The organism is Mesorhizobium sp. M0909 (assembly GCF_040319515.1).
Lineage (GTDB): Bacteria > Pseudomonadota > Alphaproteobacteria > Rhizobiales > Rhizobiaceae > Mesorhizobium.
Map to the genome: position 1 here is coordinate 1 of NZ_JAMYOA010000001.1, position 55763 is coordinate 55763.

Here is a 55763-nt window from a genome sequence, read left to right on the forward strand (position 1 = left end):
AAGCCCCGCCCCGCCCCGACGTACCGGCCCCACCCCATGTTCACCCCGCACTACATTTTTACTAATCACCGGGCCGCGCCCGCCCCCCCAAAACCCCCCCACCGCGGGGCGGGCGGGTACCCCGGCCCCCACCTTTTTATCGGAGCAATGGATTGCCAAAAGCCGATTTGGACTTGGGTCCGCTACTCCTGGAATGACCGGAGACAATCATGTCGCGCATCGGAATCCACTCATTCGTCTGGTCGGCGAGCTCGGCGCAGAGCGACCTCGAGCGGACGCTGGCCAACACCAGGGAGGCCGGCTTCGACCTGATCGAATTCTCTTATCTCGACCCCGCCAATGTCGACATCGACGGCCTGGCCAAGCGGATCGGCGATCTCGGCCTCGGCGTCGCGATCAGCATCGGACTGCCGGCCGACGGCGATATTTCGAGCACCGACAAAACGATTGCCGCGCGCGGAGTCGAAATCCTGAGACGTACGATCGCGCTGACCCGCGATCTTGGCGGCCAGAAGGTTGCCGGCATCCTCAGCACCAGCCATGGATTGCAGAGCGAGGCGCCGACGCGCGACCACTGGAACCGCAGCGCCGGCACGCTTGCCGAGGTGGCCGAGACAGCAAGATCAGCAGGCGTCAGCCTCAACCTCGAGATCGTCAACCGCTTCGAAAGCAACCTGCTCAACACCGCCGCGCAAGGCATGGCCTTCATCGCGGACAGCGGCTCCGACAACATCTTCCTGCATCTCGACAGCTTCCATATGAACATCGAGGAGGCCGATGTCGGCTTGGCCATTCGCAACGCCGCAAGGAAGATCGGCTATGTCCATATCGGTGAGAGCCATCGCGGCTTCCTCGGCACCGGCAATATCGATTTTACCGCGATATTCGACGCGCTGACCGCCATCGGCTACAGCGACGATCTCAGCTTCGAATCCTTCTCGTCGGAAATCGTCGATGAGAACCTGTCGCGGAAAACCGCCATCTGGCGCAATCTGTGGACCGACAATATGGAGCTGGCCAAACATGCGCGCCGCTTCATTGCGCTCGGACTGGAGACGGCGCGGCGCAAGGCCGAGCTTGTTTCCGCAACGCACCGGCCTTGAGAACTCGCAGTCCGAAATCGATCTGGTTAGACCAGAGGCGCTGTATTAGCCGGCAAAACGCGGCCCAAGTTCCTCGATGCGGCGGATCATCGCCTGGAAATCCTCCGAGATGCGCCGGTGCAGGTGAACCGCCAGCTCCGGGTATTCCTCGAGGATGCGGCGGAACATCTTGCGGCTGAGCCGCAGTACTTCCGAATCGATTTCGGCAGAGGCGCTGGTCAGCCGGTTGGTATCGGCGATCAGCGCCAGTTCGCTGAGCATGGTGCCGGGGCCGGCGGTGCCGATCGGGATGCGCTCGCCGTCGTGCTCGCGGTAGAGGACGATGCGGCCGCTGATCACGATATAGGCGCAATCAGCCTCGTCGTCCTCGCGGTAAAGCTTGTGGTCGGCTTGCAACCTGGTGGTTTCGGCGCCGAAGGCGAGCAGACGCAGTTGTTCCTGCGTAAAGCCCTCGAAGAGCCTCACGGTGGACAGGATGCGGATGTCGTCATCCAGCGCCATCTAGCTATGTCCCCGAACCGTCAGTCCGACTCCTCCCCTACGAGGCCGATCCACAACCACCTCCAGCCTCAGGACCGTACCCGAAAAGCGCCCCGCCCGGATCGCTTATTTGAATAATGAAATGTTTAAGGAACCAGCTTGTAGCCGCCGCTTTCTGTCACGAGAATTTCCGCGTTGGAAGGATCGCGCTCGATCTTCTGGCGCAGCCGGTAGACATGCGTTTCCAGGGTGTGAGTGGTGACGCCGGAATTGTAGCCCCAGACTTCCTCCAGCAGCACGTCGCGGGTCACCACCTTCTGGTCGGCGCGGTAGAGATATTTGATGATCGAGGCTTCCTTTTCGGTCAGCCGCACCTTGGCGCCGCGCGGGTCGATCAGAAGCTTCTGGCTGGGCTTGAACGTGTAGGGGCCGACCGAGAAAGTGGCGTCCTCGCTCTGCTCGTGCTGGCGCAGCTGGGCGCGGATGCGGGCCAGCAGCACGGCAAAGCGGAACGGCTTCGTCACATAGTCGTTGGCGCCGGCCTCGAGGCCAAGGATGGTGTCGGAATCGGTATCGTGGCCGGTCAGCATGATGATCGGCGCCTTGTAGCCGCCCTTGCGCAATATCTTTACCGCCTCGCGGCCATCCATGTCGGGCAGGCCGACATCCATGATGAGCAGGTCGATGAGCCCGCCGCGCGCGGTGGAGACGCCTTTGGCGGCGGTCGCTTCCTGCAGGACATCGAATTCCTCATAAAGCGACAATTGCTCGACAAGGGTGCCGCGCAGGTCGTCATCGTCGTCGACGATCAGAATGGTGCGTGAAGTCATGGATCAATCCGTTGTTTTGAAAAGAGATTTCAGTTGACCGCAGCCTGTTTATGCGGAAGCTGACCGGCACAACAGCCGTTCACAGTGATTTGTTCCGTGGCACGATCATACAAGAAAAAACACGATCGCAATGCAGTCGGCGCAATTTTGCCGAAAGGGCTCGCCGTGCTCACCGTGCGCGCGCGCCCAGGCCATGCCAGCCAAGGCTTTCTGCAGGCCGGCAAACTGGTGTTTCCATGTGCGCTGGGGCATGGCGGCATCTCGGCGGCCAAGCGCGAGGGCGACGGCGCCACGCCGCTTGCCTCGATGCGGATATTGTCGGGATATTTTCGCGGCGACCGTTTTGCCGGCGGCCGCCGGACGCGGCTCGCGATGACGCCGATTGGCCGCGACCTCGGCTGGTGCGAAGTGCCTGGGGACCGCAACTACAACCGCCCGGTCAAAATCCCCTATGGCGCCAGCCATGAGCGGATGCTGCGCACCGACGATCTCTATGACGCCTGCCTGGTGCTGGACTGGAACATTGTGCCGCGCCGGCGCGGGCGCGGCAGCGCCATCTTCTTCCACCTGGCGCGCCCCGGCTTTACGCCGACGCAAGGCTGCGTCGCGGTAACGGCTCGCACCATGGCGCGGCTGCTGCCGCTGCTGTCGGAACGGACGGTGATAAGGGTGGTAAGGTAGGGGAGAATAGTGAGCGAATTGGTCGGGAAGGATATTCGCGGACCCGCCGCTTAGCTTCACTACTCACTACACCGTCCTAGCGCTTCCTCGGCAGCTGCCAACCCGTGTCGAGAAGGCCGAGCCGGCCGAGTTCGCGGTCCATGGCGCGTGCGATGTCCTTGCGTTCGCCGCCGATGTCGCGCAGCTGGCGATCGGAGAGATCCTCGACATTCTCGTAGGGAAGATTGACCGCGATTTTTGCGTAGCGAAACCAGTCAAGCATGGCGCGTAGCCAGGTCGCGCGGAGGATTACAGAGCGCAAGGCGATGTCAGACATGGTGCAATCCGCTTCTCCGGACATCAAATCCGGTTTGATGTTTCTTCGATGACCAGATCATGACCGATTGAAATCAAAACGGGAAACGAGTAGTTTTTTCTGCATCTTCAAGTTTTGTTTGAGAATTGGAATGCTCGGCCGAACTCTCCTCGTCTGGCACTGATGGCGCGCCTGCTGCCTGGAACCCGTGCGCTGCGGACGCTGGAGGCAGCGGCCCGGCATCTCAATTTCACCCGCGCCGCCGACGAGCTCGGCCTGACGCCGGCAGCGGTCAGCCATCAGATCAAGGAAATCGAGGATCAGCTCGGCATCGTGCTGTTCACACGCACCAGCCGCACGATCCGGCTGACCGAGGCGGGTGCGGTGCTGTTCGAAGCTTCGACCGATGCGCTCGACCTGCTTGGCCGGGCCGTCTCACGGGCGCAGAAGACGGCACGCGGATCGACGCTGCTGAAGGTCACCCTCGATGCGCAATTCGCGACGAAGTGGCTGATGCGGCGCGTCGACGATTTTCGCAAGCAGCATCCGGCGATCGAGCTGCGTTTCGACATCAGCTACGAGGTGCGCGACTTCGATCGCGACGACGTCGATCTCGGCATCCGTTTCGGCACCGGCAAATATCCGGGGCTTCGCTCGCACCGGCTGTTCGAAAACGTTATCATTCCGGTCTGCAGCCCGGCCCTGTTGCTGGCCGGGCCGCCCCTCAAGGAGCCGCGCGACCTGTTTCATCATACGCTGGCGCATATCGAGTGGTCGCGCCAGGGCGTCACCTGGCCGAACTGGAGCATGTGGATGGCGGCGGCGGGCGTCGACGATTTCGACGACAGCCGGACCATCGTGTTCGGCAATTCGACCGATGCCGTCCAGGCCGCGCTCGACGGCAATGCGGTTGCGCTCGCCGATTTCGCCATGGTGGCAAACGACCTTTCGGAAGGCCGGCTGATCCGGCCGTTCGAACTCGGCATCAAGGTCGCGCCCGAATTCGCCTATTTCCTGGTCTATCCCGAAACTGCGGCGAATGATCCGCGCATCGTCGCCTTTCGCGATTGGCTCCTCGAGGAAGTCGCCAAGACGCCGACCTGACGGTCAGCCGGTCGCCGCCGCGCCGAACCAGCCGATCACCGCGCCGATGAGAAGCAGCACGCCGAGCCAGTGACCAACATCGATGAGCGTCAGATCCCAGCCGAAACCTTCGTAGCGATGGTTGACCGAAAGCGTCGTGGCGACGAACCCCAGCCAGAGAACGAAGCCGAAGATCACCCCGGCAAGCAGGCTCGGTTCGCCGCCGGTCACAGCGCCGATGATCAGCGACATGACCAGCGCCATCACGATCTCCGCGACGAAGGAGACGACGAAGGGCAGCATCGATTTGCTCATCGTCGCCGGATCAAGCTTGGCGGCCTTCAGCCACGGCTTGCTCAAACCCATGTACCAGGCGGCGCCGAACAACCACGCCACGACGGCGGCGACGATTACCGCCAGCCAATTGATTGCTGAAAAATCCATGGTTCCCTCCGGTCGGTTGCGCGATGGAACGCCTGTTCGGCGATGCCGTCAAGCAAGACGCCAGACGGTGGTGCGCTTGACCTCGGCGTCTTCCAGCGCGCGGGTCACCGCCACTTCGTAGACGGCAAGCGGCTCCAGCCCGGTTTTCGGCAGATAGGAGCGGCCGGGATCGCCGACGAGAATGTCGGCGCCGCGCGCCCTCAGCCGGGCGAACCACGGCATCAGCCCGTCGGCAAAGGACTTGTCGTAGAAGACATCGCCGGCCAGCACGACGTCCCACTCGGCATCGCTGCCGATGGGATCGCCGGCGAGGAATTCTATCTCGGTCCCATTGGCCTCGGCATTGAGGCGGATCGCGGTCGCGCAGAACGGGTCGATATCGGCGGCGATCACCTCGGCAGCGCCGGCCTTCACTGCTGCAATAGCGACAAGGCCGGAGCCTGAGGCGAAGTCGAGCACGCGCCTGCCGCGCACCGCCGCCGGATTGTCGAGGATGTAGCGGGCAAGGCCTTGGCCGCCGGCCCAGGCGAAAGCCCAGAAGGGTGGCGGCAGGCCGATTTCGGTCAGCTCGTCCTCGGTCCGCTGCCATAATTCATGTGCCTCGTCGGCCAGGTGCAGGCGGACCTCCGGCACATGCGGCGGCGCCATCAGCGCCGTGTTGTCGAGGATGAATTTCCTGGCGCTGTCCGGCGTCAGCGCCGTCATGGCGCCGGCGTCAGGCCGCCCATGCGGCAAACCTCTTGCCATTCGGCCGGCGTCACCGGCTGCACGGACAGCCGCCCGAGCCGCACCAGCGCCATGTCGGCCAGCTTTGGATTGGCCTTGGCCTGCTCCAGCGTCACCGGCTTCGGCATGTCCTTGAAGGCGCGGATATCGACGCACTCCCAGCGGGGGTCGTCGGTGGTGCTGTCCTGATGGGCCAGAGCGCAGACTTCGGCGATGCCGACGATGTCGAGCCCGTCATTGGAATGGTAGAAGAAGCCGAGATCGCCGATCTGCATCGCCTTCATGTTGTTGCGCGCCGCATAATTGCGCACGCCGTCCCATTGCGTGCCGGCCTTGCCCTTGGCCTTGAGGTCCTCGAAGGAGAAGACCGAAGGTTCGGATTTGAACAGCCAGTAGTTCATTGTGTTGCTCCTCCTCAGGTGCCGCCGCGATCAGATATCCGCCGGCTTGTTGAAGCTCCAGTTCCACTGCCGGATTTCGACGCTTTCGAACAGCCCTGCCTTGGTATAGGGATCGGCCGCCGACAGGGCTTTTGCCGCAGCCAGATCTGGCGCCTCGACGACGGCGAGAGTGCCGTTCGGCTTGCCGTCGGCGTCGAGGAACGGGCCGGCGAAGGCCAATTTCTTGTCGCCGTTTAGCCCTTCCAGGAAGGCAAGGTGCTTGGGCCGCGTATCGAGCCGCACCTGCAGGCTTCCTGGCTTGTCCTTGCAAATCAGCGCAAACAGCATCTTTTCCATCTCCGCAATCATTGGGAATTACATGTCGGTTTCGGTCTTGAGCGGCCGTGTCATCAATGCCGATACAGCCTGGTCTATGGTTATGGTGCCGTCCAGTATGGCGGCGACGGCGGCGATGATCGGCGCGTCGATCCGGCGCTCGCCGGCGATGCGGGCGGCGATTGCCGCCGTCGGCACGCCTTCCGCCAAAGGCAAGCCGGCAAGCGGCTTGCCTTGCCCCAGCGCCAGCCCATAAGCGAAATTGCGCGACTGCGCGGACGAGCAGGTAAGCAGCAGGTCGCCGAGGCCGGAAAGTCCCATCAGCGTCTCGGCCTTGGCGCCAAAGGCGGCGCCGATGCGGCGCAATTCGACGAAACCGCGCGTCACCATCGCCGCCTGGGCGCTGGCACCGAGCCCGGCGCCGGTGACGGCACCCGCGGCAATGGCAAAGACGTTCTTCAGCGCGCCGCCGATCTCGACGCCGATCAGGTCGTCGCTCGAATAACAGCGCAGGTTTTCCGCCGAAAAGCGGGCGGCGAGGTCGGTGGCCAGAGCCTCGTCGCGGGCGGCGACCACGACGGCAGTTGGCAGGCCCCTGGCGACGTCGGTGGCAAAGCTTGGGCCCGACAAAGCGGCGACCGGATTTGCCGGCAGGATACCCTCGGCAATGGACGACAGCAGCGCGCCGGTGTCGCGCTCGATGCCCTTGGCGCAGAGGACCAGCGGGACGCCTTTCGGCATATGGCTGGACGCGGCCGTCAGCATAACCCGTAACGACTGTGCCGGCGCCACCGCCAGAACGCAGTCGACGCCGTCGAGCGCGGCCACGATGTCGCTCGTCGCCACGATGCCGGCCTGGAGCGCGATGCCCGGCAGATAGCGCGGATTTTCGCCACGCTCGATCGCCGCGACGGTCTCCGGGTCGCGCGCATAGAGGCGGACGAAATGACCGGCGCGCAGCATGGCCAGCGCCAGCGCCGTGCCCCAGGCGCCGCCGCCGAGCACGGCGACGCGCCAACCGCTTGGCGCCTTGTGCTCGCTGGCGGTCATGCCTTGGCCCCACGCCGGCCCGAGCCGACCATCGGAGCGGAGATGCTGTCCAGCGGCCACCGCGAGCGCGGCACGAAATCGGCGGCGTTTTCGCCTGATATCCCGGCGCGCAGGCGCTCGATGCCGGCCCAGGCGATCATCGCCGCATTATCGGTGCAGAGGTTAAGCGGCGGCGCGACGAAGCTGAACCCGGCCTGCTTGCACAGGCCCTGCAATGTCGCCTTGATCGTCCGATTGGCGGCGACGCCGCCGGCAACAACCAGCGCAGGCTCGGCCTTGTCCGGGAATTGCTGACGGAACCTGATCAGCGCCCGCGCAACACGGTCGCCCAGCGCATCCGCGACCGCCGCCTGGAAGGAGGCGCAGATATCGGCGACGTCCTGGTCGCTCAGCGGGGCAATCGCCGTTGCCGCCTGGCGTACCGCGGTCTTGAGACCGGAGAAGGAAAAATCTGGCTGTGCCGAGCCCTTCATCGGGCGCGGAAACGCAAAACGCGCCGCATCGCCATTTGCCGCCGCCTTCTCGACATTCGGTCCGCCCGGATAGGGCAGGCCGAGCATCTTGGCCGTCTTGTCGAAGGCCTCGCCAAGCGCGTCATCGATGGTCGTCGCCCAGCGCTGGTAGTCGCCGACGCCGCGCACGGCGACGATCTGGGTATGGCCGCCGGAGACCAGCAGCAAGAGGTAGGGAAAGTCGAGCGCATCGGTCAATCTGGCCGTCAGCGCGTGGCCTTCGAGATGGTTGATGGCGATCAGCGGTTTTTTGGCTGCCGCGGCGATTGCTTTTGCCGTCATCAGGCCGACGATCAGCCCGCCAACAAGACCGGGACCGGCGGTGGCGGCAATCGCATCGATGTCGGCGAGGTCGACGCCGGAATCGGCCAGCGCTGCCTCGATGATGCCGTCGAGCGCCTCGACATGGGCGCGCGCGGCAATCTCCGGCACGACGCCGCCGAAGGCAGCATGCTCCTCGATCTGGCTGAGCACGATGTTCGACAGGATTTGCGGCGTGCTGCGACCGTCCAGCGCCACCACGCTGGCGGCGGTCTCGTCGCAACTCGTCTCGATGCCCAGAACGCGGATCAATTCGTCGCTGTCCTCGATGATTGTGCAATCGGCCTTTCCCCGATAGGAGAAAACCCGGAAAACTGCCTCGATCTGCCGGGGGTTATCACGGACGGCGCGTCATGCAAACAACCTTGAAAATCGGAACACGCGGCAGCCCGCTGGCACTGGCGCAGGCGCATGAAACGCAGGCGCGGCTGATGGCCGCGCACGGCATGCCGGTCGAGGCGTTCGAGGTGGTCGTCATCTCGACCAGCGGTGACCGCATCCAGGACCGGCCGCTGTCGGAAGCCGGCGGCAAGGGCCTGTTCACCAAGGAGATCGAGGAGGCGCTGCTGGCGCGCCGCATCGACATCGCCGTGCATTCGTCGAAGGACATGCCGACGCTGTTGCCCGAGGGGCTGGAACTGTCTGCCTACCTGCCGCGCGAGGACGCGCGCGACGCCTTCATCGGCAAGGCGGCGCGAACGATTGCCGGCCTGCCGCAAGGCGCCAAGGTCGGTTCGTCGTCGCTGCGGCGCCAGGCGCTGATCCGGCGGATGCGGCCGGACGTCGAAGTGGTGATGTTTCGCGGCAATGTGCAGACGCGGCTGCGCAAGCTCGACGACGGCATCGCCGACGGCACCATCCTCGCCTATGCCGGGCTGAAGCGGCTCGGGCTCGAGGACGTCGTCACCGACCTGATGCCGCTCGAGGTCTTTCCGCCGGCGCCGGGGCAAGGCGCGATCTGCATCGAAAGCCGCATCGGCGACCGCGACGTGGAACAGATGCTGGCAGCGATCCACGACCGGCCGACCGGTGAGGCGCTGGCCTGCGAGCGCGCCTTCCTGGCGGCGCTCGACGGCTCCTGCCGCACACCGATCGCCGGCCATGCGACGATATCGGGCGGAACGGTTTCCTTTGCCGGGCTGATCATCTCGCCCGATGGCACGCAGTCGCATGAGGTCAGGCTGGAAGGGCCGGCGCAACAGGCTGCCGGCATCGGCGCGGAAGCCGCCGCGATCGTTCGCGCCAAGGCCGGCGAAACATTCTTCGACGGCTGGACCTGACATGCTCCGCGTCCTGGTGACGAGGCCCGAACCGGGCGCCTCGCGCACGGCGCGCCGGCTCGCGGATGCCGGCTTTCAGCCGATCCTGCTGCCGCTGACCGAAACGGCGGCGCTGCCGGTCGAAGCAGGCGCGCTGGCTGACGCCGCCGCGGCGGTCGCGGTCACCAGCGCCAATGCGGTTCGCCATGCGCCGAAAGAGGTCATTACCGCGCTCGCGCGCTTGCCGTGCCAGGCTGTCGGCAAGAAGACGGCGGAAGCCGCCCGCAGGGCCGGGTTTCTGTCTGTCGGCGAAGGCCCGGGCAATGCCAAGGCGCTGGCCGATGCGCTCGCTGGCGGTTACGCTGGGCAGACCATCGTCTATCTCTGCGGGCGGGTGCGCTTTCCGGACTTCGAGGAGCGGCTGTTTGCGTCGGGCGTTCATGTCCGCGCCGTCGAGACCTACGACACTTTTGCGCTGGATTATTCCGACGAGGCCGTTCTTGCGCGCCTGTCCGCCCGGCCGGTCGAGGCGGTGCTGCTCTATTCGGCCAAGGCGGCCACGGCGATGCAGGCCCTGGCTAGCCGGCCGGCGCTGCGTGGCCTTTTTCAGGACACGCGCTTTTTCGCTTTGTCGGGGCGCATTGCCGGGGCCTTGGGCGATGTCGCCGGGATCCGGATTGCGCCTGAGCCCAGCGAGGATGCCTTGCTGGGGCTTTTGCAGGCGTCGCGCTGACCGGCATCCGCCTGTTCCGGACGTTGGCATACCTCCTGCTGGCATCCTCACTATTCCGCAGCTTCGCGGGCAGCACCAAGCTGAGGCGATTGCGCTCGGGCACATTTTGTTCTTGCTTTGTGCCGGCAGCTATGCTAGAAAATCACTTAGGTGCTGATTCGCGCCAACGACCCGCCGTCGAGGCGGGTTTTTCGTTTCTGGTCCCGCATGCCGTGTCCCAAAATCGCTGCGGCGTTTTGCCAAAACTGAATTCCAAAGCCGTGGCGTCATCACGCCGCCCCTTTTCACCGCTTGGTGATGTGCTAGACCCTTCAAACCATCCGAAGCGAATTTTGCGGAGCCCGAGCATGGTCAAGACGCCGAAGATGCGGCATTCCAAGAGCCGCCGTGAGCCGGTGACCATCGAGCTCGAGCCCGGCGCCGTCTCGCGAGTCGCCGCCGAACAGGAAGCCGGCAAACAGCAGCCAGACAATGCAGAGTCAGCGGGGGCGCAAACCGACGAGGCGAAAGCCGAGGAAGCGGCGAACGCCTCGCAGCCCGAGCCGCCTGAAGAGCCGGTGCATGCCGACCAGACCGATCTCGAGCCATGGGAACATGCCGACGCAGCCGCGCCGGCCGGCACGCAAGAGCCGGCGGATGCCGGCGCCGATCCTACCCGGGAAACGGAAACCTCTTATCCCGCCGGTTCGGATGCGCCGGCCGGGCGCTCCACGGCTTCCGACTACAGTTTCGAAGATGCATCCAGCCCAACCGGGGCCAACGAACCGGGGATCCCAGGCTCCGGCGAGAAGACAGCTGAGACGAGGGACGACCATATGGCAGCGCAGCCGAAGCGAAGCGGCATCAGCGGCATCGCCGCCGGCATTGTCGGCGGCGTCATCGCGCTCGCCGCAGCCGGCGGGCTGCAATTTGCCGGCCTGCTCGGTGCGCCGGGGTCGGGCGGCGTGTCGCTCGACGCGGTCAATGGCGAGATCGTTTCGCTGAAACGCGAGGTCGCGGACCTCAGACAGGCCGACGCCAATAATGACGCCTCGGCCAAGGTGGACGGGCTGTCGTCGGCGTTGGACCAGGTCAGGGCGGACGTCGCAGCGTTGAAGTCGACGGTCGAACAAGGCGGCGCCGGCGACAATGCCGGGCTGGCGGCACTTGGCGACAAGGTCCGGCAGATCGAGCAGGCGGTCGCGGCCCTCGGCAAGGCCGGCGGCACGGCGCCGGTCGATCTCGGCCCGCTCAACGAAAGGCTGGCCGCGCTCGACGCCTTGGTGAAGTCAGCCGGCGAAACGGCAAAGGCGCAGGAAGGCCGGCTTGCGGCCCTGGAACAGTCGGTTTCCCAGCTCTCGGGCAAGGTCGATGCACAGGCTTCGCAGCCGAAGATCGCGCTGGCCATTGCCGCCTCGGCGCTCAAGGCAGCGCTCGACCGAGGTGCGCCGTTCGCAGCCGAACTCGAAACCTTTGCCGCGATCTCACCGGATGCGCCCGAGATCGCGACGCTGCGCGCCTATGCCGAAAAGGGGGTGCCGACGCGGGCCGAGATTGCCGCCGAAGCGGACGCCGCCGCCAACGCCATGGTCGCTGCCGCGACGCCTGTCGACCAGAATGCCGGCATCCTGCAAAAGCTGCTGTCGAGCGCCGAATCGCTGGTCAAGGTCAGGCCGATCGGCGCCGTCGAAGGCACCGGCGTCCCGGAAACCGTTGCCCGCATGGAGGTCGCGGTCAATCAGGGCGACTACGCCAAGGCGCTCAGTGAATACGAAGCCCTGCCCGAGGCGGCCAAGGCCGCCGGCGCCGACTTTGCCGGGAAACTGAAAGCGCGGATGGAGGTCGAGACACAGATCGATTCGCTCATCGCCGGCGCGATGAAGGCGTGAGGAACCCAATGATCCGCATCCTCGCCTTCCTTGCCGTCGTCTTTGCGCTCGGGCTCGGCTTCGCCTGGCTGGCCGACCGGCCGGGTGAAATGCTCGTCACCTTCAACGGCTATCAATACCAGGTCAGCCTGATGGTCGCGGCGGTGGCGGTCGTGGCCGTGGTTGCCGCGGTGATGATCGTCTGGTGGCTGGTCAAGGCGCTGTGGAACAGTCCCTATACGATCTCGCGCTATTTCCGCGTGCGTCGCCGCGACCGCGGCTATCAGGCGCTGTCGACCGGGATGATCGCCGCCGGCGCCGGTGACGGCGCGCTCGCCCGCAAGAAGACCAAGGAAGCGGCAAAGCTGATCCGCTCCGACCAGGAGCCGCTGATCCAGCTGCTCGACGCGCAGGCCTCGCTCCTTGAAGGCGACCATGAAGGCGCCCGTGAAAAATTCGAGACCATGCTCGACGATCCCGAAATGCGGCTGCTCGGCCTGCGCGGGCTTTATCTCGAGGCCGAGCGGCTCGGCGACCGCAACGCAGCCCGCCACTATGCCGGCCGGGCCGCGGCGGTCGCGCCGCAACTGGCCTGGGCGGCCGAATCGACGCTGGAAGACCTGACCGGGCGTGGCGACTGGGATGGCGCGCTGAAACTGGTCGATGACCAGAAGTCGACCCGGCAGATCGAGCGCGATGCGGCCAACCGGCGTCGCGCCGTGCTGCTGACTGCCAAGGCGCAGGCGCTGATCGACAGCGATGCCAATGCTGCAAGGGCGGCGGCGCTCGAAGCCAACCGGCTGCGGCCGGATTTCGCACCGGCGGCGGTCGTCGCGGCGAAATTGCTGTTTCGGCAGAACGACGTGCGCAAAGGCTCGAAAATCCTCGAGGCGGCGTGGAAGGCCGAGCCGCACCCGGAGATCGCGGAGCTCTATGTCCATGCCAGGCCGGGCGATGCCGTGCTCGACCGGCTGAACCGGGCAAAGAAGCTGCAGGAGCTGAAGAAGAATCATGCCGAGTCCTCGCTGGCCGTGGCGCGCGCCGCGCTCGATGCGCAGGATTTTGCAACCGCCCGCCGCGAGGCGGAAGCCGCCATCCGCATGGATCGCCGCGAAGGCGCCTATCTGCTGCTGGCCGACATCGAGGAGGCCGAGAGCGGTGACCAGGGCAAGGTGCGGCAGTTGCTGTCGAAAGCGGTGAGAGCGCCGCGCGACCCGGCCTGGGTCGCCGACGGCGTCGTCTCCGAACGCTGGGCTCCGGTATCGCCGATCACCGGCAGGCTCGACGCCTTCGAATGGCGGGCGCCGATGGAGCGGCTCGGCCAGTTGATCGACAGCCATGAAGAGACTCCGGAAGGACCGATGCCGGCCATCGCGGCTCCAGCCAAACCGGTACAGGAAACAGCCGAGGCGATCGAGCACACAGCCGTTGCTGCCGAGACACCGGGCACAGCGACCGAAGTGAGGACCGAAAACCGTGCCGCCGAGGATCATGTTACACCAATCACCGCGGCGGCGTTTGCCCAAGTGCCGGAAGATGCCGAGGCCGTCGAGCCGGCGCAGGAGCTGACGCGGCTGCCCGACGATCCCGGCGTCGATCCCGACGACGCGGCGGACAAATCGACGCGCCGGTTTCGTTTGTTCTGATAAGGGTCGAGTGGACCCGGACTTATTGGGAATGATTTAATGTTCGAACGCGTTTTGTCGTTTCTAAGGGATCTGCCGTCCGGTGGTGGCGCCACCCCCAGCGCCGACGATCCGCGCGTTGCCGCGTCCGCCCTGCTTTTCCACGTGATGAACGCCGACGGGGTGCGCCAGGATACCGAATGGGAGCGGTTCAAGAAGGTGCTGGCGGAAAGCTACTCGATCAGCGGCGACGAACTCGACGCGTTGGCGGCTGCCGGCGAGCGGGCCGACAACGAGGCGATCGACCTCTACGCCTTCACCAGCGTGCTCAAGCGCCATCTCGACGCCGAGGCGCGAAAGGCCTTCATCGGCCTGATGTGGGAGATCGTCTATGCCGATGGCGAGCTGCACGAACTCGAGGACAATACCGTCTGGCGGGTCGCCGAGCTGATCGGCGTCGAACGTCGCGACCGTGTCGAGGCGCGCCTCAAGGCGGCCGCCGCGGCTCCTGGTGCTGCCGGAACGTCAAGCGACGAATAGACAGGGTCCAGCCTTCCAATGCCGCCCAAGCCAAGTCCGAGACCAAAGATCCTGATCGTGCTGCATCAGGAGCATTCGAGCCCCGGACGGGTCGGCCATATACTTATCGAGGAAGGCTTCGACCTCGACATCCGCCGACCGCCGCTCGGCGAGGCCTTGCCGCAGACGCTGGATGGCCATGCCGGCGCCGTGGTGTTTGGCGGCCCGATGAGCGCCAATGACGGCGACGAGTTCGTCCGCCGCGAGACCGACTGGCTTAAAATTCCGCTCAACGAGAACCGGCCGCTGCTTGGCATCTGCCTCGGCGCGCAAATGCTGGTCAAGCATCTTGGCGGCAGGGTCGAGGGCCACGGCGAGGGCCTCGTCGAAATCGGCTGGTATCCGCTTAAGGCGACCGAAGCGGGCAGCAGGCTGATGCATTGGCCGGAGATGGTCTATCAATTCCATCGCGAGGGCTTTTCGCTGCCGAAGGACGCGACGCTTTTGGCGACGGCCGAAACCTATCCCAACCAGGCCTTCCGCTATGGCGACAATGCCTGGGGCATCCAGTTCCATGGCGAATTGACCCGGGCAATGATGCAGCGCTGGGTGGTGCGCGGCGCGCACCGCTTCGAATTGCCCGGCGCGCAGCCCGGCCGCGACCATCTCGGCGGCCGGCTGATCTGGGACATGCACCTCAAGCGCTGGCTCGGCGAGTTCCTGCCGATGATTTTCGGCAAGCCGGCGCTGCGGTAATCAGTTTCGCCCCCTGAGATGACGCACCTTGCGCAACTGCGGGAACAGCACCGCCCATAGGCCGGCAACAGCGATCGCCCCGACACCGCCGACCACCACGGCCGGAACCGTGCCGATCAGCGCGGCCATGGTGCCGGCGCGGAATTCGCCGAGCTCATTCGAGGCGCCGACAAACACCTGGTTGACGGCGTTGACGCGGCCGCGAACGTCGTCCGGCGTCCACAGCTGGATCAGCGTCTCGCGGATATAGACGCTGAACATGTCGGTGGCGCCGAGCAAGGCGAGAGCAGCGATCGACAGCCAGGTGATGGTCGAGAGGCCGAACAGGACGGTGAACGCGCCGAACAGCGCAACGAAGCCAAGCATGACAAGGCCGGCATGGTTGCGGATCGGGTGTCCGGCCAGCCAGATGGCGACGCAGATGGCACCGACGCCGGGCGCCGAGCGCAACAGGCCGAGCCCCCACGGGCCGAGTTCAAGGATATCGCGCGCGTAGACCGGCAGCAGCGCCGAGGCGCCGGACAGGAGCACCGCGAACAGGTCGAGCGATATCGCACCGAGCACGATCTTTTCGCTCCAGATGTAGCCGAAGCCGGCGAACAGGGTCTGTACCGTCGGCCTGTCGGTCCGGCTGCGCTGGGCAGGCTTCGGGATGGTGAAGATCAGCACGGCGGCAATGAGCATCAGCACGGCCGCTGTGGTGTAGGCAGCTTCGGCCGAAAGCCCGTAGAGCAGGCCGCCGGCGACCGGCCCGACGATGGTTGCCGTCTGCCAGGCGGACGAGTTCCAGGCGATGGCGTTGGCGAAATCCTCAGGCGGCACCAGATTGGCGAACAGCGATGACGAGGCCGGCCCGAAGAAGGCGCGCGCAATGCCGAACATGGCGAGCACGATGAAGACCGGCATCGGCCCGGAGAGGCCGCGCAGCGTCAGCAGCAGGAGGGCCAAGGCGCAGCCCGCCTCGACCAGCACCGCCAGCGCCATGATCAGCCGGCGCCCGAAACGGTCGGCAACGTCGCCGGTGACCAGCACCAGCAGCAGCGAAGGCAGGAACTGGACGATGCCGACAAGGCCGAGGTCGAACGGGTCGCGGGTCAGATCGTAGATCTGCCAGCCGACGGCCACCGACACGATCTGGGTGGAGAATGTCGAGAGGAAGCGCGCCGCCCAATAGCTCAGGAACGGCCGGTGGCGAAAGGCGGCATAGCGCTGGTCGGATGGTACTTTGGATTCTGTGGTCATGGAATAAGGCCCCGTGGCGGCGATATCGGCCGGCGGGGCACTTCCACGATGGGCGCTGATCCGACCAAGAGAGCCTTTAGCGCAGTTCGGCCGGAGGCGCGCGCAAAAATCCGGCCTGGATCAAGGAATTTCGGGCTACCATGCTAATTGCATATGGCAAACGCGCTCGGCGGAGGTGGAGAGGTTATTTGGCGCACAGGTCGAGTTCCTTCGCGCCCCCCTCTGTCCTGCCGGACATCTCCCCCTCAAGGGGGGAGATTGGACGTCCCGACGGCTTTCGCCAATCTCCAGCGTCAAAGGCGATTCGTGCGTTTAAAGAGACGACTGGCGAGGTAGCCAATCTCCCCACTAGAGGGGAGATGTCCGGCAGGACAGAGGGGGGCGCTGTCCCTCTGGTACCAAAAAATTCCGCACCTTCGCCACGCGGAGAAAGTCGCAGCATGGATACCAAGGTTTCCACGAAATCGCTTCGCTCGGGATAACGAAGCGCGCTCCCACGCCTGCCCACGTGGTATCGCTGAAGGATCAAACCTGCTCTCGCCTTGGTATCAAACCGTCGCCTTGGCCTTCCTGCCCCTGCTCTTGACAGGCGCGGGCGGGGCGGCTTTGCGGCCGAGGCCGATCGCCTTGGCCAGCTGCGAACGCGAGGCCGCGTAGTTGGGAGCGACCATCGGGTAGTCCGACGGCAGGCCCCATTTGGCGCGGTAGGCGTCTGGCGTCAGCCCGAAATGAACGCCGATATGGCGCTTCAAGGATTTGAACTTCTTGCCGTCCTCGAGACAGATGATGTAGTCCGGCGTCACCGATTTCTTGGGATTGACGGCAGGCGTCAGCGGCGCGGCGACCGGCACTGCCGGTTGCCCCAGCCCACCTATGGAAGCGCTGACGCTGGCGATGAGATCGCCGAGGCCGGAAGCCGGCAAGCGGTTCTTCTCGACATATGCGGAGACGATATGGGCGGTCAGCTCGAGCAGGTCGATGTCTTTGCGAGCGTTGTTGTTGTCGTCGGTCAATCTATCTCTCCGTCCGTGGGGGTCGCAGAAATTCCTAGTCGGCAAATCTGCGCAATGCAATGACGCCGCACCACGTCACACATTATTTTGAATAATAATACTAACGGCAGCGCGGGATTAACAACCCTGAGCCGGTGCTCGATAATATCAGACAATCAGCAATATCAGATAATCAGGGATTTGTCGCGCCACAGTCGAAATCCGCCTTCGAAGGCGCGTGTGTTGTCGCCGCGTCTGCAATCGGCGGGCAAGTCGGTGAGTTCATCGACATTGCCGCCGCCGATGACCACGTAATCCGGCTGCATGGCGGTGCGAAGCCGGTCGACGACGTCGAAGACGTATTTGCGCCATTTCTTCTTGCCGCGCTTTTGCAGCCCGCGTTCGCCGACATAGTCTTCGAAACTGCCGCGCTTCTTGTAGGGAAGATGGGCAAGCTCCATCGGCTGGGCGACGTTGTCGACGATCATCGCGGCCCCCAAGCCGGTGCCGAGGCCAAGGAACAGCATGCGGCCGCCTTCATAACTGCCGACGGCCTGCATCAGCGCATCGTTGACGACCTTCACCGGCTTGCCGAACTCAGCGGCGAAATCGCAGCCGACCCAGCCCTTGCCGAGATTGGCCGGTTCGGTCAAAGGCCGGTTGTGGTGCACGGGACCCGGATAGCCCATCGAGACGACATCGTAGTGCAGCCCTTCGGCGAGCGTCTTCACCGCAGCGACCATCTGCTGCGGCGTCAGCTCCGGTCCGGAAGCGGTCTTGCGCTCCTCTGCGCCGGCGCTGGTGCGGATCTTGACGTGCGAGCCGCCGATGTCGATCGCAAGCACGATCTGTTCAGCGTCGGGTGCCGGTCGCTTCACCGCTTTGGCCATCGCTTTCGCCTCCCACAAATCATTTCGCTGGATTGATCCAGCCGTTCGGCGGCCCGAATCCAGCCATGGCTTCGGCCGGCCCCCAGGTCTTTGGCGCGTAGACAGGCGGCGGCGTGGTGTCGCCGAGCACCGGGCCGACGATGCGCCAGGCGAGCTCGCTGGCGTCCTGGCGGGTGAACAGCTGGCCGTTGCCGTTCATGGCGTCGCCGATCAACCGCTCGTAAGGCGGCATGTCGCCCTTCGAATCGTCGAGCGCGGTGAGCTCGACCTGCTCACCGACCATGTCGTCGCCGGGTGCCTTGCGCCGGGCTCCGATCGAGATCGCCACTTGCGGATCGATGCGGAAGCGCACGTGATTGCATTCGCCGGGTTTGATCGGATCGAAGACGTCGAGCGGCGGCCGCTTCAGCCGCACGATGACCTCGGTGGCGTGCACCGGCAGGGATTTGCCGGCGCGGATGAAGAACGGCACATCCTGCCAGCGCCAGGTATCGACGAAAAAGCGCACCGCCGCGAAGGTCTCGACCGGCGAGTTCGGCGCGACGCCCGGCTCGTTGAGATAGCCGTCGAACTGGCCGCGCACGACATCGTCCCTGGTCAGCGTCCGGATCGCCCGCAGCACCTGGACCTTCTCGTCGATGAGATCGTCGGCCGAACGGCCGACCGGCGGCTCCATGGCGAGCAGCAAGAGGATATTGAGCAGATGGTTTTCGATGACGTCGCGGATGCAGCCGACCTCGTCGTAGAAGCGGCCGCGCCCCTCGACACCGAAATCCTCGGCCATGGTGATCTGCACGCTCTCGACGTAATTGCGGTTCCAGATCGGCTCGAGGAAGGAATTGGCGAAGCGGAAATAGAGCAGGTTCTGGATCGCCTCCTTGCCGAGATAATGGTCGATGCGGAAGATCGACTTCTCGTCGAAGACCAGATGCAGCACCCGGTTCAGCCAGCGCGCCGATTGCAGATCGTGGCCGAACGGCTTTTCCACCATCAGGCGCGCGCCCTGGGCGGCGCCCGACTGCTCCAGCCCCTGGACGACGACCTCGAACATGGCTGGCGGCACCGCCAGATAGTGCAGCGGCCGCTCAGCGCTGCCCAGCGCGGTCTTCAGCTTCTCGAAGGTCGCACTCGCCCGATAGTCGCCGCTGACATAGCGAAGCAGCGAGGCAAGCCTGGCGAAGATCTTCTCGTCGATGCTGCCGATGGCATTGACGATACCGTCGCGGGCGCGCGCTTGCAGCTTGGCGAGGTCCCAGGGATCGAAGGCGACGCCGATCACCGGCTCGTTCAGCGTTCCCTTGGCCACCATGGCGTAGAGGGCGGGAAAGATCTTCTTGTGGGCGAGATCGCCGGTGGCGCCGAAAAGCACCAGCGTGTCGGACCGTTCCTGGCTCATGGGCGTGCCTCCCTGTCGCCCGTCACGAGCCGGCCTTCGGTTTTTCGACATGACCGCCAAAGGCATAACGCATGGCGGACAGAAGCTTGTCGGCAAATTCGGACTCGCCTTGCGAGGAGAACCTGTCGAACAGCGCCGACGACAGCACCGGCGCCGGTACGCCGGTGTCGATCGCCGCCTTCAGCGTCCAGCGGCCTTCGCCGGAATCCGATACCCGTCCGCCGAACTGCGTCAGCGCCGAATCGGCCTTCAACACGCCTGCCGTCAGGTCGAGCAGCCACGAGCCGATGACGCTGCCATGCCGCCACACCTCGGCCACTTCGGCGATGTCGATGTCGAACTGGTAATATTGCGGGTTTTCCAGCGGGCTGGTTTCCGCGTCGGCGGTGCGCTGCCGTTTGCCGGCATTCGCCGACTTCAGGATGTTCATGCCCTCGGCATAGGCGGCCATGACACCATATTCGATGCCGTTATGGACCATCTTGACGAAATGGCCGGCGCCGCTCGGCCCGCAATGCAGATAGCCGAAGGGAGCGGTTCCGGCGTCCTTGCCAGGGGCGGGCGAAGCGGCGTCGGCGCCGGGCGCCAGCGTGGCGAAGATCGGATCGAGATGCTGGACCGCGCTGTCAGGGCCGCCGATCATCAGGCAGTAGCCGCGCTCGAGGCCCCAGACGCCGCCGCTGGTGCCGACATCGACATAGCTCAAGCCTTTCAAGGCCAGGCGCGCGGCGTGGTCGACGGCCTCATGATAATAGGAGTTGCCGCCGTCGATGATGATGTCGCCGGGCTCCATCAGGGCGGCCACCTGGTCGACGATCCGGCCGGTGATCGCCGCCGGCAGCATCAGCCAGGCGCTGCGCGGCTTCGTCAGCTTGCCGACGAAGTCCTCCATCGAGGCGGCTCCGACCGCGCCGGCGGTCACAAGCGCCGCGACGCTCGCCGGGTTGATGTCGTAGACGACGCATTCGTGGCCATCGCGCAGCAGGCGCCGAACCATGTTGGCGCCCATCCTGCCCAGTCCCATCATTCCTATCTGCATGGTCTCGTCCTGCCTTACTTGAGGGATCGATGATCTAGTGGCTGTGACGCATCGTCGATACCAACGGAAAAGTCGACATTCTCCCAACGGCTGGCATCGGACCAGAAGAATGTGAAGACAATGCTATTGCCCGGAGCGGCGTCGGCAACCGGCAACTCCGCGAGATGGATGCCGAAAAGGTTCGCGGCGGTCCCGGTGTCATGGACGGTAGCCCAATTGTCGCTGCTCCAATGAACCACCGCCCGGGCCAGAACTTCGATGCGCAGCGCCTTGCCTGCCGGGATGGTACGGATCTTGTGGTTGAAGCGCCATGCCCTGAGGCGCGACACCGTTCTACCCTCGATATAGCGCTTGACGCCTTGTGGCGGCATGTCGAACACGGCGCCGTCGCGGAGCGAACGCAGCAGCTTGATGTGCTCGGAATGCGCCCAAACCAGCGGCTTGGCGCTGCCGGAGGGGCCGCCATGCCGCAATTCGCGCTCCGGCATGTCTGGACCATCCCAGACCTGCTCCGGCAGCAGGCCGCCCGGCCCGGCGGAGCCCTCAAACGTCGCGAGCAGGCTTGCCGCTTTGTCCTTGCGTCCCGCCGCCAGTTCGTAATGCGGCGCGCTCGCCGACCAGCAGCGGCCAGGGCCGGCCCTGGCCGGTTCCATCGAAGGGCGCGCCGTCCGCATGCTCACCGTAGCCGTCGCCGTTGTAGCGGTACCAGAGCGGCCCCTGCGGCAGCTCGCAACGCAATTGCGCGTCGATCACCTTGACCGTGTCGAGGATGCGCGGATCGTCGGCCGCCCTGAGGCCGAAACGGACCAGCGCCAGCGCGTCGGGGCTGACGATCGCCTTGGCCGGCCGGTCCGTATCGGCCGGCGCGCGGTTCTTGATCGGGACGTAGCCGTCTTTCGGCGATGCCGCGCCGGCGGTGTCGGGCGGCGCAATGCGGACATAGTAGCCCTCGACGCCGGCTTCATCGCCCGAGGAGCTACCGGCGACGTAGGTCCAGCGCTCGATCTGATCGTTCCAGACATCGGCGGTTTCGCGCAGATAGTTTGCCGGCTCTGTTTTGCCGGCGGCATCGAACATGTCCGCAGCCGCAAGCAATGCGGCGATCTCGACGGCAAGCGTGAACGGGCTGTAGCCGGCGTCCTCTTCCCAGCGGTCTTCGCCGGTGACGGGGCCGTTGCGCACGACGTAGGAGGCCGCGCGCTCGATCATCGGCATGAAGGAGGAGAGTACCGCAGGCGGCAAATGCCTGGCGCGGCGCAGCGCGTCGGCGAGCAGCAGCGGGAAGGCGCATTCGTCCATCTGGATGCCCGGCCAATAGGCCGAACCGTTGAGCCAGGCGTTCTGCGGCCAATGCCCGTCCGGCTGCTGGATCGAGCGCAGATAGCCAAGGATGCGCAAGGCTTCCGCCGGGTCGCCGGCGGCGAGGAAACCGCCGGCGGTTTCGACCAGATCGCGCGGCCAGACCAGGTGATAGCCGCCCAGATCGTCGTCGCCCTTGTTGAAGCCCCACGGGATCGACAGGCTGGCGACGGCTGCTCCGGTCGACGAGCGGTGTGCCGCCAGCACCGCAGTGCTGATGCGGTAGGGATTGAGGCCGAACGCCGCTTGCCGGTCCAGCGGCAGCAAACCGGCCTGCCATTGGCGCCATTTTTGACCATAGGATCTGACCGCGGGCTCAAAACCTTGCCTCAGGCTGGCAAAAGCGGTTTCCGCCGCCTGTTGCGGTGTCGTGCCGAAGCCGAGCGCCAGCAATATTTTTGGATTCGCGGCCGAAAAGCCGATCTCGCCGGTCAGCGCGACATTGCCATCCTCGGCCCTGCGGCAGGCCGGATCGAGCCGGCCGCCTTGACGAAGCTGCTGCCAGCCGTCGGAGGCGCCGACATAGCCGGCCGAGCACGCCTTCCACGGCAGCGACGAGGCGAGCGCCAGGCAGACGCCGCGTCCCGATGCAAACAGGACAGGCTGTCCTTCATGGCCGTCGATCCAGGCGGTGTTGCCCATGCCGGCGTTGACGAGGTGCGGCGCCAGCAGCGCGTAGACGCGGTAGTCGGCGGCCGCGCCTTTGAGCCGCGTGAAAATGATCTCTTGCAGCACGACGGGACGTTCCGGATCCGTAATGATCCGCTTTTGGATCCGATAGCTTCCATCGGCCGCGGTGTTGACCAGCCAATAGGCAGGCACCCCGTCCTCGAGCGGTTCGATGCTGTGCTCGGCGTCTCGCTTTTCTTCCGAGAAATAGCCGTCGGGTCCGGTGACGATCAGCCCCAGATCGCGGGTGCAGGCGCTGTCGAGGCGGGGATAGTAGATCTCGTTGAGAATGCCGTGACTGATGGTGAACCAGATCGGGCAGGCCGGCGAGAGCGCAGTGCCGACGCCGCTCTTGGCGCTCGAGGTCCAGCGCGCCGGAATGCCGGGTGCACCCGGGGCAAGGTTCGCTGCCATTCAAATCTCCAGTGCCATCCCTAGACCAGGAGCCGAACCGTTTTCAATGATTGCACCGCAAGTTGATCGCCGGCCATGGATTGCTGTTGACAGCTTGTCGCCCATCTGCATTTGTCTGATAATAGATAAAAAACAGCGTTGTGAGCGTATCAGCCATTAGCCACCAGCCAGCCATTAGCCACCAGTAAGACAGCAACTCACGGGAGGAGTATGACATGAAGAAAATATTCGTTTTGGGCGCCCTTGCGGCAATGCTCGCCTCGGGCACCGCGCTTGCCGACACCAGCGGCAAGAAAATCGCCTTCTCCAACAATTACGCCGGCAATTCCTGGCGGCAGGCGATGCTGGACAGCTACGCCATCGTCACCAAGAAGGCGGTTGCCGACAAGGTGGTCGGCGCCGCGGACGTCTTCACGACGGCCGACAAGGAAGTGCCGACGCAAGCAGCCCAAGTGCAGAACCTGATCCTGCAGGGCTATGACGCGATCGTCATCAACGCGGCGTCTCCGGATGCGCTCAACGGCGCCATCAAGCAGGCCTGCGACGCCGGCATCGTCGTCGTCTCCTTCGACGGCATCGTCACCGAACCCTGCGCCTACCGCGTCGTCGTCGACTTCAAGGACATGGGCAAGCAGGAAGTCGAACAGATGGCCAAGTTCCAGCCCAAGGGCGGCAATCTCCTGGAAATCCGCGGTCTCGCCGGCACCTCGATCGACGACGCCATCCACGCCGGCATCCTCGAGGGTGTCGCTGCCCATCCCGAGTTCAAGATCGTCGGCTCGGTGACCGGCGACTGGGACCAGACAACGGCACAGAAAGCGGTCGCAACGATCCTGCCGTCGCTGCCGGATGTTGTCGGGGTGGTCGACCAGGGCGGTGACGGCTACGGCGCGGCGCAGGCTTTCGCCGCCGCCGGCAAGCCGCGCCCGACCATCATCATGGGCAATCGCCAGGATGAATTGCAGTGGTGGAAGGAGCAGAAGGAAAAGGACGGTTACCAGACCTGGTCGGCATCGATCGCACCGGGCGTATCGACGCTTGCGTTCTGGGTGGCGCAGCAGGTGCTCGACGGCCGCACCGACGTGCCGCACGATCTGCTGGTTCCCTATCTTGCCTTCACACAGGATGATTTCGAGGCCGCGCTGCCGAAGATTCCGAAGGGCGGCGTCGCCAGCCACGAATACACGCAGGAAGACGCCATCGCGGCGATCAAGGCCAACATCAAGTGAGCATGGCACTATTGTTGCCGCCACGGATAACCGGGTATCGTTGAGGGATGCCCGAGGCCAATGCAGACATCATCATGCCGGACGGCGCCGAAAAGCTTTTCGGCGCCGTCAGTTTGGACATCATAAGACTGGACGGTGCCGAAAAACATTTCGGCGCCGTCAGGGCGCTCGCCGGTGTCGATTTCAGCGTTCGTGCTGGAGAGTGCGTCGGTCTCGTCGGCCATAACGGCGCCGGAAAATCGACGCTCATGCATATGGTGGCGGGCACGCTTGCCCCCGACAGCGGGCAGATCGCGGTCCGCGGCGGTGTCGAGGCAAGTTATTCGGTGCCGCGCGCACAGCAGCTCGGCATCCGTTGTGTTTTCCAGGAACTATCGCTCTGCCCGAACCTCAGCGTCGCCGAGAACACGCGGATCAACCACGCGTCGCTTAATGGCTTCGGCTGGCGGCGCAAGGCGGCCGATCTGATCGCCGCCAAGCTGGACGAGATATTCCCCGGCCACAGCATCTCGGCATCCGACATCGTCGGTGATCTTTCCATCACCAGCCGGCAAATGGTGGAGGTGGCGCGCGCCTTCACGGTCACGCAGGAGCCGCTCGAACTGGTCATCCTCGACGAGCCGACGTCCTCGCTCGATGCGCATACCGCCGGCCAGCTGCTGGCGTTCGTGCGCCGCTTCGTAGCCGCCGGCAAGAGCTGCATCCTGATCTCGCATGTGCTCGGCGAAGTGCTCGGAAATGCCGACCGCATCATCGTGATGCGCGACGGCAAGGTCGTCGCCGCCGGGCAGGCCGATCAATTCGACCGCGACAGGCTGGTGACGGCGATGGGCGGAGCTGCGGCACGCGAGAAGGCCGCCGCAGAGATTGCGAGCGGCAAGCCGGAGCCCGGTCCGCTGCGGGTCCGGGCGCGGCCGGCGCGACAGCAGGACGGCAACGAGCTCGTCGCCCGTGCCGGTGAGATCATCGGGCTTGCCGGACTTGCCGGGCATGGGCAGACCGATCTTTTGCTGGCGATCTTTGCTGCGGCTTCCCGCGCCAGGACCGGCATCGAGGTCACCGCCCCGGTGGCGCTGGTTGCCGGCGACCGCCAGTCGGACGGGATTTTTCCGCAATGGTCGATCGCCGAGAACATCGGCATCCGTTCGCTGGCGCGATTGCGCAACGGCCTCTTGATCTCGCCGCAGCGGGAAGCCGAGCTCGCCGAGCTGTGGCAGCGGAAAATCGGCATCCGTACGCCCGACATGAACAACAACATCTTCTCGCTGTCCGGCGGCAACCAGCAGAAGGCGCTGTTCGCGCGGGCGCTCGGCTCCGACGCCAAGATCGTGCTGATGGACGATCCGATGCGCGGCGTCGACATCGGAACCAAGCTCGAAGTCTACGACCTGGTGCGCGAAGAGGCTCGCCATGGCCGCACTTTCCTCTGGTACACCACCGAAACCGAAGAGCTTGACAATTGCGACCATATCTATGTGTTCAAGAACGGCCGCATTGTCGCCAACCTTCGTCGCGACGAACTGACGGAGGAAAAAATCATCCAGTCGTCGTTCGGCGAGGCGGCCTGAGATGACAGCGGCATCCGTCGAGAATGGGCTAAGATCTTCGGCTCGCGCCACGAGGCGGGCGCGTACGCTGCGCAGCCTGCTGCCGGCACTGTCGCTGGCGCTGGTGCTCATCGCCATCGCCTGGCTCAACCCGCGCGCCATCAGCTATTTCGGCTTCAGCCTGATGCTCAATCTGGCGATCCCGATCGCACTGGCGACGATCGCGCAGATGTTCGTCATCGCCGGCAACGAGCTCGATCTGTCGATCGGCACCTTTGTCGGCTTCGTCGGCTGTGTGACGGCGACGTGGCTGAAGGACGCGCCGCTGCTCGGCGTCGTCATCCTGCTCGGGTCGATCGGCGTCTACGCGCTGCTCGGCGCGCTGATCCACCTGCGCAACCTGCCCTCTATCGTGGTGACGCTCGGCATGAGTTTCGTCTGGCAGGGTATGGCCATCCTCATCCTGCCCAAGCCCGGCGGCAAGGCGCCGGACTGGCTGCTGGCGCTGATGGCCTTCAAGCCACCCTTCATTCCGTTCCCGATCATCGCGGCATTGCTGATCGCGGCCGTCGTCCACTTTGGCCTGATGCGCACCTCCTATGGCGTCATCCTGCGTGGATCGGGCGGCAATTCAGCCGCACTCAAGCGCGCCGGCTGGTCGCTGCTGCGCACCAAGATCGCGCTGTTTGCGCTGACCGGCCTGTTCGGCGTTCTGTCCGGCATGGCGCTGATCGGCATCACCACCTCGGCCGATGCCAATATCGGCAATGGCTACACACTGCTTTCGATCGCCGGCGTCATCCTCGGCGGCGGCGAGTTCGTCGGCGGCCGGGTGTCGCCGATCGGCGCCGTCATCGGCGCGCTGACGCTGGCGCTGGCCGCATCGCCGCTCTTGACCTTCATGCACATTCCGCCCGACTGGCAGGTCGCCGCCAATGGCGCTATCCTGATCATCGTGCTGGCAGCGCGGGTGCTGATCAGCCGCAGGGAGAGGTGAGCATGGCTTCGCCGCGGACACTGCTCGCCAGACCCTGGATCTGGTCATTCTTCGGGGCGCTGCTGGTGTGGCTGGCGACCATCGCCTTCACCGGCGGCTATGGCGGCGGCGGCATGATCACGGCGGCGCTGTCGCTCGCCGTCTTCACCGTCATTGTCGGCGTCGGGCAGATGTTCGTCATCACGCTCGGGCCGGGCAATGTCGACCTGTCGCTGCCGGCCAATATCGGCCTTGCCAGCGCCGTCGCCATGAAAGTCATGGACGGCAATGATGCGATGATCGCGGTCGGGCTGCTGGCCGCGCTTGCCTGCGGCATGGCGATCGGCGCCGTCAACTACCTTCTGATATGGGCGCTGCGCATTCCACCGATCATCGCGACGCTGTCGGCCAGCTTCGTCATCCAGTCGGTCGATATCAGCTACGGGCGAGGCCTGCAGATCAAACCGCCACCGGGCTTTGCCGACTTCACCAACTGGCAGGTGTTCGGCATCCCGGTGCTGGCGATCCTCACCGTGCTGTTCACCATCGGCGCCGGCATCGTTTTGCAGCGCATGATCTACGGACGCTCGGTGCTGGCGATCGGCCAGAACATTCGCGCCGCCTGGCTGGCCGGCGTCAATGTCGGCCGCACCCGCTTCCTCACCTACACGCTGTCGGGCGCGCTCGGCGGCCTCGACGGTGCGTTGCTCGCCGGCTATTTCCGCGGCGCCAATGTCGATATCGGCAATGAGTATCTGCTGGCCTCGATCGCGGTCGTCGTCATCGGCGGCACGTCGGTAGCTGGCGGCAAGGCCAATGTGCCGGGGGTCTGGGGCGCGGCGCTGTTTCTCGTGCTGCTGTTGACCATGCTCAACACATTCGGCGTCAGCGTCGGCGTCCGCCTGGTGCTGACAGGGCTGATCATCGTCGGCGTCATCACCGCCGCCGGTGGGCAGAAGGCGCTGCGCTAAGGCAAGGCACCCGGCGGCGAGGGGATAACGATCCGGCCCGCAAAACACGTGGTTCCCATCCGCATGCCAGCGCTGTAAATCCCGTCGCGCTATTGGCCAACATCGTTGTATGAGGTTTGCGTGTCCGATTTCGTCAGCACCACAAGGCATGGCAAAGTCGCGGTGGTGATCATCGACAATCCGCCGGTCAACGCGCTGAGCTTCCATGTGCGCGAGCCGTTGATGCGGGCGCTCGTTTCCCTGCGGGACGAGCCGTCGGTCGGAGCAATCGTGATCGCCTGCGCCGGGCGGACCTTCGTCGCCGGCGCCGATATCACCGAATTCGGCAGACCGGCGCAGCAGCCGGAATTGCGCGCTATTGTCGCCGTGCTGGAAACTATCACCAAGCCGACGGTCGCAGCCATTCACGGCACTGCGCTCGGCGGCGGCCTGGAACTGGCGCTCGGCTGCCATTTCCGTGTTGCCGACCTAACGGCAAGGCTCGGCCTGCCGGAAGTCAAGCTTGGCCTGCTGCCGGGCGGCGGCGGCACGGTTCGCCTGCCGCGCCTGGTTGGTCCGCTAAAGGCACTCAGCATGATCGTTTCGGGAACGCCGATCGGTGCTGCCGAGGCGCTCGCCGACGGCCTGGTGGATGCCGTCTTCGATGGCGACCTGATCGCGAAAGCGGTGAGTTTCGCCAGCGAAACGGCCGCGAAAGGCGGTCCGTTCACGCCCGTGCGCGACCGCAATGATCGCCTCGACCAAGCCGACTTGCCGGCTTTCGACAAGCAGGCGGCAGCGTTTTCCAAAAAAGCACGCGGCCTCGAGGCGCCGATCGCCTGTGCGCAGTCGGTCCGCAACGCCCTGACGCTGCCCTTCGACGAAGCGCTGGCGGCGGAGCGCGACCTGTTCCTCAAGCTTGTCGCCGGGGACCAGTCACGCGCGCAGCGGCATCTGTTCTTCGCTGAACGTGAGGCGGCAAAGATTGCCGGCAAGGATGTCGTCAGGCGCAAGATCGCCCGGGTCGGCGTCATCGGCGCCGGCACCATGGGCGGCGGCATCGCCATGGCCTTCGCCAATGGCGGTCTTCCCGTGACCTTGCTGGAGACGACGCAGGAAGCATTGCAACGCGGACTGACGACGATCGACAAAAATTATGCCGTTTCCGTTATCCGCGGATCGCTGAGCGAAGACGCCAAGCGCGAGCGGCTGGATTTGTTCAGGGGCAGCACCGACTATGCCGACCTCGCCGATTGCGACCTGATCGTCGAGGCCGTGTTCGAGGAGATGGCGGTCAAGAAGGATGTCTTCGGCAGGCTCGATGCGGTGGCCAAACCGGGCGCGATCCTCGCCACCAACACCTCCTATCTCGACGTCGACGAGATCGCCGGTTCGACGTCGCGGCCGCAAGATCTTCTCGGCATGCATTTCTTTTCGCCGGCTAACGTCATGAAGCTTTTGGAAATCGTCCGCGCCGACAAGACTTCGCCCGACGTGCTGGCGACCATCGTCGATCTGGCACGGCGGATCGGCAAGGTGCCGGTCGTTGTCGGCGTCTGCCACGGCTTCGTCGGCAACCGCATGCTGGCGGCGCGCGGTGCGGAACTGGAGACGCTTCTGCTGGAAGGCGCCATGCCGCGCCAGGTTGACCAGGTGTTCACCGATTTCGGCTGGCCGATGGGGCCGTTCGAGATGAGCGATCTCGCGGGCCTCGACATAGGCTGGCGCAACCGCAAGGCGCGTGGCCAGACGGCCGTGATCGCCGATGCGTTGTGCGAACAGGGACATTTCGGCCAAAAGACCGGCAGCGGCTTCTATCGTTATGAGAACGGTTCGCGCACGCCGCTGCCCGATCCCGAGGTTGAGACGCTGATCCGCAACAAGGCTGCCGAACGCGGCATTGCACCGCGGCCAATCGGCGCCGAGGAGATCATCGAGCGGACGCTCTATCCGATGATCAACGAGGGCGCCAGAATCCTCGAGGAAAAGATTGCCGCCCGCGCCTCCGATATCGATGTCGTCTGGGTCAACGGCTACGGCTTCCCGGTCGGCAAGGGCGGTCCGATGTTCTGGGCAAGCCTCGAAGGCGTGGACGAGATCATCCGGCGGCTGGATCACTGGCACCAGCGGACCGGCAAGGACGTCTTTCGGGTGGCGCCCCGGCTCAGACAGATGGCCGAAACCGGTTCCTGGAACGGCGGCTAGTATCAACGCCGGCCACGCGCTGGTGATCGACGGCGGTGAAGGCATCGGCTGATCCGCCGCTCCCGGCGGGCGGCAGCTGTAATTGTCTTTGGCCTAACGGCCGGCGGCAAGATGTGCTTTCGTCTCAAGGAGAATGCGGCCAACATGGCTGGGCCGGGAGCAGAAATCATCAGCGCAAACGGGAAGGCTGCATAATGGCCGAGGCCTATATCTGCGACTACATCCGCACGCCGATCGGACGCTTCGGCGGTTCGCTGTCGGCGGTGCGTGCCGACGATCTCGGCGCGATACCTCTGAGGGCGCTGGTCGAGCGTAATTCGGGCATCGACTGGGCCGCCATCGACGATGTCGTCTATGGCTGCGCCAACCAGGCCGGCGAGGACAATCGTAATGTGGCGCGGATGTCCCTGCTGCTGGCCGGCCTGCCCAAGGAGGTTTCCGGCTCGACCGTCAATCGCCTCTGCGGTTCGGGCATGGATGCGGTGATGATTGCTGCCCGCGCCATCAAAGCCGGCGAGGCGGAGCTGATAGTATCAGGCGGCGTCGAATCGATGAGCCGTGCTCCGTTTGTCATGCCGAAGGCGGAGACCGCCTTTTCGCGCAATGCCGAGATTTACGACACCACGATCGGCTGGCGCTTCATCAATCCGCTGATGAAGAAGCAATACGGCGTCGATTCGATGCCGGAGACCGGCGAGAACGTGGCGGAAGAGTTCGCTGTCTCCCGCGCAGACCAGGATGCGTTTGCCGTGCGCAGCCAGGACAAGGCCGTAGCCGCGCAAGCCAATGGTCGGCTGGCGAAGGAAATTACGCCGGTGACGATCGCGCAGCGCAAGGGCGATCCGGTCGTTGTCGACAGAGATGAGCATCCGCGCGGGGGCACGTCGATCGAAGCGTTGGCCAAGTTGCCGACGCCGTTCCGGCAAGGCGGCACGGTTACCGCCGGCAATGCGTCGGGCGTTAACGATGGTGCCGCAGCGCTGATCGTCGCCTCGGAAACCGCCGTGAAAAGATACGGGTTGACGCCGATCGCCCGTATTCTCGGCGGTGCCACCGCCGGCGTGGCGCCGCGCATCATGGGCATTGGCCCGGTGCCGGCCACGCAAAAGCTATGCGCCCGGCTCGGCCTGAAGCCGCGACAATTCGATGTCATCGAACTCAACGAGGCCTTCGCCTCGCAAGGCATCGCGGTGCTGCGCCAACTCGGCATTGCCGAGGATGCGGAGCACGTCAACCCGAATGGCGGCGCCATCGCGCTCGGCCATCCGCTTGGCATGTCCGGCGCGCGCATCACGGGCACGGCTGCGCTGGAGCTGCGCGAACGCGGCGGCCGCTACGGCCTCGCGACCATGTGCATCGGGGTCGGCCAGGGGATCGCGGTGGCGCTCGAGAGATTGTGAGCAAGCAGCTCCGGTCGTTCTAAAGCTGCGATTACACGAACGTTTACAGCAGTTCCGCCCGGCCAAATTTGACCATGTGGACAAAAGCCGGGTACCGTTCCATAGTTCCTCCGCCGATATTCCAGAGAAGAGAGCCGGCTCGACACGGCGCCAATCAGAGGGGCATGCAATGCACAACGGGAAGAGCAGAATCCAATCGAAACGCGAAGGGCTTTCGCGACGCAACGTGCTGGAGCTGGGCGCGCTCGGCCTGGCGGCGGCGATGCTGCCGGACAGCGCCTTCGCCAAGACCAAGAAGCTGAAAGTGGCGGCGATCTTCGCCACGCCGATCGAGGAGCCGTGGGACAACCAGATCCATGTCGCCCTGCAGAAGGCCGAGAAGGAACTCGGCATCGAATACAAATGGTCGGAGAAGGTGCAGACCGCCGATTTCAGCCGTGTCATGCGCGAATATGCGCAGGGCGGCTATGAGCTGGTGCTGGGCGATGCCTTCGCCGCCGAGCGCGAATCGCGCAGGACCGCCAAGCAATTCCCGAAGACCGCCTTCCTGTTCGGCTCCGGCGCAGGGCCGGCCGAGCCGAATTTCGGGGTTTTCGACAACTGGATCCACGAGCCGGCCTATCTGTCCGGCATGATTGCGGGAAAAATGTCGAAATCGGGCACGATTGGCGCCGTCGCGGCGATGGGCATTCCGGAAGTGAACCGGCTGGTCAACGCCTTCTTTGCCGGTGCCAAGGAGGTCAATCCCAACATCAAGAAGAAGGTCGCCTTCATCGGCTCGTTCTTCGATCCGCCGAAGGCAAAGGAAGCTGCTGTCGCCCAGATCGACGCCGGCGTCGACGTCATCTATGCCGAGCGCTTTGGCGTCATCGAAGCGGCGGTCGAGAAAAAGATCCTCGCTATCTCCAACATGTCGGACCAATCGAGCCTCGGCCCCGACACGGTGATCACCGGGCCGGTCTGGGACATGTATCCGACGGTCGAGCAGGCAATCAAGCTGGTCAAGGCCGGCGTCTTTACGGCGCAGGATTACGGTGATTTCTCGCGCATGGCCAAGGGCGGCTCCTACCTCGCGCCCTATCACAAGTTCGACAAGACGCTGCCGGCCGAGGTCAAGGACTTGGTCGAAAAGAAGAAGGCCGAAATCCTCGACGGCAATTTCCGTGTCGATGTCGATGAGAATACGCCGGTCTCGGACTGAGCGGCGCATCCCTCCCCTCGAGGGGAGGGTGGCCCGCAGGGCCGGGTGGGGTTCTCGGCGACGCGCTCCATCTTTTTCGGTCTAAACGTCGAGGCGGTTGAGACGACCCCTCCCGCCTCGCTTCGCTCGGCACCCTCCCCTCAAGGGGGAGGGATATCGGCGTCAACGCCACCAGGATCCCGCCTTGTCAACGCCTGCCCCTCTCATCGAAATGCGCGGCATCTCCAAGAGCTTTGGCGCCGTCAAGGCGAACGAAGCCGTCGATCTCAGCGTCGCGCCGGGTGAAATCCTCGGGCTGCTTGGCGAAAACGGTGCCGGCAAGACGACGCTGATGAATGTGCTGTTCGGTGCCTATGCGCCCGATGCCGGCGAGATCCTGGTGCAGGGCCGGCCGCTGGCGATCAACAGCTCGGCCGATGCGCTGGCCGCTGGCATCGGCATGGTGCACCAGCATTTTCATCTCGCGCCGCGGCTTTCGGTGCTGGAGAACCTCTTGATCGGCATTCCCGGCAGATCGGGCCGGATCGACCGCGCCGGCGGGCTGGCGCGGCTCGCCGAGATCGGCCGCCAGCACGGGCTGACGCTCGACCCGGACCTCCCCGTCTCGGCGCTGTCGGTCGGCGAGCAACAGCGGCTCGAAATCGTCAAGGCGCTGTTTCGCGGCGCAAGGCTGCTGATCCTCGACGAGCCGACGGCGGTGCTGGCGCCGACAGAGGTCGACGGACTGTTTTCGGCGCTTCGCTCGATGGCGGCACAAGGGCTCGGCATCATCTTCATTTCGCACAAGCTCAACGAGGTGCGGGCGCTGACGCATCGCTGCGTCGTGCTCAGGCATGGGCGCGTTGCCGGTCGCGTCGATGCGCCGGCCAGCACGACGTCTTCGGAGATGGCGCGGCTGATGTGCGGCCACGAGATCGTGCCTCCGGCCAGAGGACCGTCGATGCCCGGTGCGGCCGTGCTCACCCTCGACGGTATCTCGACATCGCATCATTCCGGCATGGCGCTGCGCGATGTTTCGCTGTCGGTTCGTGGCGGCGAGATCCTTGGCATCGCCGGCGTCTCCGGCAATGGCCAGCGCGTGCTTGCCGAGGTCATCTCCGGCGTGCGTGCGCCTGATGCCGGGAAGATGACCATAGCCGACAAAGCGGTTTCGCGGTTCTCGCCGAGCACAGTCCAGGCGCTCGGCCTCGGCCGCATCCCGGAAGACCGCATGACGACAGGGCTGGTCACCAATCTGCCGCTTGCCGATTCCATGGTGCTGCCGCGCATCGGCACGGCGGCGTTCAGCCGCAACGGCCTGCTCAAGCCGGATGCGATCCGCGCCTTCGCCGAGGCGCAGATCAAGGCCTACGACATACGCTGCCCCGGCCCGATGACGCGCGCCGGGGCGCTTTCCGGCGGCAATCTGCAAAAGGCGCTTCTGGCGCGCGAACTCGCCTTTGATCCGAAGGTGCTGATCGTTTCGCAGCCGACTCGCGGCCTCGACATCGGCGCCGCGCGCTTCATCCACGAAAAATTCCTCGACATGCGCGCCAAGGGCTGCGGCATCATCGTCATTGGCGAGGACCTGGAAGAGTTGCTGATGCTCTCGGATCGTATCGCGGTGATGTATGAGGGCCGCATCGTCGGCACGCTCGACAGTGCCGACGCCAGCGTCGCCAGACTCGGGTTGATGATGACCGGAGCGGAGGCGTGATGTTCCGTCTCGAGGCCCGCACCTCAACGCCCGCCTGGTTCAATCTGGCTCTGCCGCTGCTCGCCATCGGGGCGACGCTGATCTTGTGCAGCGGCCTCATCGCACTGGCTGGCGCCGGCGTCGTCGAGGCTTATAGCGTGATGTTTTCGGCGTCGCTGGGTGACAGCTACGCCGTCACCGAAACGCTGGTGCGTGCCACCCCGATGATCTTCACAGGGCTTGCTGTGGCGGTCGCCTTCCGCGCCAAATTCTGGAACATCGGCGCCGAAGGGCAATTGCTCGCCGGTGCGGTGGCGAGCTGTGCCGTCGGCGCCGTCCCGATGCCGGGGCCGCTCGCCATGCTGCTGATGGCGCTGGCGGGTGGGGCCGCCGGCGCTGCCGTCGCGCTGATCCCCGCGACGCTACGGGTGAAATTCAGGGTCGATGACGTGGTCAGCTCGCTGCTGCTCAATTCGGTCATTTTCTACGCACTGATGGCGCTGATCGAGGGGCCATGGAAGGACAGTTTCAGCGGCTACCCGATCTCGCCGCCGATCGAGGATTCAGCGAATTTCCCGGTACTCATCGAAGGCACGCGGCTGCATCTCGGCGTCGTCGCGGCGCTGGTCGCGGCACCCCTGATCTGGTTCGTGGTCGCGCGTACAACGCTCGGCTTTCGCATCAGGGTCACCGGCGAGAACCCGGAAGCCGCGCGCTATGGCGGCATCAATTTCGAGCGGGTGCTGATTTCGACGGCGCTGCTGTCCGGCGCATTGGCCGGCCTTGCAGGCGTCGGCGAGGTCGGCGGCGTGCATTTCCAGGTGATGAGCGACATCTCGCCGGGCTATGGCTATTCCGGCATCGTCGTCGCCATGCTGGCGAGGCTCAATCCGCTCGGCGTGGTGCCGGCGGCGCTCTTCCTCGCCGCCGTCATGACCGGTGCCGAGGCGATGTCGCGGGCCACGGGCGTGCCGGCTTTTCTCAGCGACGTCATCCAGGGAACCGCGCTGCTCGCGATGCTGGTGGCGCTGCTGTTCACCGCCTACCGCATCCGCCGCGTCGGGACAGCCAAATGAACGTGGTGCTCGAGCAGATCTTTCAGGTCGGCTTCCTGGCCGCGATCATCCGCATCGCCACGCCTTTGGCTTTTGCGACGCTGGGCGAGATGTTCTCCGAGCGGGCCGGTGTGCTCAATCTCGGCATCGAAGGTATCATGCTGCTGTCGGCGATGACCGGCTTCACCGCGACCAGCCTCAGCGGCAGCCTGTGGCTCGGCGTGCTTGCGGCAGTTGCCACTGGTGCGCTGATGGGTGCGCTGCACGCGCTGTTCACGGTGGCGCTCGGTCTCAGCCAGCATGTCTGCGGCATCGGCGTCACGCTGTTCTGCTCAGGGCTCGCCTACTTCCTCTACCGGCTGATCTTCGGCCAGCAATCGGTGCCGCCGAGCATCAAGAGTTTCGAAACACTGCCGATTCCTGTTCTCTCCGAAATCCCGGTGCTCGGGCCGGCGGTGTTCAACCAGTTTTCGCTGGTCTACATGGCGATCCTTGCGGTTCCCTTGGCCGCCTTCGTGCTCTACCGGACACCGTGGGGCCTGTCAGTGCGCATGGTCGGCGAAAATCCGCGCGCCGCCGATTCGGCCGGCGTCGGCGTCATTGCGACACGCTTCCAGGCGGTGATTCTCGGCGGCGCCTTGATGGGGCTGGCCGGCGCCTTCCTGTCGATGGTGCAGTTCAACGCCTTCACCTTCGGCCTCGTTTCGGGGCGTGGCTGGGTGGCGATCGCGCTCGTCGTCTTCGGCCGCTGGGATCCCTGGCGCTCGGCAGGGGCGGCCCTGCTGTTTGCCTTCGTCGATGCCTTGCAATTGCGCATGCAGGCGAGCGGGCTCGGCCATATTCCCTATGAGGCGTTCCTGATGCTGCCTTTCATCTTCACCATCGTCGCCATGGCGGTGATGTCGCGCAATGCGGTGGCGCCCTCGGCGCTGCTCAAGCCGTTCCGGCGCGAAGAGCGGTAACGGTGCTCCGCCTTTCACATCGCCGTGAAGCCGTTGTCGACGAACAGATGCGCGCCGTTGACGAAGCTGGCCTCGTCGCTGGCCAGGAACAGGGCTGCCTTCGCCACCTCTTCCGGCTCGCCGATCCGCCCCTGCTGCGCCGCCATTGCCGCGTCTGAGACATCGACGCCGAGTTTGTCGAGATCGGCGACCTCGCGCAGGCCATGCGGCGTCCTGATGAAGCCGGGGCAGACCGCATTGCAGCGGATGTTGCGGTCGCGGAACTCGACGGCGATGGCACGCGCGAACATATGGCAGGCGCCCTTGGTGGTATCGTAGAGCACCTCCATCGGCGTCGCCGCCACCGCCGAGATCGACGAGGTGCAGACGATGGAACCGCCGCCGGCGGCGATCATGCCGGGTAGCACGGCGCGCGTCATCAGGAACATCGAGCGCACATTGACGGCATGCAGCCATTCCCATTCCTGCAGCGTGGTCTCCAGGAAGGGTTTTATGACGATGGTGCCGGCGTGATTGAACAGAACCGTGACCCGGCCGAATTTTTCCATCACGCCCCTCACCGCCGCTTCGACCTGCGCCTCGTCCGAGACGTCGGCGACCCAGTGCTCGGCGACATGGCCGCGTTGCCTGATTGCTGCTGCGGTGGCAGCCGCCGCTTCGCCGTTGCGGTCGATGATCGCCACCTTGGCGCCCTCGGCCGCGAAAAGCTCCGAGGCCGCACCGCCCATGCCCGTCGCGCCGCCCGAAATGATGGCGACCTTGCCGGCCAGTCTTGTGCTCATGGTTTGCTCCCTGCTGCCTTGCCGTGACGTCGCGGCTTTCCACTGAGGCAGCGATGCTATCCCTCATCCAATGGCTGGCCAAGGAGCCACGGACACGTGGACCTGCCATTTTCCGCCGTCACCCCGCCTGCCTCAAAAGGCAGCGCGCTAAGCAGTAAAAGCACTAATTTGTCCGGCGTTTGGAGAAAATTGTTCTAACAATCGCGCGAAAATAGCACTCGACAAAGTCTACTGATTTTATAGATTAAACGTCGAGACGGAGGTCGATATGTCCTATAGCCAGAACACTCAGACTGCCCGCAGAGGTCAAAGGCTGGGTTCCGACCAGGTATGGCGGCCGGCCTACGCCGGCGCTTTCGCCTATCTCGTCTTTGCCCTTGCGTTTGTATTCACCGGGGCAGTGGTCCTCGGGCTGATTCCCTGATTATTGAGGCCTTGATCGTCGAGGCTTCCTCGGGATAGCGGCCTGCCGTTTGCAGAAATTCCGGAGTTGATGAACCGAATGCCGGTGCGCTTCTGCGCGCCCTGATTCCAACGTGATGGAGGAGATGGCAATGCCGATCGAGTTCACGCATGTTCCCGGTAAGATCCACGCTGCCGACGCCAGCTTTTTCTATGACTTTGTCGAGACCGCGACGAAGCTGTCACTGATCGAAGATGCCGGATTCCGGAAGATCGTCATCGACGACGAGGCCGGGCTGCTCACCAATATGGACCTTGCCGCCCAGACGCTGGACCGCACCTCGTCGCTGGAAGTCGTTCTGACGCATTGGGCAGGCGTGATCGAACCAATCGTGGCGGCACGGCAACTCGCTGCCCTCGACGCGAGAAGCGGTGGCCGGCTGTCGCTCAGGATGCTCAGCGAGCCACTCGGCGACGACGATGCCGAGGCACGTCCAGCCGGCCATACGGTGGTCTGGCAACGCATCGACGAATATCTGGTGCTGCTGAAGCGGTTGTGGTCGAACGACAGACCGTTCGACCATGAAGGCGCTTTCTACAGCGTCAAAGGCGGCTATGTGCCTCGCAAGGGGCCGCATGGCGCCGACGTAAACATCCGCATGGGCGCACGGTCCGGCACGGCGCTCAGGGTCGCGGGCAGGCATGCGGATGTGTTCGAGCTGGCGCCGGGCTCGCTTGCAGAAATCCGCCAGTCTATGGAGCGTGTACGCAGCGCCGCCGCCGAACACGGCCGGGCCGGCAAGCTGCGTTTCGCGCTTCCCGTCCAAATCCGTTCGGAAGACAAACCGGCCACTTCCTGCCAGAAGGCGGTCGAACTGGCCGGGCCGCCGGCACAGGTCGCGCTGTCGCTGCTTTCCTACGTCGCTTTGGGGATCAAGGAGTTCATGATCGTCGGCGTCGACAGGCCACGCGAGATTGCGACGGCCGGCCGCGAGGCGATCGCACTGCTGCGCAATTCGCTGGCACGGCGCGAGGCCGATATCCCTCAGCCGGGGGCGTTTGCGTCACGCGCGACACAGGGCGCGAGAGCCGGCTGCTGAAGAGCCGCCGTCGTCACGCACCTCGCTGACGGCGCTACTACCATTCCGGGAAAGTCGCGTGAGCGGCCTTGGCCAAGATCGGGATCTCCTCATCGGGAACGGAGCTGTAGGGCCAGAGCAATCGCGGGCCGAGCGGCGCCCAGCCGCCGGCCGCTGCCATCGCCTTGTCGAGTGCTGCATCGCCGACATCGTAACGGGTACGAAACGGTAGAACATGTGCGGCGAGGAAGGCCCGTATGCGGGCCTCGACCTCGGCAGCTGCGACCATGTCGGTGCGGATCATCTGCCACCACTGCACCGCGCCCTTCGGGTTGAGGCAGGCAATGTTGGAATAGCTGCCGTGAGCGCCTCCGGCATACCCTGTCGCTAGCGTGTGGCCGGGAACGAAGACCGAGAATCCGTCCAGTTTGCGGCGCATATCGGCATACCAGCCGGCGTCGCCGCCCGGCAGCTTGGCGCCGACCAGCGATGGCACGGCCGCACGCAGCCTGGCGATGCCGTCGAGCGTCAGGCGGCGCTTAGCGTGCGGCGGGTTGTAGAGCACCAGCGGCGTTTCGGGCGCGGCCTCGCAGAGGCCGCCGACAAAACGCATGATCTCGTCGTCACTGGGCGGCCACCAGTCGGGCAAGGTGAATTGAGCCGCCGTCGGGCGAAGTGCGGCGACCCGCGTCAGCCGCTCCAGCGCGACGCGCGGATTGGACTGGCTGATACCGATCTGGAAAGGAAGGCGCGCGCGGCCGGCTGTTTCGACAACCAGCTCACAAAGCCGGTCGAATTCGGGCTCGGTCTGGCAATGGAATTCGCAGGCCGTGCCATTGGAATAGACGCCGTCGACACCCGATGCGCAGAGCCGGGCGATCGTCTCTCTCGTCGCCTGCCAGTCGATCGCTCCGCGATCATCAATGGCCAGCATCACTGCGCCCCAGACGCCGCGCGGCGCGTGTGCGGGCAAGCGAGCCAGATGGTCGTTAAGATCAGCGTCCACCGGCGATCTCGTGTTCGCGGCGGGTTTCGTTCGAGGCAAAGGCGGCCTCGATGATGGCGATCATCTTGCGCCCATAGGCGCCGTCGACCGGCACCGGCGTGTCGTCGGCAATGGCATCGCGCATCGCGCGCCATTCGCGCACCAGCGCGTTATGCATCCAGTTCGGCTCAAAGGAACCGGGCAGCTCGGTCCAGACCGTATCGCGGCCAAGCATCGTGCCGCGGTCCATGTCGATGCGCAGCGTTCCCTGCTCGCAGATAAGGTCCATGGCGTAGGTCATAGCGCCAGTGGGGTACCCGACGCTCTGCACCTGGCCGATGCCGCCGCCGGCGAAGCGCAGTCCGAGCAAGGCGGTGTCGTCTGCTTCCTGGTCATGGAACTTGGCGCCGAGCATGCCGCTTACCGACACGACATCGTCATCCATCAGCCAGACGAGGCGGTCGAGCGCGTGGATGCCGGCAGTCAACAGCATGCCGCCGCCGCTCGCCTTGCGCAGATGCCAGTCGCGGCGATTGTGCTCCATCCAGAGCTTGATGATCCAGCTCGATCCGATGAGCGGCCGGCCGAGCACTCCTTCCTCCAGCACCTGCTTGGCCGCCATGCAGGGCAGGGCGAAATGCATGAGGTGGGCGACCATCAGCTTGACGCCGCTATCGGCCACGGCGGCATTGATCGCATCGCAAGCGGCCGCCGTCGGCGCCATCGGCTTTTCGATCAGGATGTGCTTGCCGGCCTCTGCCGCGCCGATGGCCATTTCGGCGTGGAGGTGATGCGGGCTGGCAATGAGGACCGCGTCGACCTCCTTGTCGTCCAGCAGCCGACGCCAGTCGGTGTAGCCGCTGCCGCCATATTCGGCGGTGAATTGCTGCAGTGCATCGGAATTTCCACGAGAGGCGGCGGCGAGGCGAATGCCTCCAACTTCGCGGATTGCCCGCGCATGGGCTGCGCCGAAATCGCCGGCGCCGATAATTCCTATTCCAATCATGGTCCTGCCTTTTCGTAAGCGGCGTCGATCAGCGACATCGCCGCAACGTAATCCTCGATGGACACCGACGGAGGCGCCTTTCTGGCCAGCCGGTCAAGCGTGTCGCGCATGCACAGACGGTAGCGCGTTGCCGGCAGTTCGACCGGCAGATCGACGATTGCCGCATCATCGAGCGTGGCGCAGTTGGCACGATCACCGTGGTCGACCAGGGTCGCATTGGCAGCGACGATGCGCCATTCGAAGTCGCCACCGGGGCGCATCGAGGCAAAGGTGTAGCCGGCCTCGACGATGAACAGCGCGCCGGCCTCGTCTTCCAGCACCAGCAGCGCATGATCCTCGACCGGGCCCGGATGGATGCGGTTCGCGATCGAAACGGTCTTCAGGCCAAGCCTACCGGTTGCGAGGCTGAGTGCAGCATCCACGCCGTGTATGCCGAGATTCCGCAACGCACCTCCACCACCAACCGCCGGGTCGACGACCCAGGCGACACCGTCGGCGATGTAGCGCCCAGGCGGGCCATTGACCAGCCGGAACTGGCAATGCGCCACCACACCGGCACGGCCCTGCCGGTGCAGCCGCTCAAAGGCGGCAACGGCCGGCCCGAAACGATTGGGCAGGGGCACAGCGACAAAGGCCTGGTGCTGTCGGGCGAGGTCGCGCAGCGCCATCAGTTCCCTCGTATGGCTGGCCGCCGGCTTCTCCAGGATCAGCGGTATCCCTGCCCCGATGATCACACGTACCCGCGCCGGCACCGTCGAAGGGTGCCCCATCAACAGGATCACGTCCGGCGGGCTGGAGAGTATCTCCGTGAAATCTTCAATAAACGGCAGGTCGTGGTGCGCGGCGAACGCATGCGCTTGGCCAGGATTCTCATCCCAGATACCGGCGATCTCCGCACCGTAAAAGCGTGCGGCGTCGAGGTGCATTTCGGCGTGCCAGTGGCTCGAGCCGGCGAGGATTATCTTCATTCGGGAGCAACATGTTTGCTATGGGCTTGCAGGATATCCTACAAGTAGCTATACGACAAGCAGCGGGCAGGGTAGTCCAGCGGATGATGAAAGCAGTGGGATGGCGGAACTGAAGTCGATCGAACCGTTGAGCAGGCCGCCGCTCCTTCACGTCACCGTGCAGGAAAGCCTCAGGGCCTATATCGAAAGCAACCAGCTCAAGGCCGGCGATCCCTTGCCGCCGGAGACGTTCCTGGCGCAGCGGCTCGGCGTCGGCCGCAACTCCGTGCGGGAGGCCATCAAGGCGCTGGAATCGATCGGCATCCTGGAGACGCGACGCGGCATCGGCGTGTTCGTCAAGGAGTTCTCGTTCAAGCCGCTGCTGGACAACCTGGCCTACGGTTTGCAGGATTCGCTCCGCGACGTCGAAGAGCTGCGCGAAATCCGTCGCGTGCTGGAAACCAGCCTCATCGCCAAGACAATCGAGATGATCAGCGCCGACGACATCGAGGCGCTGCGCCAGTTGACCGAGCGCATGCGGCAACGTGCCCAGCGCCATGAGAGCTTCGCCGAAGAGGACCAGCAATTCCATCAGCTGCTGTTCCGCTGCCAGAACAATCGCATGCTGAGCGCGCTGATCGACATCTTCTGGATGGCGTTCAACAAGGCCTCGAATTTCGCCAATCTCGATAATCCGACGCCGCTGGCGACATGGCGCGACCATCACGAGATCGTCGAGGCCGTCGCCGCCAAGGATGTCGACCAGGCGCGTCGGCGGCTCGACGACCATTACCGGGGAATCCAGCAGGTTATCGCCAAGAACCGAACACCCTGAACATGCCAAGGGAGGAAACCATGCGCATCAGGACCGCCGCATTCTCTATCGCAGGGCTGCTGCTCGCCAGCATTGCCCCAGTGACCAGCGTCCAGGCACAAAACGCCAAAACCATCGCCGGCGGCTTCGACGTCGGTCCCGGCGGCTTTCCCAAGAACTTCAACCCGCTGGTCGCGACCGGCGGCTACACCTGGCTCAGCACCTATTTTGAACCGCTGGTCATCTACAATGCCGGGCTGACCGACATCGAAGGCGACCTCGCCAAGGACTACAAGATCAGCGACGACCAGCTGAGCTATACGTTCAACCTGGTCAACGAGACTTGGCACGACGGCAAGCCGTTCACCTCGAGGGACGTCAAGTTCACGCTCGAGCTTGCCAAGAACAAGGCCTCCGGCAGCCTGTTTGCAGCCCGTCTCGCCGATATCGCCTCGGTCGATGCGCCGGATGACCACACCGCAGTGGTGAAGCTATCGAAACCGAACGGATCGTTTCTATCGATCCTCTCGCAGCTGATGATCCTGCCGGAGCATGCCCTGGCCACCCTGTCGCCGGAATCGCTGGCGACCAGCACCTGGTGGTCGACCACTCCGGTCGGCACCGGCCCGTTCAAGTTCAAACGCTACGTGAGCGACCAATATGTCGAGCTGGCAGCCGATGACGATTATCGCGGCGGCAAACCGAAGGTAGACGTGCTCATCAACCGCTATTTCGAGTCACCGGCGGCGGCCGTCGCCGCGCTCCGTGCCGGCGAAATCCAGTTCACCTATGTCGAGCCCGACGATGCGGCCTCCTTCAAAAGTGACAGCAATTTCAAAGTGATCGAAGGTGCCTCCTACGTGGTCAACTATATCGGCCTGAATCAGAAGGTCGACCTGTTCAGGGATATCCGTGTCCGCCAGGCGATCATGTACGCGATCGACCGCAACGCCATCATAGACAGCCTCTATGGCGGTGCCGCCAAGCCAGCCAATTGCGGCTATGTCGCGCCGCATCTCGTTCCCCAGGGTCTCGAACCATATGCCTACGATCCGGCCAAGGCCAAGGCGCTGCTGACCGAGGCGGGCTGGGACAAGATCAACGGCGACAAACCGATCACCCTGCTGACCTATTACGGCTCGCCGCAAGCGGCCAACGTGATGGCCGCCATCCAGTCGATGCTGGCCGAAGTCGGCATCAACGTGGTGCCGCGCGTCGTCGATACGCCGACCTATAACGGCATCGTCTACAAACAAGGCACGCCGGACTGGAACGCCTTTCCGATGGTCTATGCCGGCCTGCAGAACGGCCCCAATCCGGCCAGCCTCAACCCCGGCCTCAACAAGTCGCAGATCCCGCCGGCAGGCTTCAACACCATGCGCATCGAATTCGACGATCTGAGCGCTGCATTGGACGCCGCCCTCGGCCAGACCGATCCGGCCAAGATCGATCAATCCTGGCAGGAGGTCTGCAAGGTGATGAACAAGGACCTGCCCTGGGCAACGCTGTGGGTGGCCAACCGCTATGGCGTGGCCTCCAACAAGCTGCGTGACTTCGTCTGGACGCCGGCGCCGGGCGGCGGCCCCTACGCAGCTCACCCGGAGCGCTGGGGTATCCAGTAAGAACCGCCCGGGATAGCCCATGTTGAGCTTCATTGCCCGCCGCAGCGCTACAGGATTGCTGATGCTGGTCGCGCTCAGCATCCTCATCTTCATCCTGTTGCGGCTGGCGCCGGGCGATCCGATCGACGCCTATATCAACCCGTCGGTGCCGATGTCCGCCTCCGATCTCGAGGGGCTGCGCGAACGGCTTGGGCTCGACCGGCCGCTTCCCGTGCAATATCTGGCCTGGCTGCGCGCGGCGCTGGGCGGCGATTTCGGCTTTTCGATCCAGCGCAGCGGCGTCGCCGTGCTGCCGCTGGTCATGGAGCGCATCGGCCCGACCGCGCTGCTGATGGGCACGGGCCTGGCGATCGCCATCGTGCTCGGCATTTCCGCCGGCATTTTCAGCGCGGTGCGCCGTAACGAACCGTCCGACATCGCGCTGTCGGTGCTGTCGTTTATCGGTATCTCCAGCCCGGCTTTTCTGACGGCGCTGCTTGGCCTCTATTTTTTCTCGGTGCTGCTGCGCTGGGCGCCGTCCGGCGGCATGCAGACCGCGGGTGCGTCGTTCTCGATGACCGACGTGCTTGCGCACCTCATCCTGCCCGCTTGCCTGCTGTCCATCGGCCATGCCGCGCTGATCATGCGCTACATGCGCGCTTCGCTGCTGGAAGTGCTCAACCAGGATTACGTGCGGACGGCGCGTGCCAAGGGCGTGCGCGAGTTCTGGATTATCATCAAGCACGCGACCCGCAACGCGCTCTTGCCGGTCATCACGCTGATCGGCTCGACGGTCGGCATCGCCATTGGCGGCGCCATCTTCCTGGAAAGCGTGTTCAATTGGCCGGGCATGGGACTGCTTCTGGTCAATGCCGTTGGCACCCGCGATTACCCGGTGATCATGGGCGCCACGCTGGTGATCGGCGTTTGCGTCATCCTGGTCAACCTGTTGACCGACGTCGTCTATGCCGTCGTCGACCCGCGCATTCAGGTGGCGTGATGGCAATCACTGCGCCGGACCCAACGGTCGACCCGACAGCCTTACCGCAGACCAAGGGGCCGCTCCGCCGCGCGTTCGACCGCTTTTTCGAAAACCGCGCGGCGCGTGCCGGGCTTTTGATCGTCATCCCGATCCTGCTGGCGGTTTCGACCTATTCTTTGTGGTGGCCGTTCGGCCCGAACGCCATCGACCTCAGGGCGATGAACAAGGCGCCGTCGGCCATTCATTGGCTGGGTAGCGACGGCGTCGGGCGCGACGTCATGGCCCGGTTGCTGCAAGGTGGGCGGATCTCATTGCTGGTCGCCGTCTGCTCGGTCGCCATATCGACCGTCATCGGCTTCCTGGTCGGCGCCGTCGCCAGCTTTGGCGGGCGCCTCGTCGACGGCACGGTGATGCGCTTGGTCGATCTGGCGATGACGCTGCCGCCGGTGATCTTCCTGCTGGTGCTGGCTTCGATAGCCGGCACCGGCATCGCGCCCACCATACTGGTGATCTCGCTGCTCTCCTGGCCGGTGCTGTCGCGCATGGTGCGCGCCCGGCTGCTCGAACTGCGCGAGCGCGATTTCGTCGTTGCCGCCCGCGGCATGGGCGCGGGGCTGCCGCATCTGCTGTTCCGGCACGGCCTGCCCAATTGCATCGATATCCTGGTCGTCTATGCCACCTTGCAGATCGCCAACGCCATCCTGCTCGAGGCTGGCCTGTCCTTCCTCGGCCTCGGCATCGCGCCGCCCGAAGCCAGCTGGGGCAACATGCTCAATCTCGCCCGCTCCACCGTCGTGCTTGAAAATTATCCGTGGCAATGGATGTTCCCAGGCGCCGCGCTGGTGCTCACGGTGCTCGCCATCAACTTCATCGGCGACGGCCTGCGCGATGCATTCGATCCCCGCTCCGATCTCAACTGACCTCGAAGGTTCATCAAAATGCCCCTGTTTACCGGCGTCGTGCCACCTGTCGTCACCCCGCTCAATGCCGATTTCAGCGTCGATTTCCCGTCGTTCACGCGCACCATCGAGAACCTGCTCGACGGCGGCGTCCACGGGCTGTTCGTGCTGGGCTCGACCAGCGAGGTGGTCTTCCACGACGAGGCAGGCCGCAGGGCCATCCTCGAGCACGCGGTCAAGGTCAATAACGGCCGGGTTCCGATCTTCGCCGGTGTTATCGACCCGACGACCGACCGCGTCATCAACCACGCCCGCATCGCCAGATCGGCCGGTGCCGACGCCATCGTCGTTACCGCGCCGTTTTATACCCGCACCAGCCAGCCCGAGATCGGCGATCACTTCCGCTACATCAAAGATGCGCTCGACATTCCGGTCATCGCCTACGACATCCCGGTCTGCGTGCACGTCAAGCTGGAGCGCAAGACCACGGTCGGTCTCGCCAGGGAAGGAGCCATTGCGGGTATCAAGGATTCCAGCGGCGATGACGGCAATCTGCGTTACGTGCTCAAGGACATGGCCGACGATCCCAGTTTTTTCGGCATGACCGGTTCCGAGATCCTGGTCGACAGCGTGCTGGCGATGGGCGCGCATGGCGTCGTGCCGGGCCTCGCCAATGTCGACCCGCATGGTTATGTCAGGCTATGGAAGCTGACGCAGGCGGGCCAGCTTGCCGAAGCCCGCCTCGAGCAGGAGCGGTTGTTGAAACTGTTCGAGATCGTCTGGATCTCGCTCGGCAGGACCAGCGCCGGCTCGGCCGGCGTCGGCGCCTTCAAGGCGGCGATGAAGAGCCTCGGCATCATCGCCTCGAACACCATGGCGCGGCCGCAGCGCAGCCTGAACGAGCTGGAAACCGCAAAGATCGACATGATCCTTCGCGATGTGGGGCTGCTCCGCTGAGCGCCACGCCGATCCTCTCGATTTCCGGCCTGCGCGCGGTGTTCCGCATTGCGGGGCGCGACATCGCGGCGGTAAGGGATGTCGACCTGACGATCGGCTCCGGCGAGACCGTGGCGCTCGTTGGCGAATCCGGATCGGGCAAGTCCGTCACCAGCCTGTCGATCATCGGATTGCTGCCGAAAAGGGTCGGACATATCGCCGAGGGGTCGATCGCGCTGCGGCGCAAGAACGGCACGCTCACCGAACTGACCAACCTCGATGCCGAGTCGCTGCGCAAGATACGCGGCAACGAGATCGGCATGGTGTTCCAGGAGCCGATGACCAGCCTCAACCCGGTCTACACGATCGGCGAGCAGATCGCCGAACCGATCCGCATCCATCTCGGCAAATCGCACCGCGAGGCAGAAGCAGACGCGGTGCGGCTGCTGGAACAGGTCGGCATTCCCGATCCGAAGCGGCGGGCGCGGCAGTATCCGCACGAACTGTCGGGCGGGATGCGCCAGCGCGCCACCATCGCCATGGCCCTGTCCTGCGATCCGGGCTTGCTGATCGCCGACGAGCCGACGACCGCGCTGGACGTCACTATCCAGGCCCAGATCCTCGATCTTTTGGCCGAGCTGCAGGCGCAGCGCGGCATGGGCATCCTGTTCGTCACCCACAATCTCGGCGTCGTTGCCGAAATCGCCGACCGGGTAGCGGTGATGTATGCCGGGCGTATCGTCGAAACAGGTCCGGTGAGCGAAGTATTCACCCGTCCGCGTCATCCCTATACCGCCGGGTTGATGCGTTCGGTGCCGCGGCTCGGCCAGGCCACGGCACTGAAGCTGGCGGGCACGCCGCTGCCGACCATTGCCGGGAATGTTCCGTCGCTCACGTTGCTGCCCAAAGGCTGTTCCTTCGCGCCGCGCTGCCCGATGGCTATCGCTGCCTGCCGCGCCGCAGTCCCGCCCTTGTTTGCGGCGACGCCGACCCAGCAAAGCCGCTGCCTGCGTTGGGAGGAGCTCTGATGGCCGACGTTCCCTTCCTCTCGGTCAAAAACCTGACCAAGCATTTTGCGCCGACAGCATTCTCGCGTGCCCCGGTGGTCAGGGCGCTGGAGGACATTTCCTTCGATGTCAGGCGTGGCCAGGTGGTCGGCCTGGTCGGCGAGTCCGGCTCCGGCAAGACCACGATCGGCCGCTCGGTGCTGCGTCTGATCGAGCCGACATCCGGCCAAATCACCTATGACGGCACCGATATTACCAGGCTGGGTGCCGCCCAGTTGCGCCGCCAGCGTCGCAAGATGCAATATATTTTCCAGGATCCCTTCGCCAGCCTGTCGCCGCGCATGACGATAGGGCAGATCCTCACCGAAGGCCTTGACATTCAAGCCATTGGCAAGAGGTCCGAGCGGCGGGCGAAGGCCGCGAAGGCACTTGCCGCGGTCGAGTTGCCGTTCGACGCCTATGACCGCTACGCCCATGAATTCTCGGGCGGCCAGCGCCAGCGCATCGGCATCGCGCGTGCGCTGACGCTCGAGCCGGAATTCATCGTCGCCGACGAACCGGTCTCGGCACTCGACGTCTCGATCCAGGCGCAAATCATCAATTTGTTGCGCGACCTGCAGCTCCGGCTCGGCCTGACCATGCTGTTCATTTCGCACGATCTGGCCGTCGTCGAGTACATCTGCGACACGGTCATAGTGCTCTATCTCGGGCGCATCATGGAGGTTGCGCCGGCGGCCGAGCTTTATGCCCGGCCGCAGCATCCCTACACGCGTGCGCTGCTGTCAGCCATTCCATCGCTCGATCCGCTGGCAAGGCACGGCCGGCAGGTGCTCAAAGGCGATATTCCCAGTCCGGCGAACCCGCCGTCGGGCTGTGTTTTCCGAACCCGTTGCCCGTTCGCGCTGGAGGCTTGCGCCGCGGCCGTGCCGCCACTGAGGGCGACAGCCGACGGCCATCTGAAGGCCTGCATTCGCGACGACATCGCTTAGGAATAATTGCCCAGACAACGTCCAAATAGGCCCCCAATCCCAGGCGTTCATCGACATCCACCACCTGGTTTCACGAAGCTGTTATTGTCGTTCCCCGTCATTGAAACGTCAGCGATGCCGACCCATATGCACGCTGCGCCGGATGTTTCCTCCCATTCGTCCGGCGCGTTCCCCTCTGAAGGTTTTCGACCTTCACATCTGGTCGGGCTTTGCAGCCCGGCCTTTTTTCTACGGGGTTGGTGAGCGAGCCGAGATCATGGCGCAGGCGTGCCCAGCGTATCGATGCGTTTCGCCAGCGCCGCGGGATCGCCAAGCACACGGACCGTCTTCAGCCGAGCGGTGCCGCCGGCGACGATCGAGACGGCCGAAGCGGCCACGCCAAGCGCCTTAGCGACCAGCCTTTCCAGCGCTCGATTGGCGGCGCCGTTTTCCGGCACGGCGCGAACGCGAGCCTTCAGATGGCTTCGCCCATCCGCGGTCGTTTCGGCCCCCTCGAGCCTGTCCATCGCTGATTTCGGCGTCAGCCGGACGAACAGGTCGATACCGTCGGCGCGCGTCCGGAACGGCGCGCGCATGGGACGCCTGCACTCAGACGACCAGCGAAAGCACGGTGGTGAGCAGGAACTGCCGGATGAAGAACAGGATCAGCAGCAGGATGATCGGCGAGATGTCGATGCCGCCGAGATCGGGCATGAAGCGGCGGATCGGCCGCAGCGCCGGTTCGGTCAGCCGATAGAGCATGTTGCTGATGGTATCGACGAACTGGTTGCGGGAGTTGACGACGTTGAAGGCGTAGAGCCAGGAAAATATCGCCGAGGCGATGATGATCCACCAGTAAAGGTCAAGCGCCATGACAATGGTCTGAATGAGGGCGATCATGCCGGTCTCCGATTGTTGCCGACATGTAGCCACTGTAGCTGAAAGCGGCAAGAGCCGCGTTCCGACGCGTGGGCGAGGCGCACGAACGGCCGAACGGCATTTCGGCAGCAAGCGCAGCCTTGACAGGAAACCGCAGCGGCCGATAAAAGCCCCATCCGCTGGACGGGGCTGTAGCTCAGCTGGGAGAGCGCGTCGTTCGCAATGACGAGGTCAGGAGTTCGATCCTCCTCAGCTCCACCAGCGGATTTTTCGAACCCCCCCGTGAATGCTGAGGAAACCTTTCTCGGATTCCATGGGTTTTCAGATCAAGCAACCGAATGCATCGCGGGCCTCTGCCGGCTTGGCACTGTCGTCGCCGGGTGGATTCACATCGGCGACGTAAAGGCCCTCTACACCAATAGCGTATGCGGCCTATTGCCACTGCGCCTCCTCCTTGCCAGACTTGGCCCGTCTTCAAAACCGAGGGGAATTCACCATGACCGGCACGACAAGACGTGATTTTGTAGGTCTTACAGGAGTGGCAGCGACTGCCCTGGCCGGTGCTGTTGCAACACGAGCTACCGCTGCCGAAAGTGACGTATCGCCATCGTTCGATGAGGTTCTTCAAGAGTACAATCTAAACAACACAGAAAGGACTAGATCAAAGCTGGCGATCTATGTCGTCCTTTCTCATCTGCACGCCAGCCTCGAGAAGGAATTTAGTGACCTTGGGCTAGAGCTGCCTCTAGGAAAAAAGGCCTTGCCATCGAATCTGCCGGCCAATTTCGAAGACGCGCAGGTTGCACCCCTTCCGTGGCTCTTCAAGCCCTCGGAAGTTACCGACCACGAACGAAACGGCTATGCGACGATTGCAATGCGAATGAACGCAGTGATGGCAAGACACACCGCTGACGTGAGTGTCGGGGTTTCGCATATCATGTCGCACAAGGGATAACCGCGACCTTGCCGGCGAGCACGGCACGTCAGGCGAGCACAACGCCGGCCGGCGATTTGTTGTTGCGGGCGAACCGATTACCTGTTTTCGCGAGGCGACTGCGCTGCGAGAGTCCTCACAATGGATAAATCCTTCCGGGACGCGCCGCGCGAGATAGCAAAGCTCTCGGCACCCCGGCCAGTGGGAATTGTCAGCCGTCCGCGCGTAGTGGCGCTGCTTTCGCAGGCCCTCGACAGCGGTGCATGCTGGCTGGCTGCGCCTGGTGGATACGGCAAGACCACCGCGGTGATCGACTTTCTGGAACACGGCGGGCTGGAACAAGGCGGGCTGAAGCAAGGCGAATCGGCGTACAACTGGTATCGGGTCGACACCGAGGACCAGGACGTTGCGCGGCTTTTCCATTATCTGACGCTGTCGCTCGACGGCAGGCATGCCGGCATGCCGGTCTTTGGTCCGGAATATGCCGACAATTCCGACGATTTCGCGCGGCTGTTCTTCCGCACCTATTTCTCGCGGCTTGATCCGGGCACGATCCTGGTCCTCGACGATCTGCATCGTGCCGATGCACCAGGCTTTCGCCGGACGCTGGCGATCCTGTTACGCGAACGCCCCAATACCGTCCGCTGCATCTGCACATCGCGGATGCTGCCCGAGGGCGATGTCGCCGACCTCGTGCTGTCCGGACAGTTGCCGGTCCTCAACCAAACGCTGCTGGAGTTTTCGCCTGCGGAGGCTCGCAACCTCGTCACCGCCCGCTCGCAATCGCCGTCCGAGGTCGGCGACATTTCGGAGGCGCGCGGCTGGGCGGTGGGCCTTCTCCTGCTGGCCAACGCCGGAATGTACTACCCGCTTTCGCAGACCGGCCTTGCCGGAGGCGCCGGCCTTCGGGAGATTGTCGGACGTTATTTCCTGCGCGACATCGCGCCGGAGGACCAGGATCTGCTGATCAGGCTCAACCTTCTGCCGGAGATCAGCACGGAGCTTGCCGATGCGTTCCTGGGTTCGCCGCAGGCTGCCCGCCTGCTGGTGCGGCTGCAGCATCGCCAACTGCTGATCACGCGCGACGGTCCGGGCGGCGCCGCCTTCCAGCTGCATGACTTGTTGCGCGAATACCTTGCCGGCCTACTGGACCGGCGCGTGACGGACGCGGACCGTTCCAGGCTGCGCGAGCAGGCAGCAAAGGTCTTGCACGAGGCCGGCAAAACCGACGCGGCAATCGTGCTGGCGTTGCAGGCGGGCGCTTGGCCGCTGGCACGCCAGCTCATTCTGGAGTGCGCTAACGGCGTTCTCTCGCAAGGGCGCAGGGCCAGCTTCGTCGAATGGTGCAACAGGCTGCCCGCCGACGAGATGGACGGGTGGGTCCATTATTGGCTGGGGGTCGCCTTCGCGTCGGACGATGCGAAGGCCGAGCCGCACTTCTCCAAGGCATGGCAAGCATTCGAGAACACCGACATGCGCGGCCAATGCCTGACGGTCGCGCGGGCGGTCGTAGTCAAGACGGCCAGCTGGCGTACGCATGAGGGGCTGGCGGATTGGACGCGCCGAGCCTCACAGGTTCTTGCCAAGGGGTTGCCGGAATTGGATCCGGAGGAACTCATGATGGTCAGGCTCGGCATCCTGCGGGCCGTCGATTTCGCCGAACCTGGCGAATTCGACGCCCATGACGCGAAGCGCCTCGTGAATGATATCCAGCAGCGCCTGACACATTTGCCGATCGAGGATTCGGTCGAGTTGCGCCTGCTGGCAAGCGAAGCGCTCATCGACTACGCGACCTCGTCGGGGCAGCGCGACATTTTTGCCAATGCCGTGGACAGCGTTGCCGCCGACCTCGAACATCCGGATATCCCACCGCTGGTGCTCGGCATGTGGCTGGTGTCCTTTGGCTCGGCCAGCGGCCGTTACTTCCCCTATTCGCGGCGCGGTTTTGTCTATGCCTCGGCCGAGGATGCGTTGCGACGCGCAACGGCGATAGGCGAGCAGCACGCCCTACGGGGCGTCGAGTTCAGCGCCCTCTACCAGCTCCAATTGCTGATGAAGCTTCACAACAGGTTCTCGGAGTTCAATGCGCTGGTCTCCCGACTGGGCGAGATCGCGGACAGCAGGTTCACCACCCAGGTCGCGGTCGTCGCCGACTGCCATGCGGCGATGCACACGCGCAACGGCGACTTCGCCAAGGCCTATCTCGACTGCGATGTCTTCATGGATGCGATCGAGCGGGCGAACGAGCCGATGATCGAGCGCTGGCCGCATTACGTCACCAAATACCAGGTCCTGCTGGCCGACCGGCGTCCGGCGGAGGCGATTGCGCTACTTCAGGGGATCGCCGAAAGGCTGAGCGGCGGCCCTCGCCAGCGTGTCGAACTCAGCATTCTAGCCGCCCGGGCCTTGGAGCAGAAGTGGAACGGCGGCGCGTCCTATGGCACTCGTCTGGCTGAATTCATGGCGGCATTGCGCGAGGTCAATCCCTCGGCGATCTTGCTCAACCTGCCGGACTTGCTAGCCGAGCTGATCGCCGATGCGCTGGAGCGAAAGATCGATGTCGATCTCTGCCGCCGCGTCGTTCGGGCGCGATATCTGGTCCCGCCCGCTGGCCGCCCCGCCCAGTGGCCTTGGCCGCTCAGGATACACTTGATGGGAGGCTTCCGCCTCGAGATCGATGGCGCCGAGGTCGCGCCCGGTGCCAAACCTACCCGCGCTCTCGACATATTGCGCATTATCTGCCTCTCGAGGGATCAGGTCTGTTCGGTGGAAACCCTGCAGGATTGGCTCTGGCCCGACCTCGACGGCGACCAGGCCAAAGCGGCCTTGGAGCAGGCGCTGCATCGTCTGCGCAAATTGCTCGGGCAAGGCGAACTCGTAACCCTGAGAGAAGGCCGTTTGCGGCTCGCTGCCGACAAGGTCTGGATCGATCTGCAGGATTGGGAAGACCGGCTGAAACCCGTTCTGTCGGGCCAAAGAGACAGCGCAATCGAGGAGCAGGAGATGCTGCTGGAAGGCTTTGTCGGCCCGCTTTTCTCGAATGGCCCGACGCCCGCCTGGTCGAACGCCGCGGCCGACCGGGTGCGGGACGGGTTGGTGGAGCTTGCCGTGCGGATCGCCAAACACTGGCAGAGCCGAGGCAACGCAGATCGGGCACGCCAGGCGTGCCGGCGTGCGCTCGATTTCTACCCGGAATCGGCCAAACTCCATGGCACGCTCATCCAGGAGAGCCTCTCCAGAAACGACCACGCCGGCGCCATCGAGGATTACCGGCGCTATGAACGCGCGCTCGCTTCGACCGGCGATGACGAGCCCTCGCCTTTGCTGCGTTCGCTCGTGCGCCCGTTTCTCTAGACCGGTTCATCGTCTCACGGAAACGCCGAACCGCTCTATCTCTTTATTTTTGCGCAGTTCCGGACGGAAAACCGTTCCACACGTTTCCTGGAATTGCTCTGGCGCAGCTCGGAACTCTGTAAGCCGTCCGTAAGTCGCGGTCTGGGAACCTCGGCTCGTCGATCAAAACCGATCGCCGGAGGCCTGAAGCCCCCGATACCAACACTCACAGGAAGGAAAAGGTCATGCCGTATGCTGCCAGAGCAACTTCAAGAGTGCGTGCCGGCACCATCCGCGCTGGAGCCACAAGACTTTCCGACCAGCTCAGGATCGGGCCTTGGTCGCTCCTATCGCCCGAAGCTGTCATACAGCAAAAGTACAACTCCCTTGGAGGCGCCGGCTTCGCCGAGATCGACAGGAAGGAGACTGGAAAAGCCTGGTATCTCAAGAACGGCTCATGCATTTGTTACAACGATGCCATGCACGACGCCTTTGAGATCCACGGCGACATCTACAGGAAATGGATTGCGCTTGGCGGTCTCGCGTGGGGCATTCCCTGCACCGACGAAACCGGAACTCCCGACGGCGTCGGCCGATACAATCACTTCAACAACAATACCGCTTCGATCTACTGGACACCGAATACCGGTGCTCAAGCGATTTGGGGGGCAATTCGCGGCAAATGGGCAGCAATGGGCTGGGAGCGCTCGGTTCTCGGCTATCCGGTCACCGACGAGACCGGAACTCCCGACGGCGTCGGGCGCTACAACCATTTTGCCAATGCCGGCTCGATCTACTGGACACCGAACACAGGAGCCAACGTGGTGTACGGTGACATCCGCAAGAAGTGGGAAAGCCTGGGCTGGGAACAGTCATATCTGGGGTACCCAACCACCGACGAGACCGAATTCGCCGACGGTGGCCGTGCCAATCTGTTTGAAAACGGCGGCATATATTGGTGGCCCGACACCGGCGCGATCGACCTTCGAGATGTCGTCGTCCACTATACCGGGCTCCATTGCTTCGGCGAGACCGACTGGGATCAGGGGTCGAGTGCGGACGAGCCCTATGTCATCGTCAGCGTGACAACGCCGCAGATCGCCGACACCAAGCGCAGCCAGGTCTATGGCGACGTCGATGCGGGAGATACGAGACCCGACCTGATGGAGGTCTATCGAGGCAAGCCCTACGGCATCAATATCGGTACGGTGCTGATGGAAAACGATTTCGGCGATCCCAACAAGTACAAGGACGAAGTGCAGAAGGTCGTGATGGGCGTCCATACGGCGGGTACGCTGGCTTTGGGCCTCATTCCGGTGGCAGGACCTATCATTGCCGCGATAGCCGGCCCGGCCCTGGGATCGTTGATGCCATCGATCGGCGGCGCCATCAGCGATCTCTTCGATTGGGGCGATGACAGGATCGGGAGCGCGACAGTGACCATCTCCGCAAAGCAGATGGTGTTGCTCGCGGCACGTACGAACAATACCACCTTCAGCGGGATTGGGTTCAAAGTGGAAACGCCCCTGATTTCCGGCGAAGGGGCGTCCTACAAAGCCTATTTTGGCTTTGTGCCTGCCTAGTCTAGGCCAATCGCCCCGGCAAAAAAGCTTGCCGGGACAATCAACTTACCAGCCTCGCCTTCCGTTGGCGGGGCTGACGTTCGCGACTGAGAGATTTATTTCCGTAGCGGTCGTCGCAAGGCGGTCCGGATGCGCCAGCGGCCGATCAGCATAGCGGGCAGTCACCTCAACGACACTGCCGCAGCCAGCGAGGCCGAGCCGGGGCCGACAGAAACCGGATCAGCCGGCGCGCAACCCGACGCCATGACGGCCGACATCAATCAGGATGGAAGAGAACCGTGACAAGAGCGGGCACGCATCACACCAGTCCGCGCTTGGCCATCATTGCTTCCGGTGAAGGCATCTTGCCGCGGAAGGCGGTGTAGAGTTCTTCGGGGTCCTTCGAGCCGCCAGCGGCGTAGATGTTCTTGCGCAGCCGCTCGGCCAGCGCCGGATTGAACGGATC

53 protein-coding genes, 1 tRNA gene and 1 pseudogene (1 of these 55 running past the window's edge) are annotated in these 55763 nt (G+C 64.4%); 33 read left to right on the forward strand and 22 right to left on the reverse strand.

The features are described 5' to 3' along the window. Positions 1 to 209 precede the first annotated feature (209 nt). Positions 210 to 1103: a sugar phosphate isomerase/epimerase family protein gene (locus tag NKH83_RS00005; RefSeq protein WP_352801453.1), complete on the forward strand. Its 894-nt coding sequence runs from the start codon at positions 210 to 212 to the stop codon at positions 1101 to 1103. Positions 1104 to 1148: 45 nt separating this feature from the next. On the opposite strand, the gene NKH83_RS00010 is transcribed toward NKH83_RS00005, so the two are convergent. Together NKH83_RS00010 and NKH83_RS00015 are read right to left on the reverse strand one after the other, a co-directional pair. After that, entirely contained in the window at positions 1149 to 1604 is a 456-nt protein-coding gene (locus NKH83_RS00010) for a Crp/Fnr family transcriptional regulator (RefSeq protein ID WP_352801454.1), read from the reverse strand. Between the two features lie 125 nt (positions 1605 to 1729). After that, entirely contained in the window at positions 1730 to 2413 is a 684-nt protein-coding gene (locus NKH83_RS00015) for a response regulator transcription factor (RefSeq protein WP_352801456.1), read from the reverse strand. Positions 2414 to 2557: 144 nt separating this feature from the next. Between NKH83_RS00015 and NKH83_RS00020 the strand changes: the two genes are divergently transcribed. Beyond that, positions 2558 to 3094: a L,D-transpeptidase family protein gene (locus tag NKH83_RS00020; protein WP_352801958.1), complete on the forward strand. Its 537-nt coding sequence runs from the start codon at positions 2558 to 2560 to the stop codon at positions 3092 to 3094. Positions 3095 to 3170: 76 nt separating this feature from the next. On the opposite strand, the gene NKH83_RS00025 is transcribed toward NKH83_RS00020, so the two are convergent. Beyond that, positions 3171 to 3410, reverse strand: coding sequence for a hypothetical protein (locus NKH83_RS00025; RefSeq protein ID WP_352801458.1), 240 nt, complete (start codon positions 3408 to 3410; stop codon positions 3171 to 3173). A gap of 162 nt (positions 3411 to 3572) precedes the next feature. Here NKH83_RS00025 and gcvA point away from each other — a divergent pair, with 162 nt between their 5' ends. Continuing rightward, complete coding sequence (gcvA, locus tag NKH83_RS00030) at positions 3573 to 4493, forward strand: transcriptional regulator GcvA (protein WP_352801460.1); 921 nt, start codon at positions 3573 to 3575, stop codon at positions 4491 to 4493. 3 nt (positions 4494 to 4496) lie between these two features. Here the strand turns inward: gcvA and NKH83_RS00035 are convergent, their stop codons facing one another. From NKH83_RS00035 to tsaD, 6 genes are read right to left on the reverse strand one after another with little or no spacing between them, the layout of a single operon-like run. Continuing rightward, positions 4497 to 4916: a DUF1761 domain-containing protein gene (locus NKH83_RS00035; RefSeq protein ID WP_254817799.1), complete on the reverse strand. Its 420-nt coding sequence runs from the start codon at positions 4914 to 4916 to the stop codon at positions 4497 to 4499. A 48-nt stretch (positions 4917 to 4964) separates the two neighbouring features. Next, positions 4965 to 5663, reverse strand: coding sequence for a class I SAM-dependent methyltransferase (locus NKH83_RS00040; protein ID WP_502895500.1), 699 nt, complete (start codon positions 5661 to 5663; stop codon positions 4965 to 4967). Continuing rightward, positions 5618 to 6043 (reverse strand): EVE domain-containing protein, encoded by a 426-nt coding sequence (locus NKH83_RS00045; protein WP_352801462.1) that lies wholly within the window; start codon positions 6041 to 6043, stop codon positions 5618 to 5620. The genes NKH83_RS00040 and NKH83_RS00045 overlap by 46 nt, the downstream gene beginning before the upstream one ends. A gap of 30 nt (positions 6044 to 6073) precedes the next feature. Further along, positions 6074 to 6370 carry a YciI-like protein gene (locus tag NKH83_RS00050; RefSeq protein WP_292663798.1) on the reverse strand — a complete coding sequence of 99 codons (297 nt, stop codon included), beginning with the start codon at positions 6368 to 6370 and terminating at the stop codon, positions 6074 to 6076. A gap of 27 nt (positions 6371 to 6397) precedes the next feature. Next, positions 6398 to 7408 carry an NAD(P)H-dependent glycerol-3-phosphate dehydrogenase gene (locus NKH83_RS00055; RefSeq protein WP_352801464.1) on the reverse strand — a complete coding sequence of 337 codons (1011 nt, stop codon included), beginning with the start codon at positions 7406 to 7408 and terminating at the stop codon, positions 6398 to 6400. Continuing rightward, positions 7405 to 8490 carry a tRNA (adenosine(37)-N6)-threonylcarbamoyltransferase complex transferase subunit TsaD gene (gene tsaD, locus NKH83_RS00060; RefSeq protein ID WP_352801962.1) on the reverse strand — a complete coding sequence of 362 codons (1086 nt, stop codon included), beginning with the start codon at positions 8488 to 8490 and terminating at the stop codon, positions 7405 to 7407. The genes NKH83_RS00055 and tsaD overlap by 4 nt, the downstream gene beginning before the upstream one ends. 104 nt (positions 8491 to 8594) lie before the next feature. On the opposite strand from tsaD, the gene hemC reads away from it, so the two are divergent. The 6 genes from hemC to NKH83_RS00090 all read left to right on the forward strand — a co-directional run bounded on the left by hemC (position 8595) and on the right by NKH83_RS00090 (position 14980). Next, on the forward strand, positions 8595 to 9521 hold the full coding sequence (hemC, locus tag NKH83_RS00065; RefSeq protein WP_352479991.1) for a hydroxymethylbilane synthase: 927 nt from the start codon (positions 8595 to 8597) through the stop codon (positions 9519 to 9521). Position 9522: 1 nt separating this feature from the next. Next, positions 9523 to 10233: a uroporphyrinogen-III synthase gene (locus NKH83_RS00070; protein WP_352801467.1), complete on the forward strand. Its 711-nt coding sequence runs from the start codon at positions 9523 to 9525 to the stop codon at positions 10231 to 10233. A 347-nt stretch (positions 10234 to 10580) separates the two neighbouring features. Further along, on the forward strand, positions 10581 to 12101 hold the full coding sequence (locus NKH83_RS00075) for a COG4223 family protein (RefSeq protein ID WP_352801469.1): 1521 nt from the start codon (positions 10581 to 10583) through the stop codon (positions 12099 to 12101). A gap of 8 nt (positions 12102 to 12109) precedes the next feature. Continuing rightward, positions 12110 to 13726, forward strand: coding sequence for a heme biosynthesis protein HemY (locus tag NKH83_RS00080; protein WP_352801470.1), 1617 nt, complete (start codon positions 12110 to 12112; stop codon positions 13724 to 13726). 39 nt (positions 13727 to 13765) lie between these two features. After that, entirely contained in the window at positions 13766 to 14245 is a 480-nt protein-coding gene (locus NKH83_RS00085) for a tellurite resistance TerB family protein (RefSeq protein WP_352801471.1), read from the forward strand. An 18-nt stretch (positions 14246 to 14263) separates the two neighbouring features. After that, positions 14264 to 14980, forward strand: coding sequence for a glutamine amidotransferase (locus tag NKH83_RS00090; protein WP_352801473.1), 717 nt, complete (start codon positions 14264 to 14266; stop codon positions 14978 to 14980). Here NKH83_RS00090 and NKH83_RS00095 read toward each other — a convergent pair whose 3' ends face one another. The 6 genes and pseudogenes from NKH83_RS00095 to NKH83_RS00120 all read right to left on the reverse strand — a co-directional run bounded on the left by NKH83_RS00095 (position 14981) and on the right by NKH83_RS00120 (position 22981). Further along, positions 14981 to 16222, reverse strand: coding sequence for an MFS transporter (locus NKH83_RS00095; RefSeq protein ID WP_352801475.1), 1242 nt, complete (start codon positions 16220 to 16222; stop codon positions 14981 to 14983). It abuts the gene before it with no gap. A 548-nt stretch (positions 16223 to 16770) separates the two neighbouring features. Further along, positions 16771 to 17235, reverse strand: a complete 465-nt coding sequence (locus NKH83_RS00100) for a Ros/MucR family transcriptional regulator (protein ID WP_254817789.1) — start codon at positions 17233 to 17235, stop codon at positions 16771 to 16773. A gap of 164 nt (positions 17236 to 17399) precedes the next feature. Further along, entirely contained in the window at positions 17400 to 18104 is a 705-nt protein-coding gene (locus tag NKH83_RS00105; protein ID WP_352509110.1) for an ROK family protein, read from the reverse strand. Positions 18105 to 18123: 19 nt separating this feature from the next. Then, entirely contained in the window at positions 18124 to 19500 is a 1377-nt protein-coding gene (gene zwf / locus NKH83_RS00110) for a glucose-6-phosphate dehydrogenase (protein ID WP_352801476.1), read from the reverse strand. A gap of 22 nt (positions 19501 to 19522) precedes the next feature. Further along, a complete protein-coding gene (gnd, locus tag NKH83_RS00115) occupies positions 19523 to 20539 on the reverse strand; it encodes a phosphogluconate dehydrogenase (NAD(+)-dependent, decarboxylating) (RefSeq protein ID WP_352649406.1) in 1017 nt (338 codons plus the stop codon). A gap of 14 nt (positions 20540 to 20553) precedes the next feature. Beyond that, positions 20554 to 22981, reverse strand: a pseudogene (locus tag NKH83_RS00120) (glucan 1,4-alpha-glucosidase). Positions 22982 to 23196: 215 nt separating this feature from the next. On the opposite strand from NKH83_RS00120, the gene NKH83_RS00125 reads away from it, so the two are divergent. The 10 genes from NKH83_RS00125 (at position 23197) to NKH83_RS00170 (ending at position 36181) form a co-directional block, all read left to right on the forward strand. Then, positions 23197 to 24210, forward strand: a complete 1014-nt coding sequence (locus tag NKH83_RS00125; RefSeq protein ID WP_254817784.1) for an ABC transporter substrate-binding protein — start codon at positions 23197 to 23199, stop codon at positions 24208 to 24210. 74 nt (positions 24211 to 24284) lie between these two features. Next, a complete protein-coding gene (locus tag NKH83_RS00130; protein ID WP_352801964.1) occupies positions 24285 to 25778 on the forward strand; it encodes a sugar ABC transporter ATP-binding protein in 1494 nt (497 codons plus the stop codon). Between the two features lies 1 nt (position 25779). Beyond that, complete coding sequence (locus tag NKH83_RS00135) at positions 25780 to 26754, forward strand: ABC transporter permease (protein WP_352801478.1); 975 nt, start codon at positions 25780 to 25782, stop codon at positions 26752 to 26754. A gap of 2 nt (positions 26755 to 26756) precedes the next feature. After that, positions 26757 to 27704: an ABC transporter permease gene (locus tag NKH83_RS00140; RefSeq protein WP_352801480.1), complete on the forward strand. Its 948-nt coding sequence runs from the start codon at positions 26757 to 26759 to the stop codon at positions 27702 to 27704. Positions 27705 to 27824: 120 nt separating this feature from the next. Continuing rightward, entirely contained in the window at positions 27825 to 29888 is a 2064-nt protein-coding gene (locus NKH83_RS00145; RefSeq protein ID WP_352801482.1) for a 3-hydroxyacyl-CoA dehydrogenase NAD-binding domain-containing protein, read from the forward strand. A gap of 194 nt (positions 29889 to 30082) precedes the next feature. Continuing rightward, positions 30083 to 31288 carry a 3-oxoadipyl-CoA thiolase gene (gene pcaF / locus NKH83_RS00150; RefSeq protein ID WP_352801484.1) on the forward strand — a complete coding sequence of 402 codons (1206 nt, stop codon included), beginning with the start codon at positions 30083 to 30085 and terminating at the stop codon, positions 31286 to 31288. 169 nt (positions 31289 to 31457) lie between these two features. Beyond that, positions 31458 to 32489: a BMP family protein gene (locus NKH83_RS00155; RefSeq protein WP_352801486.1), complete on the forward strand. Its 1032-nt coding sequence runs from the start codon at positions 31458 to 31460 to the stop codon at positions 32487 to 32489. A gap of 211 nt (positions 32490 to 32700) precedes the next feature. Continuing rightward, positions 32701 to 34185, forward strand: coding sequence for an ABC transporter ATP-binding protein (locus NKH83_RS00160; RefSeq protein ID WP_502895518.1), 1485 nt, complete (start codon positions 32701 to 32703; stop codon positions 34183 to 34185). Further along, positions 34185 to 35240, forward strand: coding sequence for an ABC transporter permease (locus NKH83_RS00165; protein WP_352801488.1), 1056 nt, complete (start codon positions 34185 to 34187; stop codon positions 35238 to 35240). The genes NKH83_RS00160 and NKH83_RS00165 overlap by 1 nt, the downstream gene beginning before the upstream one ends. Beyond that, positions 35237 to 36181 carry an ABC transporter permease gene (locus tag NKH83_RS00170; protein ID WP_352801490.1) on the forward strand — a complete coding sequence of 315 codons (945 nt, stop codon included), beginning with the start codon at positions 35237 to 35239 and terminating at the stop codon, positions 36179 to 36181. The genes NKH83_RS00165 and NKH83_RS00170 overlap by 4 nt, the downstream gene beginning before the upstream one ends. Positions 36182 to 36195: 14 nt before the next feature. Here the strand turns inward: NKH83_RS00170 and NKH83_RS00175 are convergent, their stop codons facing one another. Further along, positions 36196 to 36963, reverse strand: a complete 768-nt coding sequence (locus NKH83_RS00175; RefSeq protein WP_352801492.1) for an SDR family NAD(P)-dependent oxidoreductase — start codon at positions 36961 to 36963, stop codon at positions 36196 to 36198. A gap of 268 nt (positions 36964 to 37231) precedes the next feature. Between NKH83_RS00175 and NKH83_RS00180 the strand changes: the two genes are divergently transcribed. Both NKH83_RS00180 and NKH83_RS00185 read left to right on the forward strand, forming a co-directional pair. After that, positions 37232 to 37387, forward strand: coding sequence for a hypothetical protein (locus NKH83_RS00180; protein WP_254817777.1), 156 nt, complete (start codon positions 37232 to 37234; stop codon positions 37385 to 37387). A 130-nt stretch (positions 37388 to 37517) separates the two neighbouring features. After that, positions 37518 to 38465 (forward strand): LLM class flavin-dependent oxidoreductase, encoded by a 948-nt coding sequence (locus NKH83_RS00185; protein ID WP_352801494.1) that lies wholly within the window; start codon positions 37518 to 37520, stop codon positions 38463 to 38465. Between the two features lie 37 nt (positions 38466 to 38502). Here the strand turns inward: NKH83_RS00185 and NKH83_RS00190 are convergent, their stop codons facing one another. From NKH83_RS00190 to NKH83_RS00200, 3 genes are read right to left on the reverse strand one after another with little or no spacing between them, the layout of a single operon-like run. Next, positions 38503 to 39450, reverse strand: coding sequence for a dihydrodipicolinate synthase family protein (locus NKH83_RS00190; RefSeq protein WP_352801496.1), 948 nt, complete (start codon positions 39448 to 39450; stop codon positions 38503 to 38505). Next, positions 39440 to 40435 carry a Gfo/Idh/MocA family protein gene (locus tag NKH83_RS00195; RefSeq protein ID WP_352801497.1) on the reverse strand — a complete coding sequence of 332 codons (996 nt, stop codon included), beginning with the start codon at positions 40433 to 40435 and terminating at the stop codon, positions 39440 to 39442. The genes NKH83_RS00190 and NKH83_RS00195 overlap by 11 nt, the downstream gene beginning before the upstream one ends. Beyond that, positions 40432 to 41403: a Gfo/Idh/MocA family protein gene (locus tag NKH83_RS00200; RefSeq protein ID WP_352801499.1), complete on the reverse strand. Its 972-nt coding sequence runs from the start codon at positions 41401 to 41403 to the stop codon at positions 40432 to 40434. Before NKH83_RS00200 ends, NKH83_RS00195 begins: the two co-directional genes overlap by 4 nt. Before the next feature lie 100 nt (positions 41404 to 41503). Here NKH83_RS00200 and NKH83_RS00205 point away from each other — a divergent pair, with 100 nt between their 5' ends. The 7 genes from NKH83_RS00205 to NKH83_RS00235 are packed head-to-tail and all read left to right on the forward strand — an operon-like array spanning position 41504 to position 48610. Then, positions 41504 to 42217: a FadR/GntR family transcriptional regulator gene (locus tag NKH83_RS00205; protein ID WP_352801501.1), complete on the forward strand. Its 714-nt coding sequence runs from the start codon at positions 41504 to 41506 to the stop codon at positions 42215 to 42217. A gap of 20 nt (positions 42218 to 42237) precedes the next feature. Beyond that, complete coding sequence (locus NKH83_RS00210) at positions 42238 to 43818, forward strand: ABC transporter substrate-binding protein (protein WP_352801503.1); 1581 nt, start codon at positions 42238 to 42240, stop codon at positions 43816 to 43818. A 19-nt stretch (positions 43819 to 43837) separates the two neighbouring features. Further along, a complete protein-coding gene (locus NKH83_RS00215) occupies positions 43838 to 44797 on the forward strand; it encodes an ABC transporter permease (RefSeq protein ID WP_352801505.1) in 960 nt (319 codons plus the stop codon). Further along, entirely contained in the window at positions 44797 to 45699 is a 903-nt protein-coding gene (locus NKH83_RS00220) for an ABC transporter permease (protein ID WP_254817770.1), read from the forward strand. The genes NKH83_RS00215 and NKH83_RS00220 overlap by 1 nt, the downstream gene beginning before the upstream one ends. 18 nt (positions 45700 to 45717) lie before the next feature. Continuing rightward, positions 45718 to 46635 carry a dihydrodipicolinate synthase family protein gene (locus tag NKH83_RS00225; RefSeq protein WP_352480019.1) on the forward strand — a complete coding sequence of 306 codons (918 nt, stop codon included), beginning with the start codon at positions 45718 to 45720 and terminating at the stop codon, positions 46633 to 46635. After that, positions 46632 to 47642 carry an ABC transporter ATP-binding protein gene (locus NKH83_RS00230; RefSeq protein WP_352801966.1) on the forward strand — a complete coding sequence of 337 codons (1011 nt, stop codon included), beginning with the start codon at positions 46632 to 46634 and terminating at the stop codon, positions 47640 to 47642. Before NKH83_RS00225 ends, NKH83_RS00230 begins: the two co-directional genes overlap by 4 nt. Further along, complete coding sequence (locus tag NKH83_RS00235; RefSeq protein ID WP_352801508.1) at positions 47642 to 48610, forward strand: ABC transporter ATP-binding protein; 969 nt, start codon at positions 47642 to 47644, stop codon at positions 48608 to 48610. The genes NKH83_RS00230 and NKH83_RS00235 overlap by 1 nt, the downstream gene beginning before the upstream one ends. A gap of 254 nt (positions 48611 to 48864) precedes the next feature. Here NKH83_RS00235 and NKH83_RS00240 read toward each other — a convergent pair whose 3' ends face one another. Together NKH83_RS00240 and NKH83_RS00245 are read right to left on the reverse strand one after the other, a co-directional pair. Next, positions 48865 to 49185: a DUF167 family protein gene (locus tag NKH83_RS00240; protein ID WP_352509085.1), complete on the reverse strand. Its 321-nt coding sequence runs from the start codon at positions 49183 to 49185 to the stop codon at positions 48865 to 48867. Between the two features lie 13 nt (positions 49186 to 49198). Further along, complete coding sequence (locus NKH83_RS00245; RefSeq protein WP_023678162.1) at positions 49199 to 49489, reverse strand: YggT family protein; 291 nt, start codon at positions 49487 to 49489, stop codon at positions 49199 to 49201. 164 nt (positions 49490 to 49653) lie between these two features. Between NKH83_RS00245 and NKH83_RS00250 the strand changes: the two genes are divergently transcribed. From NKH83_RS00250 to NKH83_RS00270, 5 genes are all read left to right on the forward strand, one after another. Beyond that, positions 49654 to 49729: transfer RNA gene (locus NKH83_RS00250), tRNA-Ala, on the forward strand. A gap of 235 nt (positions 49730 to 49964) precedes the next feature. Beyond that, positions 49965 to 50423, forward strand: a complete 459-nt coding sequence (locus NKH83_RS00255) for a hypothetical protein (protein WP_352649423.1) — start codon at positions 49965 to 49967, stop codon at positions 50421 to 50423. A gap of 120 nt (positions 50424 to 50543) precedes the next feature. Next, the gene (locus NKH83_RS00260) at positions 50544 to 53756 is read left to right on the forward strand and encodes an AfsR/SARP family transcriptional regulator (protein ID WP_352801510.1); all 3213 of its coding nucleotides are present in this window, start codon (positions 50544 to 50546) and stop codon (positions 53754 to 53756) included. Positions 53757 to 53980: 224 nt separating this feature from the next. Continuing rightward, a complete protein-coding gene (locus NKH83_RS00265) occupies positions 53981 to 55318 on the forward strand; it encodes an LGFP repeat-containing protein (protein ID WP_352801512.1) in 1338 nt (445 codons plus the stop codon). 129 nt (positions 55319 to 55447) lie between these two features. Beyond that, positions 55448 to 55600, forward strand: coding sequence for a hypothetical protein (locus tag NKH83_RS00270; protein ID WP_352801514.1), 153 nt, complete (start codon positions 55448 to 55450; stop codon positions 55598 to 55600). Positions 55601 to 55616: 16 nt separating this feature from the next. On the opposite strand, the gene NKH83_RS00275 is transcribed toward NKH83_RS00270, so the two are convergent. After that, on the reverse strand, positions 55617 to 55763 hold the end of the coding sequence (locus tag NKH83_RS00275) for a M3 family metallopeptidase (RefSeq protein ID WP_352480038.1). The gene runs 1908 nt beyond the window's last position; the window shows 147 of its 2055 coding nt (coding positions 1909-2055); its start codon lies beyond the right edge, outside the window; its stop codon occupies positions 55617 to 55619.

What these genes read in the sequence shown, in the direction of transcription:
- NKH83_RS00005 (WP_352801453.1), top strand. Translation starts at nt 210, where the DNA reads ATGTCGCGCATCGGAATCCACTCATTCGTCTGGTCGGCGAGCTCGGCG.
- NKH83_RS00010 (WP_352801454.1), bottom strand. Translation starts at nt 1,604, where the DNA reads ATGGCGCTGGATGACGACATCCGCATCCTGTCCACCGTGAGGCTCTTC.
- NKH83_RS00015 (WP_352801456.1), bottom strand. Translation starts at nt 2,413, where the DNA reads ATGACTTCACGCACCATTCTGATCGTCGACGACGATGACGACCTGCGC.
- NKH83_RS00025 (WP_352801458.1), bottom strand. Translation starts at nt 3,410, where the DNA reads ATGTCTGACATCGCCTTGCGCTCTGTAATCCTCCGCGCGACCTGGCTA.
- gcvA (WP_352801460.1), top strand. Translation starts at nt 3,573, where the DNA reads ATGGCGCGCCTGCTGCCTGGAACCCGTGCGCTGCGGACGCTGGAGGCA.
- NKH83_RS00035 (WP_254817799.1), bottom strand. Translation starts at nt 4,916, where the DNA reads ATGGATTTTTCAGCAATCAATTGGCTGGCGGTAATCGTCGCCGCCGTC.
- NKH83_RS00040 (WP_502895500.1), bottom strand. Translation starts at nt 5,663, where the DNA reads ATGGCAAGAGGTTTGCCGCATGGGCGGCCTGACGCCGGCGCCATGACG.
- NKH83_RS00045 (WP_352801462.1), bottom strand. Translation starts at nt 6,043, where the DNA reads ATGAACTACTGGCTGTTCAAATCCGAACCTTCGGTCTTCTCCTTCGAG.
- NKH83_RS00050 (WP_292663798.1), bottom strand. Translation starts at nt 6,370, where the DNA reads ATGCTGTTTGCGCTGATTTGCAAGGACAAGCCAGGAAGCCTGCAGGTG.
- NKH83_RS00055 (WP_352801464.1), bottom strand. Translation starts at nt 7,408, where the DNA reads ATGACCGCCAGCGAGCACAAGGCGCCAAGCGGTTGGCGCGTCGCCGTG.
- hemC (WP_352479991.1), top strand. Translation starts at nt 8,595, where the DNA reads ATGCAAACAACCTTGAAAATCGGAACACGCGGCAGCCCGCTGGCACTG.
- NKH83_RS00070 (WP_352801467.1), top strand. Translation starts at nt 9,523, where the DNA reads ATGCTCCGCGTCCTGGTGACGAGGCCCGAACCGGGCGCCTCGCGCACG.
- NKH83_RS00075 (WP_352801469.1), top strand. Translation starts at nt 10,581, where the DNA reads ATGGTCAAGACGCCGAAGATGCGGCATTCCAAGAGCCGCCGTGAGCCG.
- NKH83_RS00080 (WP_352801470.1), top strand. Translation starts at nt 12,110, where the DNA reads ATGATCCGCATCCTCGCCTTCCTTGCCGTCGTCTTTGCGCTCGGGCTC.
- NKH83_RS00085 (WP_352801471.1), top strand. Translation starts at nt 13,766, where the DNA reads ATGTTCGAACGCGTTTTGTCGTTTCTAAGGGATCTGCCGTCCGGTGGT.
- NKH83_RS00090 (WP_352801473.1), top strand. Translation starts at nt 14,264, where the DNA reads ATGCCGCCCAAGCCAAGTCCGAGACCAAAGATCCTGATCGTGCTGCAT.
- NKH83_RS00095 (WP_352801475.1), bottom strand. Translation starts at nt 16,222, where the DNA reads ATGACCACAGAATCCAAAGTACCATCCGACCAGCGCTATGCCGCCTTT.
- NKH83_RS00105 (WP_352509110.1), bottom strand. Translation starts at nt 18,104, where the DNA reads ATGGCCAAAGCGGTGAAGCGACCGGCACCCGACGCTGAACAGATCGTG.
- zwf (WP_352801476.1), bottom strand. Translation starts at nt 19,500, where the DNA reads ATGAGCCAGGAACGGTCCGACACGCTGGTGCTTTTCGGCGCCACCGGC.
- gnd (WP_352649406.1), bottom strand. Translation starts at nt 20,539, where the DNA reads ATGCAGATAGGAATGATGGGACTGGGCAGGATGGGCGCCAACATGGTT.
- NKH83_RS00125 (WP_254817784.1), top strand. Translation starts at nt 23,197, where the DNA reads ATGAAGAAAATATTCGTTTTGGGCGCCCTTGCGGCAATGCTCGCCTCG.
- NKH83_RS00130 (WP_352801964.1), top strand. Translation starts at nt 24,285, where the DNA reads ATGCCGGACGGCGCCGAAAAGCTTTTCGGCGCCGTCAGTTTGGACATC.
- NKH83_RS00135 (WP_352801478.1), top strand. Translation starts at nt 25,780, where the DNA reads ATGACAGCGGCATCCGTCGAGAATGGGCTAAGATCTTCGGCTCGCGCC.
- NKH83_RS00140 (WP_352801480.1), top strand. Translation starts at nt 26,757, where the DNA reads ATGGCTTCGCCGCGGACACTGCTCGCCAGACCCTGGATCTGGTCATTC.
- pcaF (WP_352801484.1), top strand. Translation starts at nt 30,083, where the DNA reads ATGGCCGAGGCCTATATCTGCGACTACATCCGCACGCCGATCGGACGC.
- NKH83_RS00155 (WP_352801486.1), top strand. Translation starts at nt 31,458, where the DNA reads ATGCACAACGGGAAGAGCAGAATCCAATCGAAACGCGAAGGGCTTTCG.
- NKH83_RS00160 (WP_502895518.1), top strand. Translation starts at nt 32,701, where the DNA reads ATGCGCGGCATCTCCAAGAGCTTTGGCGCCGTCAAGGCGAACGAAGCC.
- NKH83_RS00165 (WP_352801488.1), top strand. Translation starts at nt 34,185, where the DNA reads ATGTTCCGTCTCGAGGCCCGCACCTCAACGCCCGCCTGGTTCAATCTG.
- NKH83_RS00170 (WP_352801490.1), top strand. Translation starts at nt 35,237, where the DNA reads ATGAACGTGGTGCTCGAGCAGATCTTTCAGGTCGGCTTCCTGGCCGCG.
- NKH83_RS00175 (WP_352801492.1), bottom strand. Translation starts at nt 36,963, where the DNA reads ATGAGCACAAGACTGGCCGGCAAGGTCGCCATCATTTCGGGCGGCGCG.
- NKH83_RS00180 (WP_254817777.1), top strand. Translation starts at nt 37,232, where the DNA reads ATGTCCTATAGCCAGAACACTCAGACTGCCCGCAGAGGTCAAAGGCTG.
- NKH83_RS00185 (WP_352801494.1), top strand. Translation starts at nt 37,518, where the DNA reads ATGCCGATCGAGTTCACGCATGTTCCCGGTAAGATCCACGCTGCCGAC.
- NKH83_RS00195 (WP_352801497.1), bottom strand. Translation starts at nt 40,435, where the DNA reads ATGATTGGAATAGGAATTATCGGCGCCGGCGATTTCGGCGCAGCCCAT.
- NKH83_RS00200 (WP_352801499.1), bottom strand. Translation starts at nt 41,403, where the DNA reads ATGAAGATAATCCTCGCCGGCTCGAGCCACTGGCACGCCGAAATGCAC.
- NKH83_RS00205 (WP_352801501.1), top strand. Translation starts at nt 41,504, where the DNA reads ATGGCGGAACTGAAGTCGATCGAACCGTTGAGCAGGCCGCCGCTCCTT.
- NKH83_RS00210 (WP_352801503.1), top strand. Translation starts at nt 42,238, where the DNA reads ATGCGCATCAGGACCGCCGCATTCTCTATCGCAGGGCTGCTGCTCGCC.
- NKH83_RS00215 (WP_352801505.1), top strand. Translation starts at nt 43,838, where the DNA reads ATGTTGAGCTTCATTGCCCGCCGCAGCGCTACAGGATTGCTGATGCTG.
- NKH83_RS00220 (WP_254817770.1), top strand. Translation starts at nt 44,797, where the DNA reads ATGGCAATCACTGCGCCGGACCCAACGGTCGACCCGACAGCCTTACCG.
- NKH83_RS00225 (WP_352480019.1), top strand. Translation starts at nt 45,718, where the DNA reads ATGCCCCTGTTTACCGGCGTCGTGCCACCTGTCGTCACCCCGCTCAAT.
- NKH83_RS00235 (WP_352801508.1), top strand. Translation starts at nt 47,642, where the DNA reads ATGGCCGACGTTCCCTTCCTCTCGGTCAAAAACCTGACCAAGCATTTT.
- NKH83_RS00240 (WP_352509085.1), bottom strand. Translation starts at nt 49,185, where the DNA reads ATGCGCGCGCCGTTCCGGACGCGCGCCGACGGTATCGACCTGTTCGTC.
- NKH83_RS00245 (WP_023678162.1), bottom strand. Translation starts at nt 49,489, where the DNA reads ATGATCGCCCTCATTCAGACCATTGTCATGGCGCTTGACCTTTACTGG.
- NKH83_RS00255 (WP_352649423.1), top strand. Translation starts at nt 49,965, where the DNA reads ATGACCGGCACGACAAGACGTGATTTTGTAGGTCTTACAGGAGTGGCA.
- NKH83_RS00260 (WP_352801510.1), top strand. Translation starts at nt 50,544, where the DNA reads ATGGATAAATCCTTCCGGGACGCGCCGCGCGAGATAGCAAAGCTCTCG.
- NKH83_RS00265 (WP_352801512.1), top strand. Translation starts at nt 53,981, where the DNA reads ATGCCGTATGCTGCCAGAGCAACTTCAAGAGTGCGTGCCGGCACCATC.
- NKH83_RS00270 (WP_352801514.1), top strand. Translation starts at nt 55,448, where the DNA reads ATGCGCCAGCGGCCGATCAGCATAGCGGGCAGTCACCTCAACGACACT.